The organism is Stutzerimonas nosocomialis (assembly GCF_005876855.1).
Lineage (GTDB): Bacteria > Pseudomonadota > Gammaproteobacteria > Pseudomonadales > Pseudomonadaceae > Stutzerimonas > Stutzerimonas nosocomialis.
The window spans coordinates 115344-170460 of sequence record NZ_QLAE01000004.1 but is presented as its reverse complement, the minus strand read 5'-3'; the positions used below and the strand labels follow the sequence as shown (position 1 = coordinate 170460).

Here is a 55117-nt window from a genome sequence, read left to right as displayed (position 1 = left end):
GAGGACATCCAGTACCGCGCCCGCCAGCTCACCGAGGACATCGCCGTCGCCCTGCAGGCCGGGCTGCTGCTCGAAGCCGGCAACGCCGCCGTCTCCGACGCCTTCATCGCCAGCCGCCTGGAGGGCCGCGGGCGGGTCCATGGGACGCTGCCACGTGGGTTGGATATCGACGCGCTGCTGGCTCGCAGCGCACCGCATCTGGTCTGAGGCGAAACTGGGGCGGGGCTGGCGGGCTACGTCTACGTCCCGGCAGCGACAGCTACGCGACCTGAATCGTCGATGCCCGGCGCCGGCCCGGCCAGGATGCTGGCGAGCAAGGTGCGGTCGATGTTGGCGCCGCTCTGGATGACGGCGATGCGTTCGTCGCGGTTGAGCTCGCGCTCCGTGATCGCGGCGGCCAGGGCCGCGGCGCCGGCGCCTTCGGCGAGGTTGTGGGTGTCTTCGTGGAGGATGCGGATGGCCTGGCGAATCTGTTCGTCATCCACCCGCAGGATGCGGGCCGCGCCGTTGCGGATGATCTCGAAGGCTTCCGCGGCGGGCATGCGGCAGGCCATGCCGTCGGCCAGGGTGTCGGCGCGTTCGGTGTGCAGGATACGGCCCTGTTCGAAACTCTGTGCGTAGGCGTCGGCGCCGCGGGCGACCACGCCGACGATTTCGGTATCCAGCCTCAGCAGGTCGCGGGTGTGGATCAATCCACAGATTCCCGAACCCAGGCCGATGGGCACATAGACGCGGCGCAGCGGTGGCGTCGCTTCGAACAGCTCCAGGGCGTAGGTCGCCACGCCGCGGACGAGGTCCGGGTGCAGCGAGGGCACGAAATGCCAGCCGTCACGTGCGGCCAGCTCGCCCGCGGCCAGGCGGGCTTCGTCGAAGTCCCGGCCGTGTTCGATGAGCTCGGCGCCGAAGGCGCGCATCGCCGCGTTCTTTTCCAGCGCATTGCCGTGGGGTACCAGGATGCGGATCGGCAGGCCGGCCAGGCGCGCCGCCATCGCCAGGCTCTGGCCGTGGTTGCCTCGGGTGGCGGTGATCAGCCCGCGCACTCCGGGCTCGCGACGCAGCAGTTCATGCACGTAGAGCACGCCGCCGCGCACCTTGAAAGCGCCTGCGGGCGTGTGGTTTTCATGCTTGACCCATAGCTCGCAGCCGAGGCGGCGCTGGAGCAGCGGCCAGGCGTATTGCGGGGTAGGTGGCACCTGCGGGCGGATTATCCGGACAGCGTCGCGCAAAGCGTCGAGATCGAACATGGCAGGTTCCTCGTCGGGTTTGACGACGATCCTAGGTGCGCGCATTGTGTGGGTAAATCCTTATATTGCATGGCAGGCAATGTGGCTCCCGCAACTCGACGACAATAACCAGCCCCGCTACCTGGCGCTGGCCGATGCGATTGCTCAGGCCATCGGCAGCGGCGTGCTCAAGCCCGGCGACCGGCTGCCGCCGCAGCGCCGACTGGCATGGGCGCTGGGCCTGAACCCGAGCACGGCGATGCTGGCCTACCGCGAAGCCGCGCGGCGGCATCTGGTGTCGGGCGAGGTGGGGCGCGGCACCTACGTCCTGGCTGGCAGCCGCGAGGCCAGTCTGTTTCTGCTCAGGCAACCCGAAGAAGACCCGGCGCGGCTGGACCTCTCCACCAACCTGCCGGTCATCGATCCGAACGATCACGACCTCGAGAACACCTTGGCCGGGCTCGCCGAGGCCGGTGACCTGCCGGCGCTGCAGACCTACCCGTCGGCCCGCGATCTGGATCGCGGGCGTCTGGCGATAGGCGACTGGTTGCAGCGGCGGCGGGGGATCGAGGTGCCGGCGGGCCAGATCCAGCTGTGTGCTGGTGCCCAGCAGGGCTTGTTCGCGACCTTGCTGGCGCTTTGCGAACCCGGCGAGCCGATCCTGGTCGAGGCGCTGACGTCCCCCGGCATCAAGGCGGCGGCCCGTCAGCTGCGGCTGCCCCTGCACCCGGTGCCGATGGATGGCGAAGGCATCCTGCCCGATGAGCTGGACCGCCTGGCCCGCGCGTCGCTGGCGCGGGTGGTACTGCTCACGCCCTGCCTGCAGAACCCAACCGGCGTAAGCATGGGGGCGCAGCGCCGGGCCGAGATCGCCGAAGTCGCGCGTCGTCGGGGGCTGTGGTTGATCGAGGATGACGTCTATGGCGCGCTGGACGATCGGCCGCCACTGGCGCAGGCGGTGCCCGAGCGCTGCGTGCTGGTCAGCAGTCTGTCGAAGACGGTGGCACCCGGTCTGCGTCTTGGCTTCATCGCCGGACCGGCCGAGTTGCTGGCGAGCATCGACCGCGAGGGGCAGGCGACCCACTGGGCGGTGGCCTCGCTCTCGCTGCGCATCGCCAGCCAATGGCTTGAAGAGGGCATAGCCCTGCGCCGCCTGGACTGGCAGCGTGAGCAGATGCGGCTGCGCTGGCGTCTGGCGTCCCGGTTGCTCGGCGAGCCGCCTGCCCATGCGAGGCCTGCGCCCCATCGCTGGCTGATCGCCAACGCGCAGGGGCCCAACCTCGCGGACATTTGTCGTGGAGCGGGGGTCGAGGTGGCACCGGCCGAGGTATTCGCGGTCGGTCACGGCGCGCCGAACGCGGTGCGCCTGAGTCTCACCGCGGCGGCCGGCTCGGCGCAGCTCAAGGCGGCGCTCGAGCGGATCGCCGCCCGACGGCGCTGAGCATTGCGGCGCTACCGTTGTCATCAGGGAGCAGGCAAGATGGTTGCAACTACCCAGAAGGAAAAAGCCCTATGAGTTCGCATGACGGCGAAGCTTTCGTTACTGCAAACAGCGCCGAAGAGGCCGTCGATCGTCTTGCCGAGCTGCACCTGCGGGCTACCACGGCGCTGAACCAGGCGCTCAAGCGCTACCTGAGCTCGCGTGTCGAGCCCGACGCCGGCGAGCGCGAGCTGTTTCGCTACCCGCAGCTGCGCCTGACCTATCGCTGCCATGGCGAGGTTCCGGCGACCACCCGCGCCTATGCCAAGGTGCAGGCCCCTGGGGTGTACTGCGTGACGGTCACCCAGCCGGCGGCCTTTCGTGGTTACCTGCTCGACCAGCTGCGCCCGCTGATGCACGACTTCACCGTGCAGGTGGAGGTGGGGCCGAGTCAGCAGAACATCCCGTACCCCTACGTGGTGGAGCAGGGCGACGAGCTGGCCGGTTCGGGCGTGACGGCCGCGGAGCTGGCTCGGGTCTTTCCCAGTACCGACCTGTCGGCCGCGACCGATGCGATTGCCGACGGCCTGTACGACTGGGAACTGGCCGACCCGCTGCCGCTGGCGCTGTTCGACGCCGCGCGGGTCGATTTCTCGCTGCGTCGCCTGGTGCATTACACCGGCAGCGACTGGCGCCACGTGCAGCCCTGGATTCTGCTGACCAACTACCATCGCTACGTCGACCAGTTCATCCAGCATGGCCTGCAGCAGCTGCGCGACGATCCGCGCTTCGTGCGTATGGTCCTGCCGGGCAACGTCAGCGTGGAGCGCGGTACCGACGCGGCCACGGCGCAGAGCATCGTCAATGGCGTGGTCTGGCACCGCTACCAGATGCCGGCCTATCACCTGATCGCCGACGATGGCCACGGCGTCACGCTGGTGAACATCGGCGTCGGCCCGTCCAACGCCAAGAACATCACCGACCACCTGGCGGTGCTGCGTCCGCACTGCTGGCTGATGATCGGCCACTGCGGCGGGCTGCGTCAGTCGCAGACCATCGGCGACTACGTGCTGGCCCACGCCTACATGCGCCGCGATGGCATCCTCGACCGGGTGTTGCCGCCGCACATTCCGTTGCCGGCGCTGGCCGAAGTGCAGCAGGCGCTGCAGGAGGCGGCGGCCCAGGTCACGGGAGAGAAAGGCGAGTCGCTCAAGCGCCGGCTGCGCACCGGCACCGTGCTGACCTACGACGATCGCAACTGGGAACTGCGCTGGGCGCAGGAGCGGCCGCTGATCAACCTGTCGCGGGCGGTGGCGGTGGACATGGAAAGCGGCACCATCGCCGCCCAGGGCTATCGCCTGCGGGTGCCCTACGGCACGTTGCTGTGCGTGTCGGACAAGCCGCTGCACAGCGAGATCAAGTTGCCGGGGTCGGCCAACGCCTTCTACGAACGTGCCGTCAGCCAGCACCTGAAGATCGGCATCACGGCGCTGGACCTGCTGCGCAACCAGCTCAACTCGCTGCACTCGCGCAAGCTGCGCAGCTTCGACGAGCCGCCGTTCCGTTAGGGCAGTTGCACGCTGCACGCTACAAGAGAGAAGCCCGAGCTCAGCTCGGGCTTCTTGTTTTTGCTTCTGCTTACGGCTTGCCGCTTGCTCTAAGCCGCCAACAACCAGGCCCCGGCAATGGCGGACGCGGCGCCTGCGATGCGCACCAGGGGGGCGGCGGCCTGCGGCAGGTTGCGGGCCACGGCATAGCCCAGGCCATGCAGGGCGGCGGTGGCGATCACGAAGCCGGCGGCGTAACCCCAGGGGCTCGACAGGTCAGGCAGTTCGAGGCCGTGGGCCACGCCATGGCTTAAGGCGAACAGGGCGGTCAGGCCGGCCGCGACGGCCAGCGGCGGGCGCACCGCCAGGGCCACCAGCAGCCCGAGCGCCAGCACGGAACCGGCGATGCCGGTTTCCATCAGCGGCATTTCGAATCCGGCAAAACCGAGCAGCCCGCCAGCCAGCATGGTGGCGACGAAGGTCAGCGGCAGTGCCCAGCGCGCCTTGCCGGTCTGCTGGGCGGCCCAGAGGCCGACGGCCACCATCGCCAGCAGGTGGTCGAGGCCGAAGACCGGGTGGGCGAGGCCGGACATCACGCCGGAGTGATCGTGGCCCGGGTGGGCGAAGGCCAGTGCCGGGCTGAGCAGCAGGGCAGCGGTGAGCAGCGGTTTGCGCAGGTTCATCTGTAACTCCTTGATATGGCGGATGTGGGCGGTCAGGCGGCGCTGAGCATTCCCTGTTTCTCGATGAAGGCGATGATCTCGTCCAGCCCCTGGCCGACCTTCTGGTTGCTGAACACGAACGGCTTGTCGCCGCGCATCTTGCGGGCGTCGCGATCCATGACTTCCAGCGAGGCGCCGACCATGGGCGCCAGATCGACCTTGTTGATCACCAGCAGGTCGGACTTGCAGATGCCGGGGCCGCCCTTGCGCGGCAGCTTGTCGCCGGCCGACACGTCGATCACGTAGATGGTCAGGTCCGAAAGCTCCGGGCTGAAGGTCGCCGAGAGGTTGTCGCCGCCGGATTCGACCAGGATCAGATCCAGGCCCGGGAAACGCCGGTTGAGCTGGTCGACCGCCTCGAGGTTGATCGAGGCGTCCTCGCGGATCGCGGTGTGCGGGCAGCCGCCGGTCTCCACGCCGATGATCCGCTCCGGCGCCAGGGCCTCGTTGCGCACCAGAAACTGGGCGTCTTCCTGGGTGTAGATGTCGTTGGTGACCACGGCGAGGTTGTAGCGCTCGCGCAGGGCCTGGCACAGCGCCAGGGTCAGGGCGGTCTTGCCGGAACCTACCGGGCCGCCGATGCCGACGCGCAAGGGTTGGCTGTTCATCTGCTGTTCACTCCCATCGTTCGATCCGTTGTGTGTGGCCGGCTATGAGCGAAACAGCCGACTGTACTGCTGTTCGTGCGCCATGCTGGTCAGCGCCAGGCCGAAGGGGGCGCTGCCCCAGTGTTCCGCCGGTTGGCGCTGCGCGGCGCGGTGTGCTTCGCCCAGGGTCGACAGCAGCTCGGAGGTCAGGCGCTGCGCCGCCTGCTGGCCCAGGGGCAGGGTCTTCATCAGTACCGCCAACTGGTTTTCCACCCAGCCCCAGAGCCAGGCGGCCAGGGCGTCCTGCGGGGCGATGTGCCAGGCGCGCGCGGCCAATGCCCAGCCCAGGGCCTGGCCGGGCTCGTCGAATCCTTCGTAGAACCGGCGGGCGGCGTCGTCGAGTTCCGGCAGGTCGCTGAGCAGCTGGCGCAGCGAGTAGCCCATCTGCCGGCTTTCCAGGCGCAGCTCGCGGGTCTCGCGGCTGGCCGTGTGCCGTTCGGCGAGTTCGGCGAGGCGTGGCCAGTCCTCATCGCGCGCGGCCTCGCAGTGGGCCAGCAGCAGCGGTGCCTCGAAGCGGCAGAGGTTGAGCAGCAACTGGTCCTCGATCCAGGCGCGGGCGCTGGCGGCATCCTTCACCAGGCCCAGTTCGACCGCCATCTCCAGGCCTTGCGAGTAGCTGTATCCGCCGATCGGCAGCTGCGGGCTGGCCAGGCGCAACAATTGCCACGGCATCGCCAGGGGCTGCGCGTGCGCGGGGGTTGCGGTCACTTGCGGACGCCGAACTGGTGCAGGCGCGGGGCGTAGCTGAATTCGGCGTCGCCGGCGTGGGAATGGTGGTGGCCGCCGCCGTAGGCGCCGTGTTCGGGCTGGAAGGGCGCTTCGATCGCTTCGACCCGGGCGCCGAGCTGCAGCAGCATGTCCTTGAGCACGTAGTCGTCGAGCAGGCGCAGCCAGCCGTCGCCGACCTGCAGCGCGACGTGGCGGTTGCCCAGGTGATAGGCGGCACGGGTGAGTTCGAACGCGCTGCTGCAGGTCACGTGCAGGAGATTTTCGGGTCGGGCGCGAACCCGGACGATACGGCCGTCCTCGGCACGCAGGCATTCGCCGTCGCGCAGCGGCGACTGGCCACGCTCGAGAAACAGACCGGTCTCCTCGCCCTCGGTGCTGACGCAATGCAGGCGGCTCTTGCTGCGCGCGTCGTAGGTCAGTTCGAGTTCGGCCTGCCACTCGGGCGCCGGCTCGGTGCGTTGGCGAATAACCAGCATGGTTCGGTTTCCGGAAAAAGCGGGATAGCCGAACCTAGAGCAAGGGGCTTGCCAAAGTTGCCCGCAAGCCCGGACACCGCGGCGGGCAGGCGGGGCGCTGCCTGATATTGGGGCTCGCCTGGCTCCGTTATGGTGCATGCCTTCAATTGGTGCACCAGCGCGGGGCGGCTGCTTTTTATTGGAGCGAACGCACCATGTACACGGCCGGAGTGCCGTAGCTGTCCAGATGATCGGCCTGGGCGTGATCGAGCGCGTCGTGCACGTCGTAACCCAGGCGCGACCAGAAGCGTTCGGAGTCCTGTACCGAAACCAGCGCCGAATAGCGCAGCCGCTGGGCCTGGCCCTGTTGCAGTGCATGGCTGGCCAGCGCCGGGCCGATACCGCGCCCGTTGGCGCGGCTGGCGACCGCCAGGTCGTGCAGGTACAGGCAGTCCGCTTCGGTGTGGGGCTGGAAGTGGCCGTCGAGCGGGGTGACCTTGCCCAGGCGTGACGGATAGGCGAACAGGTAGGCGCACACGCCGAGCGCATCTTCGGCGACCCAGGCGGTGCCGGGGCAGGCCGCCAGGCGGGCGCGGATCACCGCTTCGTCCTCGAGGATCACCTCGCTGTAGGATTGGGCCTGGATCGAGAGCACGGCCGGAATGTCGTCGGCGCGCATGGTTCTGAGGGAAAACATCGGTAACTCTGCAAGCGTAGCGGTGGGCAAGGGCCGCGGATCATACGCCAGGCGGAGCCGTTCGGCTCGCCCGGTTCGCCTGTTCCGACGAGGCGCGTGCCGACCACTATGGGCATCGAGGATGACCGGACGGTGAACGGCCGGCGGTTTCGCTACGCCGCAAATGCCTCCTCGAATCATGCGGCGCTTAGGCGCATAATGATTAGCCTGCTATTGATTTCCCCGGGTGCCCGCTCCTTGATCACGCGCAACCAGCCCCTGCTTGGCGTCCTGCTGATCCTCAGTGCCGGTTTTCTGCTGGCCGGCCACGACGGACTGTCCAAGCACCTGAGCAGCCTCTATCCGTTGTTCATGGTGATCTGGGCGCGCTACCTGTCGCAGAGCCTGTTGATGGTGGCGCTGTTCGCCCCGGGCATGGGGCGGTCGATCTACCGGACCCAGCGGCCGTTGCTGCAACTGCTACGGGGCCTGAGCCTGGTCGGGGTGAGCCTGCTGTTCATCGCCGGGCTGCACTACATTCCGTTGGGCGAGGCGACCGCCGTCATATTCGTGACGCCGGTTCTGGTTACGCTTGCCTCGGCGCTGCTGGGCGAGCGGATCAGCGCCGGCCAGTGGCTGGCGGTGAGCGTCGGCCTGGTCGGTGTGCTGATCATCGTGCGTCCCGGCGGCGCGCTGTTCAGCCCGGCCGCGCTGCTGCCACTGGCCGCTGCGCTATGCTTTACCGCTTACCAACTGATTACCCGGCGGCTGGCGGGAACCGATCACCCGGTGACGAGCAACTTCCTGACGAGCCTGGTCGGGGCGGTGCTGATGTCGGTACCGGTGGTCTGGCAATGGACCGTGCCGAGCCTGGTCGACGGGCTGCTGATGGCCGCGCTTGGCGCCATCGCGATGACGGCGCACCTGTTGCTGACCCACGCCTTTCGCTTCGCCAGTGCCGCGACCCTGGCGCCGTTCACCTACGGGCAGATCGTCTTCGCCGGGGTGGTGGGGCTCCTGGCGTTCGGCCATCGGCCCGATGCCGGTGCGCTGGTCGGTATGGCGGTGATCATCGCCAGCGGCTTGTGCATGGTTTGCGTGCAGCGACGACCGGTGTGATGCAGTGGCCGCAAGGATGTGTCCAGCGGCCGGCGAAAGGCCTCAAAGTTGCATCCACCGGGGCGATGCTCGAACCCGGGCCTGCGTGTTTTATTTTTTATTGGACTCACTATGCAAAGAACGTCACATCACACCCTGCGGGCCAATTTTCGCAAGTTGCTCGAATCCAACGCCTGCTACCACACCGCCTCGGTATTCGACCCGATGTCGGCACGCATCGCCGCCGACCTCGGTTTTGAAGTGGGCATCCTCGGCGGCTCCGTCGCCTCGCTGCAGGTACTCGCGGCGCCTGACTTCGCACTGATCACCCTGAGCGAGTTCGTCGAGCAGGCCGTGCGCATCGGCCGCGTCTCGCGCCTGCCAGTGATCGCCGACGCCGACCACGGCTATGGCAACGCACTGAACGTGATGCGTACCGTGGTCGAACTGGAGCGCGCCGGCATCGCCGCGCTGACCATCGAGGATACGCTGCTGCCGGCCAAGTTCGGCCACCGCTCCACCGACCTGATCGGCATGTTCGAGGCGGTGGGCAAGATCCGTGCGGCACTCGAGGCACGCATCGACCCGGCGATGAGCATCATCGCGCGGACCCATGCCGGCGTGATCGGCGTCGCCGAGGTGATCGCCCGCACCAAGGCGTACCAGGAGGCCGGCGCCGACGGCATCTGCCTGGTCGGCATCGAGGATTTCGACCACCTCGAACAGATCGCCGAGCACCTGAGCGTGCCGCTGATGCTGGTCACCTACGGCAACCCGCGGCTGCGCGACAACGCGCGCCTGGCGTCGCTGGGCGTGCGCATCGTGGTCAACGGTCATGCGGCCTACTTCGCGGCGATCAAGGCCACCTACGACTGCCTGCGCGAGCAGCGCCAGATCGTTGCCTCCGATCTCAGTGCCTCGGAGCTGTCGGTCAAGTACTCGACCGCCGAGGAGTACATGGTGTGGGCCGAGGAATACATGCAGGTCAAGGAATGACCCCGTCGCTGCGGCACGACGCATGACGGGTTTGAGCGCGCGGTGGTTGACCTACATGGTGGCCTTCGCCGCCTTTCTCGGGCCCTTCACCCAGACCGTCTACGCGCCGATCCTGCCCGAACTGGGCGAGGCGCTGGACACCACGCCGTTGCTGATCAACCTCAGCATCTCGATCTTCACCCTGACGCTGGCGTTCATGCAGATCGTCTACGGGCCGCTGGTCGATCGCGCCGGGCGCAAGCGCACCCTGCTGGCGGGGCTGGGGATCTACGTGGCGGCCTCGTTCGGCTGCTTCCTGGCCCAGAGCATCGAGACGCTGCTGGCATTCCGGGCGCTGCAGGCCGTGGGCATCGCGGCGAGCGCCGTGGTGGCGGTGACCGTGATCGGCGACCTCTTCGAGGGCGCGGCGCGGGGCCGGGCCATGGGCACCTTCCAGATGATGGTCGCGCTCGGCCCGGTGGCAGGGCCGGTGGCCGGGGGCTTCGTCGGCGAGCACCTGGATTTCCACTACGTCTTTCTGCTGCTGACCCTGGTCGGCTGCCTGGCGCTCACGGCCAACGCGTTGTGGCTGCGCGAGACGGCGCAGCCCGGGGCCCAGGCCAAGCCCTTCCACCCGCGCGTCTACCTGCAGGTGCTGGGCAATCGCCAGGGGCTGGCGGTCATGCTGCTGGGGTTCGTCCAGTATTACGCCTTCTACAACTACCTGGTGTTCATGCCGCGGGTGCTGGATGCCAGCTACGGGCTGAGTGCGAGCGAGAAGGGATTGGTGTTCCTGCCGCTCTCGGTGGCGGTCGTGGTGGGCAGCTTCGCCGGCGGGCGGTTGCTGGCGCACTGGGGATTGCGGCCGATGCTGGTCACCACCGCCGCCGTGAATGCCCTCAGCCTGCTGCTGTTCCTGGCCGTGGCGCAGGTGTCCCTGGCCGCGCTGGTGGTGGCGGTCACGGCGTTCGGGCTGTTCCTCGGTCTGTCGCTGCCGGTGCAGACCAGCCTGCTGATGGACCTGTACCACGACGACCGCGCAACGGCGGTGGGCAGCTACAACTTCTTCCGCTTCCTCGGCATGGCGACCGGGCCGGTGCTGGGGTCCTGGCTGTACCAGGACGGCAACCTGGGCCTGCTCTATGGCTTTGCCGCCACCGCCTTCGGGCTGGCCGTGCTGCACGCGGCCTGGCGTTTTCGCCAGTCTTCGCCGGCGTCCGGGTGAAGGTTCGGGCCGCCTCGGGCTGGCGCTAGAACAGCGCGCGTTCGGCCTTGAACTTGAAGAAGGCGTCGCACTGGCCGTTCTGCCCGGAGTAGGCGGCGCAGTCCGTCCCGCTCAGGTCCGATGCGGTGTAGGACAGGTTCAGGTTGATGCCCAGCCAGGGACGCGAGAGGTTCACCGACCAGTCGTTGAAGACCCGTACCCGCCCATTGCCGGGCACCCACACCGGGCTGTCCAGCTCGTAGTTGGAATACTTGACGCGCATGTTGACCCCCAGCGGGCTGACCGTGCCGAGGTCGACGAACAGGGTGCTGTCGGTGCGGCCGGGCGCGTTGCTCAACGCGGCGCCGACCCGGCTGCCGGCGAGGGTCAGGCCCGCATAGAGCTGGCTGCGGTCCGTGGCCGCCAGCTCCGGAAAGCTGTAGCGGATCATGCCGAGTTCGTAGCCGAGCCTTGCGGAGTCCGGATGCTGCTGGTAACCCAGGTAGGAGTTCAGCTGCAGCTGACTGCCATCGAACAGGCCGGCGCTGGGCGACCACTGGCCCACGTACCAGCCGCTGGAATGGGTCATGTCCATCCCGCCATGGAAGGCGCCCGCGGTGGTCGGCGTGACCAGGCCCTGGGCCATGCTGCGGGTCGGCGCGGTGCCGAGTTTGAGGTCGAAGGCGCCCAGTTCGCGTTCCATCACCTGGGCCTGGACGCTCCCTGCCGCCAGCAGGGAAAGTATCAGGATGATCCTGTCGTTCATCGGTCACTCCATGTGCGGCTGAGGAGCGTCCTCACGCCAAGCTCGTATTGCCTCGCTATCGGCAGATGGAAATGGGTGGTGCGTCACGCTCTGGCGGCGTATGGCTCGGCGGGTGGCGCCGAACGGCTTGGTCCTGACGGGGCGAGCCGTCTGGAGCGAGCGATTCGGAGGATAGTGGGTTTGGTTCCCCGCTTTTTGGCCGTTCGTCGAAACCTCGCCCGCGCTGCGGCGCGGCCCGCCGAACGGTCGTTCCAGGGCCGCTGCATGAACCGCGATGGGGCGTTGTGCAACGATCCGCTGCAAGGTGGTTCAAAACCGGTAAGGGCTGCCCGGCGCGGCCGAGCGATCAGTGGAGGTGAGCCATGGCTGGAGGATGGACGAGCGACGGCGCGGTCCAGGACCAGATCGACAGTACCGTCGAGGATGCGGTCCAGCGTGCCCGCAGTCGGCTGGGGCAGGGCGAGAGCCTGAAGCACTGCGAGGAATGCGGCGCAGCCATTCCCGAGGCGCGCCGGCAGGCGGTCAAGGGCGTCAGGCTATGCGTGCGTTGCCAGAGCGAGCAGGACAAGGAGCAGGCCAAGTACTCGGGCTACAACCGCCGCGGCAGCAAGGACAGCCAGCTGCGCTGAGGCGGATCAGGCCTCGGGCGCTTGGAGGGGCATGTCGAACGTGAACCTCGTGCCGTGCTCGGCGCTCGAACTGACCCGGAGTTCGGCCCCGTGCGAACGCGCGATCTCGCCAACGATGAACAGGCCCAAACCGAGCCCGCGCTTGGAGCCGTCGTCCGACGGGCGCCAATAGGGCTGGAACAACAGCGACAGTTTCTCCGGCGCGATCGGCTCGCCCTGGTTGGCCACGGTGATCACCAGCCGCTCTTCCTGTATCCCGACCTGCACCTCGATCGGCGTCTGCGCGTCGCCATGACTGGCGGCATTGGCGAGCAGGTTGGAGAGCAGCTGGGCGATTCGGTCCGGGTCGCAGCGCACGGCAACCGGTACCTGGATGTCGGTGGTGAACCGGCGATCGGCGTTGGCGTTCTGCACTTCGCTCACCACGTGAAGCAGCGTGTGGTCCAGATTGTCGGTCCAGGCGAGATTCAGCGGGATGCCGTTGCCCAGCCGGCCCCGGGCGAGGTCCAGCACATCATCGACCAGGCGCAGCGCTCGATGGCCCGACATCAGGATGTTCGAGGCGATGCCTTCCACGCGCGGCTCGGTCGCCCGGCGCAACAACAACTGGGCGCCGGCGGTGATGGAAAACAACGGATTGCGCAGGTCGTGGCCGAGCAGGGCGATGAACTGTTCGCGTACCTCGGCGGTTTCCCGCGCGTCCAGGAGTGCGGCCTCGGTGGCGACGAAACGCTCTTCGGCCTCCAGCTGGATCGCCAGCAGGCGGCAGAAGGATTCCATCATCGCGAGGATCCTGGGGTCGGACAGGTCCCTGGGTTCCGGGTCCAGCGCGCAGAGGGTGCCGAAGAAGCTGCCATCGGAACGAAACACCGGCGCCGAGATGTAGCTCTCGAAACCGTAGAGGCGCGGGGTGTGGTGATTGGCGTAGGTGCAGTCATCGCTGACCTTGCTGATCACGATGGGGCGGTGGGAGGCCTGGATTTCATGGCAGAGGGTGGTGGAGACCTCCAGCTCGCCACCGACGGCCAGCCCGAAGTTGATCTGGTCGAGCACGGCGCAGGCCGTCCAGCTGTCTTCGGTGACCCGGGCGACGGCGGCAAAGCGCAGGCCCGTGGTCTCGACGATCACCTGCAGGATGGAGGGTACGGCACTGATTCGGGCAACGGCGGCGAGGTCGCTGGCTTTGGTGCGCTTCATGCGATGACCACTCGCTGCTTCGAAGTGTGAACGGGTCGGCCAGCTTATCAGCCGCGACCGCCCTTACCAATCGCGGGCGCGGCGCGAGCCGGCCCGCGCCTGCCGGATCAGAACAGGAAGTAGCGCTGGGCCATGGGCAACACTTCGGCCGGTTCGCACCAGAGCAGTTGGCCGTCGGCCTTGACCTGATAGTTCTGCGGGTCCACGTCGATGGTCGGCGTGTAGTCGTTGTGGATCAGGTCCTTCTTCTGCACGGTGCGGCAACCCTTGACCACGCCGATCTTCTTCTTCAGCCCCAGCTGTTCCGGCACGCCGGCCTCGAATGCCGCCTGGCTGATGAAGGTGAAGCTCGAGGCGTGCAGGCTGCCGCCGTAGCTGCCGAACATCGGCCGGTAATGCACCGGCTGCGGTGTCGGGATCGAGGCGTTGGCGTCGCCCATGAGGCTGGCGGCGATCACTCCGCCCTTGAGGATCAGCGTCGGCTTGACGCCGAAGAACGCCGGGCGCCAGAGGATCAGGTCGGCCCACTTGCCGACTTCGATGGAGCCGACCTCGTGACTGATGCCGTGGGTGATCGCCGGGTTGATGGTGTACTTGGCGATGTAGCGCTTGACCCGGAAATTGTCGTTGCCCGGGCCGTCGCCGGGCAGGGCGCCGCGCTGGCGCTTCATCTTGTCGGCGGTCTGCCAGGTACGGGTGATCACCTCGCCGACGCGGCCCATGGCCTGGCTGTCGGAGCTGATCATCGAGAAGGCGCCCAGGTCGTGGAGGATGTCCTCGGCGGCGATGGTCTCGCGGCGGATGCGGCTTTCGGCGAAGGCCACGTCCTCGGCGATGCTCGGGTCCAGGTGGTGACAGACCATCAGCATGTCCAGGTGCTCGTCGATGGTGTTCCTGGTGAACGGCCGCGTCGGGTTGGTGGAGCTGGGCAGCACGTTGGAAAAGCCGCAGGCCTTGATGATGTCCGGCGCGTGGCCGCCGCCGGCGCCTTCGGTGTGGTAGGTGTGGATGGTGCGGCCCTTGAACGCGCCGAGGGTGGTCTCGACGAAACCCGATTCGTTGAGCGTGTCGGTGTGGATCGCGACCTGGATGTCGTACCGGTCGGCCACGTCCAGGCAGTTGTCGATCGCCGCCGGCGTCGTGCCCCAGTCCTCGTGAAGCTTCAGGCCGATGGCGCCGGCCCTGACCTGCTCGATCAGCGGTTCGGGCAGCGAGACGTTGCCCTTGCCGGTGAAGCCGATGTTCATCGGGAAGGCCTCGGCGGCCTTGAGCATCTGCGCCATGTGCCAGGGGCCTGGGGTCACGGTGGTGGCGTAGGTGCCGGTCGCAGGGCCCGTGCCGCCACCGATCATGGTGGTGGTGCCGCTCATGAGGGCTTCTTCGATCTGCTGCGGGCAGATGAAGTGGATATGCGAGTCGATGCCGCCGGCGGTGAGGATCATGCCTTCGCCTGCGATCACTTCGGTGGCGCCGCCGATGGCGATGGTCACGTCCGGCTGGATGTCCGGGTTGCCGGCCTTGCCGATGGCGGCGATGCGCCCGTCCTTGAGCCCCACGTCGGCCTTGACGATGCCCCAGTGGTCGATGATCAGCGCGTTGGTGATCACGGTGTCGACCACGTCGGCGGCGCACAGCTGGCTCTGGCCCATGCCGTCGCGGATCACCTTGCCGCCGCCGAACTTCACCTCGTCGCCGTAGGTGGTGAAGTCCTGCTCGACCTCGACCCAGAGTTCGGTGTCGGCCAGGCGTACCTTGTCGCCGACGGTGGGGCCGAACATGTCGGCGTAGGCTTGGCGGGAAATCTTCATGCGTTTCGTCTCGCGTAGGGTGGATGGCCGAAGCCATCCACCGGTCATGTTGTGTGGAAAAGCCTTCGGCGTTTTCCACCCTACGAATCAGGCCTGGGTCAGAGGTCGCCCATCACCCGGCCGGCGAAGCCAAACACCCGTCGGTTGCCCGCCAGCTCGACCAGCTCGACGTCGCGGCTCTGCCCCGGCTCGAATCGCACCGCGGTGCCGGCCGGGATGTTCAGTCGCATGCCGCGGCTCGCGGCGCGGTCGAAGGTCAGCGCGTCGTTGGTCTCGAAGAAGTGAAAGTGCGAGCCGACCTGGATCGGTCGATCGCCGCTGTTGGCCACGCTCAGCTGCAGCGTGCGGCGCCCGACGTTGAGTTCGATGTCGCCTTCCTTGATCTGGTATTCACCGGGAATCATGCGGGCCTCCTGAGGGTTTTGAAGTAGAGCGCGGTGGGGTGGTAGACCCCGTCGGGCCGCGCGGCGTAGTCGGGTATCTCGCCGGCACGCTGATAGCCCAGCGACTGATAGAGGGCTTCGGCCGGGCTGCCGGCTTCGGTGTCCAGGTACAGCAGGCCGAGCCGGCGCTGCCGCGCCTCGGTCTCAAGCGCTTCCATCAACCGGCGGGCGATGCCCTGGCGCCGGGCGCCCTGGAGCACCAGCAGTTTCTGCACTTCGGCGCGGTTCAGGCCGTTGCGCTTGGCGCAGGGCGCGAGTTGAACGCTGCCCAGTACGCGCTCGTCCTGCCGGGCGACCCACAGGCAGAGCGTGCCCAGCGCGAGCTGTGCGGCGACCGCGTCGAAGTAGGCGTCGGCCTCGGCGGCGCTCAGATCGGCCAGAAAGCCCACCGAGGCGCCGTGGGCGACGGCATCGGCCAGCAGGGCGACCAGGCCGGGTCGGTGGGCTTCGAACTGCCCGGCCTCCAACCTGGCGATGTCCAGCGCGCGGGCTTGGGGCATCACGGCTTCTCGAGCATCAGCTGCATGAAGGTGAGGTCCAGCCAGCGGCCGAACTTGCAGCCCACCTGGCGCATGTGCCCGGCGTGGACGAAGCCCAGCTGCTGGTGCATGTGCACCGAGGCGCGGTTCTCGCTCTCGATCGCACCGATCATCACGTGCTTGCCCAGCGTCCGGGCGCGGACGATCAGCTCGCTCATCAGGTTGCGGCCGACGCCGACGCCGCGCTGGCCCTGGCGGACGTAGACGGAGTGCTCGACGGTATGGCGGAAGCCGTCGTGCGGGCGCCAGGGGCCGAAGGTGGCGTAGCCGCAGACGTGGCCTTCCTCGCTGGCGGCCACCAGCAGCGGATAGCCCAGGGCGTGGCGCTCGGCCATCCAGGCACGGCGGTTTTCCAGGTCGACCGACTGGTCGTTCCAGATCGCCGTGCTGTTCTGCACGGCGTCGTTGTAGATTTCCAGGATGCCCGGGAGGTCGGCATCGGTGGCGTCGCGTATCTGCACGGCAAAGCCTCGTTCAGGTGGCTCGTGATTCAGGCGATGGGCTGGTGCACGGTGACCAGCTTGGTGCCATCGGGGAACGTCGCTTCGACCTGTATTTCGGGAATCATTTCCGGCACGCCTTCCATGACCTGCTCGCGGGTCAGCAGCGTGGTGCCGTAGTACATCAGGTCGGCCACGGTCTGGCCGTCGCGGGCGCCTTCGAGCAGGGCCGCGGAAATGTACGCCATCGCCTCGGGGTAGTTGAGCTTCAGGCCCCGGGCCAGGCGGCGTTCGGCGACCAGGCCGGCGGTGAAGATCAGCAATTTGTCTTTTTCGCGGGGTGACAGATCCATACGGACTCCAAAAACGTGGGTGGCAAGGTCGGACCCTGCCTCCGGAATGTGCTTCGCATCCTATCGGTGCAAGCGCCCTGCGGTCTCGCACCCGGGTTCATGTGCCTAGGTACTCCAGATTCGCGGCGGCAGCGCCTCGCGCCCCAGCAGTTCGGGGCGCAGCAGACGCCAGAGCGCGATCAGCCAGGCGCGCGCCTGCAGCGCTTCGCTGGCCAGGCAGCGCGCCACGATCAGACCGGGCAACTGGGTCAGGTCGCCGCGAAGCGATCCGCCGGCCTGCCGCTCCAGGTCGCGGCAGGCCTGCAGGCAGGTCGCGTCGAGTTCGCCGGTCGCCAGCAGCGTGGCGAAGACCGGTTGTCCCGCGAGCCCTATCGGCGAGTCGAGCAGGCGATCGCCGCCCTCGACGCGCTGGCGTTCGTGCCAGAGCAGCGCGCCATCGCGACGGATGTCGAGCCGGCTCTGGAAGTGGCCGCGATCGAAGCGCTCGCCGCTGGCGGGTCGGCCGAGCGCGACGATGTCCCAGTAGAACAGCCGGGCGTCGCCCTGCAGTTCGATGCGGGTGTCGAGTTCGGCCTGCGCGGCGCTGTAGACGATGCTTTCCTGGGGCAGCCATTCGAGCGTCGCGCCGGGTTCGACGCGCAGCTCGACCTGCTGGAAGGCCGGGCCGCTGGCGCGGTACCACTTGGCTGCGCCCGGGCTGGTCAGCTGCGCCCAGGCGCCGGCACCGACGGTGGCGCGGATATCCAGCCGGTCACCACCGGCGATGCCGCCCGGCGGGTGGACGATGATGTGCTGGCAGACCTGCGGGCCTTCGGCGTGCAGGTGCTTCTGCACCCGCAGCGGGCCGCGGTGGCGGCGCTGTACCGGCCGCGTGCCGTCGCCGAAACGCGCATAGGCCAGTTCCAGCTCGGCGTGCCAGCTGGGGGTGAAAAGGGCAGGGGCGATGGGAGCGTTCATGGATTCTTATCGTCGAGTCTGGCGGCGTTCACCCTACCTTGAGCGTCAGATGGCAACCAGCCCGCGAACGCCATCGGCCTCCATGGTCTCGCCGCGGCCGCGCTGGACGATCTCGCCACGGCTCATCACCAGGTACTGGTCGGCGAGCTCGGCGGCGAAGTCGTAGAACTGCTCGACCAGCAGGATCGCCATGTCGCCCTGGGCGGCGAGCTTCTTGATCACCACGCCGATTTCCTTGATCACCGACGGCTGGATGCCCTCGGTCGGCTCGTCGAGGATCAGCAGCCGGGGCCGGGTCGCCAGCGCGCGGCCGATCGCCAGTTGCTGTTGCTGGCCGCCGGACAGGTCGCCGCCGCGGCGGTGCTTCATCTGCTGCAGCACCGGGAAGAGTTCGTAGATGAAGCCCGGCACTTCCCGGGCCTCGCGTGCGCTGAAGCGGGACAGGCCCATCAGCAGGTTTTCCTCGACGGTCAGGCGGCCGAAGATCTCGCGGCCCTGCGGCACGTAGGCGATGCCGGCGTGGACGCGCTGGTGGGTCTTGTAGCCTGTGATGGCCTTGCCCTCCCAGTCGATCCGGCCTTCCTTCGACGGGATCAGCCCCATCAGGCACTTGAGCAGCGTGGTCTTGCCCACGCCGTTGCGGCCGAGCAGGCAGGTCACTTCGCCGACCCGGGCCTCGAACGACAGGCCGCGCAGGATGTGGCTGCCGCCGTAATACTGGTGCAGTTGTTGGACTTGCAGCATCGTGATGTCCTTCTTTCTCTGTACGCGTGGAAAAGGCATCGCCGTTTTCCACCCTACGTAGCGGGCTGTGCAGGGTGGATGGCCGCAGCCATCCACCCGCATGCGCCTTAGCGCCCCAGATAAACCTCGATCACCCGCTCGTCGGCCTGGACCTTGTCCAGCGAGCCCTCGGCCAGTACCTGGCCCTGGTGCAGCACGGTGACGTGGTCGGCGATGCTGCCGACGAAGCCCATGTCGTGCTCGACGACCATCAGCGAGTGCTTGCGTGCCAGTGACTTGAACAGCTCGGCGGTGAACTCGGTCTCCGCATCGGTCATGCCGGCCACGGGCTCGTCGAGCAGCAGCAACTGGGGCTCCTGCACCAGCAGCATGCCGATCTCGAGGAACTGCTTCTGCCCGTGGGACAGCAGCCCCGCCGGCCGCCGGCGCGAGTCGCCCAGGCGGATGGTGGCCAGGATCTCGTCGATGCGGTCGCGCTGCTCGCCGGAGAGTTTCGCCCTCAGGCTGGCCCAGACCGACTTGTCGGTGTTCTGCGCAAGCTCCAGGTTCTCGAACACCGACAGCGCCTCGAACACGGTCGGCTTCTGGAACTTGCGGCCAATGCCGGCCTGGGCGATCTGCACTTCGCTCATGCTGGTCAGGTCCAGGGTTTCGCCAAAGAAGGCGGTGCCGCTGTTGGGGCGCGTCTTGCCGGTGATGACGTCCATCAGGGTGGTCTTGCCGGCGCCGTTGGGGCCGATGATGCAGCGCAGTTCGCCGACGCCGATGTACAGCGTCAGGTCCGTCAGCGCCTTGAAGCCGTCGAAGCTGACGTTGATGTCTTCCAGGCTGAGGATGGTGCCGTGGCGCACGTCCAGGCCCTTGGCGGCCGCATGGCCCAGTCCGATGGCGTCGCGACCCTTGCCCTCGGGGCCGTCGAGCACCGGTTCGAGCATCAGTTCGGGGGTTGCCGAGGCTCTCATTGCTCACCTCTCTTGCGGATCAGGCCGATCACGCCGCGTGGCAGGTACAGGGTCACCAGGATGAACAGCGCACCCAGCGCGAACAGCCAGTACTCGGGGAAGGCCACGGTAAACCAGCTCTTCATGCCGTTGACCAGGCCGGCGCCCAGCAGCGGGCCGATCAGTGTGCCGCGACCGCCCAGGGCGACCCACACGGCCGCTTCGATCGACTGGGTCGGCGCCATTTCGCTGGGGTTGATGATCCCCACCTGCGGCACGTAGAGCGCACCGGCCAGGCCGCACAGCACCGCCGACAGCACCCAGATGAAGAGCTTGTAGCCGCGCGGGTCGTAGCCGCAGAACATCAACCGGTTCTCGGCGTCGCGCAGGGCGGTCAGCACGCGGCCGAACTTGCTCTGCGCCAGGCGCCAGCCGAGGAACAGGCTGCCGACCAGCAGGGCGACGGTGGCCAGGAACAGCACGGCGCGGGTGCCCGGCGCGGTCAACGAGAAGCCGAGGATCGAGCGGAAGTCGGTGAAGCCGTTGTTGCCGCCGAAGCCGGTCTCGTTGCGGAAGAACAGCAGCATGCCGGCAAAGGTCAGCGCCTGGGTCATGATCGAGAAATAGACGCCCTTGATCCGCGAGCGGAAGGCGAAGAAGCCGAACACCAGCGCCAGCAGCCCCGGCGCCAGCACCACCAGGCACATCGCCCAGAGGAAGCTCGAGGTGCCGTACCAGTACCAGGGCAGCTCGTTCCAGGCCAGGAAGCTCATGAACGCGGGCAGGCCGTCGCCGGCGGTCTGGCGCATCAGGTACATGCCCATGGCGTAGCCGCCCAGGGCGAAGAACAGGCCGTGGCCCAGCGACAGCAGGCCGGCGTAGCCCCACACCAGATCGAGTGCCAGGGCGACGATGCAGTAACAGAGGATCTTGCCGACCAGCGTCAGGGTGTAGGCCGAGACGTGCAGCGGGTGGTCGCCTGGCAACAGGTGCAGCAGCGGCATGGCGACGAGGACCGCGACGACCAGCCCGAGGGCCAGGGCGGTGAGTTTCGGGCCGGCTTTCTGCGCGGCCGTGAGGGTCAGGGGCTGGTTCATGCCAGGAACTCCTGCGGGAGCGAGGAGGAACGCCGGGTCCCTGCTCGCGAACGAAGGCCCGATAGCGGGGCGGTAAGGCGCGATGCGCGGACGGGTCCGCTCCCACGGGTACAGGTGCCGGTGGCTCGGCGGATGAGGGTGTTCAATCGATCACCCTCCCCTTGAGCGCGAACAGACCCTGCGGGCGCTTCTGAATGAACAGAATGATCAGCGCGAGGATGAGGATCTTGCCCAGCACCGCACCGATCTGCGGCTCGAGGATCTTGTTGGCGATGCCGAGGCCGAAGGCCGCGAGGATGCTCCCGGCGAGCTGGCCGACGCCGCCGAGCACCACCACCAGAAAGGAGTCGATGATGTAGCCCTGGCCGAGGTCGGGACCGACGTTGCCGATCTGCGACAGCGCCACGCCGCCGAGCCCGGCGATGCCGGAACCGAGGCCGAAGGCCATCATGTCGATGCGTCCGGTGGGCACGCCGCAGCAGGCCGCCATGTTGCGGTTCTGGGTCACCGCGCGCACGTTCAGGCCCAGGCGGGTCTTGTTCAGCAGCAGCCAGGTCAGCAGCACGACGAACAGCGCGAAGCCGATGATGACCATGCGGTTGTAGGGCAGTACCAGGTTGGGCAGCACCTGCAGGCCGCCGGAGAGCCAGCCGGGGTTGGCCACTTCGACGTTCTGCGCGCCGAAGGTCACGCGCACCAGCTGGATCAGGATCAGGCTGATGCCCCAGGTCGCCAGCAGGGTTTCCAGCGGGCGGCCGTAGAGGTGGCGGATCACCGTGCGCTCCAGCGCCATGCCGATCGCGGCGGTGACGAAGAAGGCCACCGGCAGCGCCGCCAGCGGATAGAGGGCGATCGCGCCGGGGGCGAACTTCTGGAACAGGATCTGCACCACGTAGGTGGAGTAGGCGCCCAGCATCAGCATCTCGCCGTGGGCCATGTTGATCACGCCGAGCAGGCCGAAGGTGATCGCCAGGCCCAGGGCGGCCAGCAGCAGGATCGATCCGAGCGACAGGCCGCTGAAGGCCTGCCCGAGCAACTCGCCGATCAGCAGCTTGCGCTTGACCTGCGCCAGGCTGGTCTCGGCGGCCTTGCGCACGGCTTCGTCGGTTTCGGCCCCGTCGGCCAGCAGGTTCTCCAGGCGCACCCGGGCCTGGGGCGCGCCGGTTTCGCCGAGCAGTCGCACCGCGGCGAGGCGCACGGCGGGGTCTTCGGCGGTCAGTTGCAGGTTGGCCAGCGCCAGGGCGAGGGCTTCCTGCACCGCATCGTCGTCTTCGGTGGCCAGGCGCTTTTCCAGCAGCGGGAGCTGCTCGGGGCTGGCGCTGCGTTGCAGGCGACGGGCCGCGGACAGGCGCTCGGTGGTGTCCTCGGAATAGAGCTGGTGGCTCGCCAGCGCCGTGTTGAGCAGGCCGCGCAGGCGGTTGTTCAGGCGCAGGGGCGCCGGCGTGCCGACGGGCTGGGCGTCGCCTTCCAGCGCGCGGTAGGCATCGCCCTCGCGGATGAAGGGGGTCTTGTTCTCGTCGATGACGACGCGGTTGGCCCGCAGCGCTTCGATCAACGGCAGGCGCTCGGGATCGGGCGCGCTCGACCAGGCCTGCAGGAGTCTGGCCTGCTTGGCGGGGTTGGCGGCGGCGTAATCGGCTGCGTCGCCAGCCTGCGCCGCCCATGGCAGGGCGAGCAGGAGCAGCAGCAATAATCGGTGCAGGGCAGTGTTCATCTGTGCATTCCCCATGGGACGCCGCGTGCTCTCTTGGCGGAGGTGGCGGCGGTGGGAGGGTGGATAGAGACGGCGTCGACTCCGCGTCCCGATCCACCCTACGAAAACCGAGTGATCGCAGGGTGGATGGCGCTTTCTCCATCCACCGCAACGACACAGCGGTTAGTTCGACTTCACCGCGTGGTCGGGCTTCTTGTCGTTGCCCGGGATGTAGGGGCTCCACGGCTGCGCGCGGATCGGGCTTTCGGTTTCCCAGACCACGGAGAACTGACCGTCTTCCTGGACTTCACCGATCATCACCGGCTTGTGCAGGTGGTGGTTTTTCTCGTCCATCTTCAGCGTGAAGCCGCTCGGGGCCGCGAATTCCTGGCCGGCCATCGCTTCGCGGACCTTGTCCACGTCGGTGGTGCCGGCCTTCTCGACGGCCTGCGCCCACATGTGGATGCCGACGTAGGTGGCTTCCATCGGGTCGTTGGTCACGGCGCGATCGGCGCCCGGCAGGCTCTTCGCCTTGGCGTAGGCCTTCCACTTGTTGACGAATTCGGTGTTGACCGGGTTCTGCACCGACTGGAAGTAGTTCCAGGCCGCCAGGTGACCGACCAGCGGCTTGGTGTCGATGCCGCGCAGTTCTTCCTCGCCCACCGAGAAGGCCACGACCGGCACGTCGGTCGCTTCCAGGCCCTGGTTGGCCAGTTCCTTGTAGAAGGGCACGTTGGAATCGCCGTTGATGGTGGAGACCACGGCGGTCTTGCCGCCGGCGGAGAACTTCTTGACGTTGGCGACGATGGTCTGGTAGTCGCTGTGGCCGAAGGGGGTGTAGACCTCTTCGATGTCCTTCTCGGCGACGCCCTTGCTGATCAGGAAGGCGCGCAGGATCTTGTTGGTGGTGCGTGGGTAGACGTAGTCGGTACCGAGCAGGAAGAAGCGCTCGGCGGAGCCGCCGTCCTCGCTCATCAGGTACTCGACGGCCGGAATCGCCTGCTGGTTCGGGGCGGCGCCGGTGTAGAAGACGTTCGGCGAGAGTTCTTCGCCTTCGTATTGCACGGGGTAGAACAGCAGGCCGTTGAGTTCTTCGTAGACCGGCAGGACCGACTTGCGCGACACGCTGGTCCAGCAGCCGAAGGTCACGGCGACCTTGTCCTGGGTCAGCAGCTGGCGACCGCGCTCGGCGAACAGCGGCCAGTTGGAGGCCGGATCGACGACGACCGGTTCGAGCTGCTTGCCGAGCACGCCGCCCTTGGCGTTGATCTCGTCGATGGTCATCAGCGCCATGTCCTTGAGGGACGTCTCGGAGATGGCCATGGTGCCGGACAGCGAATGCAGGATGCCGACCTTGATGGTTTCGGCCGCCTGCAGGCTAAAGGGGAACAGGCCGCTGAGCACCAGGGCGCTGGCGGCGAGAGTGGTCTTCAGAAAAGGACGGCGTTTCATTATGAGTAGCTCCTTGGCTGTCCGTGCGCAACTGTGGGTTGGGTCCATCGGGACAGAGGGAGCAATGGCAGCATCCGTGCCAATCCGCTTAACCTATTGATATTGAAGCTTTTTATCAGCTGTTCAGGTGCCGTCTCGCCAGGCTGGCGCTTCATGCTGGTGCGTTATGGGAATGATCGGGCGGCGCTTTGCTCGTATTGCACCATCGTGGTGCCCATCGTTCCGGAAGCGGCTTGGGAATCATCCGGCAGCGGCCGGCGCACTTGCCGGGGCACCGTGCCCCGCCTAGCATGGCCGGCGTTTCCAGCCGCCTGCGATCCTCTTTCCATGCCTCGTCCGCCACGCCCTGCATCGCGTCCCGTCGGCAAGCCCTCCAGGCCCGCTGCGCCCCGGCGTGTGGTCAAGGCGCCACCTGTCGAGCCGCGCCTGCTGCTCTTCAACAAGCCGTTCGATGTGCTGACGCAGTTCAGCGATGACCAGGGCCGCGCGACCCTGAAGGACTTCATCGACGTCCCGGCGATCTACCCGGCCGGGCGGCTGGACCGTGACAGCGAGGGCTTGCTGCTGCTGACCAACGATGGTCGCCTGCAGGCGCGCATCGCCGACCCCCGGCACAAGCTGCCCAAGACCTACTGGGTCCAGGTCGAGGGCGCGGCGAACGATGAACAGCTTCGGCAACTGCGCGAGGGCGTGCAGCTCAACGATGGCCCGACGCTGCCGGCCCAGGCGCGACGGCTTGAGGAGCCGGACCTATGGCCGCGCACCCCGCCGGTGCGCCATCGCAAGAGCGTTCCGACCAGCTGGCTCGAGCTGGTCATCCGGGAAGGGCGCAACCGCCAGGTGCGGCGCATGACCGCGGCGGTAGGGTTGCCGACCCTGCGGCTGGTCCGGGTGCGGATCGGGGACTGGACCCTGGAAGGGCTGGAGCCGGGGCAGTGGCGGGAGGTGTCGCCGCGCCTTGCCTGAGTTTCGTAGGGTGGATCACGCTTCACCGATCCACCAATTCGACGGGACGGTGGATGGAAAGAGCGCCATCCACCCTACGCAACTGGGTCTCGTGGGAGCGGTCGGGGACGCCCAGTCTTGACCGCGAAGGCCCCGGTGGATCGGGAGGGTAGTCCGGCCTGGACGAGGGTGGGGTGGTATCGAACGCATCGCGGTCAAGACCGCTCCCCCAGGGTGTGCCGTTGTGTCGCCGCGGCAGCTGGCGAGTCGGTCAGTGCGGGATGTCGCGTACGCTTTCCACGATGTAGCCGATGATGGGCTTGGCCAGGAAGGCGAACAGGCACAGGCCCAGGCCCAGGAACAGGATCGCGGTGCCCAGCCGGCCCGCCTTGGACTTCTTCGCCAGGTCCCAGATGATGAAGGCCATGAAGGCGACCAGGCCGCCGACCAGGACGATCATCATCCACTTCTCGAATACTTCCGGATCCATCGCTACTCCCGTCAAACAGTCGATATACAGCTAGGACAGCGGCCCGCGTCCCGGTACTTACCGGAGCCGACGGCCTGTCGCGAACGCGGCGCAGTATACGCCCGCTTCAGCTGCGCAGGTGCTCCAGCGGCAGCTCGGTGCTGGACACCACCTGGCGCAGCACGAAGCTCGAACGCACGCTGGAGACGCCCTCGATGCGGGTCAGGGTGCCCAGCAGGAACTGCTGGTAGTGCTCCATGTCCGGCACCACCACCTTGAGCTGATAGTCGGCATCCATCCCCGTCACCAGGCTGCACTCCAGCACTTCAGGGCATTTGTGGATGATTTCCTGGAAGTGCTCGAAGCGCTCCGGGGTGTGCCGGTCCATGCCGATCAGCACGTAGGCCGTCAGGCTCAGCCCGAGCTTCTTGCGGTCGAGCAGGGCCACCTGCCGGGCGATGTAGCCGTCGTCCTCGAGCTGCTTGACGCGCCGCGAGCAGGGCGAGGGCGACAGCCCGATGCGTTCGGCCAGCTCCTGGTTGGAGATGCGGGCATCGCGCTGCAGTTCGGCGAGGATGCGCAGGTCGTAGCGGTCCAGCTTGCTCATTTCTCATGCCTTTTGTCGGGTTATTGCGCTCGATGATGCTTGCCTTGTTTGTTATTGCGCAAGAGCCCCTCGATTGAGCAATCTTCGCAAACATCCTGCGCGCACCCGGCGTTAAGCTTTTTCCAACTTCAGCTTCCGGCAGAAGAGGGCGCTCCGAATCAGGCGCGCTACACCGTCGGGCCTATACGGCTCGCCGGCCCGGGGCAGGCACCGCTCACGAGGCGCTGCGACAGAAGGGGCCGCCACAAGCCGCCTACGCATTGCAGAAGGGAGACCCTGGGTCTCCCTTTTTCATTGCCCGCTCGGCGAGGGGCTGGCGCCAGGGTCGACGACTTCCTGCGGGTCGGCATGCACCAGGACTTCGGCGCTCGGGTACTGGTCGTGGATCGCCGCCTCGGCCTGGTCGCACAAGGCGTGGGCGCGCGTCAGCGTCAGGTCGCCCGGCAGCACCAGGTGCAGCTGGACGAACCAGCGGGTCCCCGAGATCCGGGTGCGCAGGTCGTGGCAGCCCAGCACGCCCGGCACCGCGGTGACCAGTTCGAGCATGTGCTCGGTGATCGGCGGAGGGAGTTCGGTATCCATCAGCACCGACCCGGCTTCGCGGACGATCTGGATGGCGCTCCAGAAGATGTACAGCGCAATGGCGATGCCGAACACCGCGTCGAGCCGCTCCCAGCCCAGGCCGGCGAGCACCAGCGCCAGCAGGATGCTGCTGTTGAGCAGAAGGTCGGAGCGGTAGTGCAGCGCGTCGGCGCGGATGGCGGTCGAGCCGGTCAGGCGAACCACGTGCCGCTGGTAGGCCAGCAGGGCGGCGGTCGCGGCCAGGGAGAGCAGCATCACCGCGATGCCGACGCCGGGCGCCGCGATCGGCTGCGGGTGCAGCAGCCGGTCCACGCCCTGTACCCCCACCAGAATGGCGCTGACCCCGATGAAGGCCGCCTGGCCGAGTCCGGCCAGCGCTTCGGCCTTGCCGTGGCCGTAACGGTGATCTTCGTCGGCCGGGCGCAGCGAGTAATGGACGGCGAGCAGATTGAGCATCGAGGCGGCGCCGTCCAGCAGGGAATCGGTCAGGCCCGCCAGCAGGCTCACCGAGCCACTCAGCCACCAGGCGACCGCCTTGCTGGCGGCCAGAAACAGCGCGGTGGCCAATGCGGCGTAGGTCGCCCGCCGCATCAGCCGCGCCAGGTTGGCGTCGACGCTCATCGAGGCTTGGCCCTGCGCCGCGGGGTCATGCGGCGGTGCGCAGCCCGTAGGCAGCCAGTTGCTCGACGCTGCCGTTCTGCTGCAGCAGACGTGGGTCGTCCAGCGGCAGGCTGCGGCCGATTTCGCTTTCGATGATGGCTTTCAGGCGTGCCGGGTCGACCTTGCCGTCGGCGCCGATCGCTTCCTGCAGTTTTTCCGGGGCCATCGAGTAGGTGTTGTCGGGCAGGTAGATCGCACCGGTGGCGAAGTCGATGCCGAAGGCGATCAGGCCGGGAATGACGTAGAACAGCAGGCCGACGGCGTTGAGCGCGGCGACCGCCGGGTCGATGCGGCCGTCGATTTGGCCACGGCGATCCGGGTAGAAGAGGGTGCCGCAGGCCGAAAGCTGGGTGAACAGGGACACGGCGACGACACCACCGATAACGCGGGTTGGGATACGCATGAAAACCTCCTGGAAAGCGCAACGGGACAAACCGGCGAATGGTACCTGCTTCAGACCGCAGTGGTAGCGCTGCTGTTCGCCACATGCGTATTGCCGCCCGCCACGGCTCTATAATCGTCGGCCGCAGAGGAGTCCCCATGACATCGCTACCCATCGACCAGGCGCTACCGGCCTTGCGTCAGGCCTTGCGCGAGCGCGACGAGGCTGTCCTCGAGGCCCCGCCCGGTGCCGGCAAGACCACCCGGGTGCCGCTGGCGCTGCTCGACGAACCCTGGCTGGCCGGCCGCTCGATCCTGATGTTGGAGCCGCGCCGCCTGGCCGCCCGCGCTGCCGCGGAGCGCCTGGCCAGCGAACTCGGGGAAAAGGTCGGGGAGCGGGTCGGCTACCGCATTCGCCTGGAAAGCCGGGTGGGGCCGAGCACCCGGATCGAGGTGGTCACCGAGGGCATCCTGGCGCGGCGCCTCCAGGATGACCCGGCCCTCGATGGCGTAGGGCTGGTGATCTTCGATGAATTCCACGTTTTGCTAAATGCGCAGGAAGTCGCATTGTCTTGTCAGAAAAGCCAGCCACGTCTCGCCTCAGGCTTTGGTAGCTGCCAGTAGGTGGAGTCGGGTAGGTGCTATTGCGCACTACTCAATCTCCTTGGCAGCAAAGCGCAATGCCGACCGCATCCACTCCGGCATCTTGCAGGCCCGGAGCTTCATCAGCTCTTCGCCGCTCAGCGCACTAACAATCTTGGAAACCACATTAGCGGACAGCCCTTCTTTCCCGATGTAGTAGAGAGCAGTAAGCGCCACACCTACCGTCGTGCCGGCGTGCTGCAAGCGGTCCTTGGATACGTGGCGGAGGCGAACCACCGCATTGCCAACCTTGATCTCGCGAGTAGATCCGCTGGTGTAAAAGGTCGGCAACACCTGCATCTGTGTGCTGAGGCCCAACCTCCGAACAGCCTCCGCGCCGTGTATCTGGATCGTCTCGCCGTTCGCCTTCGTGATGACCTCCACGACAGCCAGCGGACTCGGGCGCACCACCCTGCCGGTGTACTTGCTCATTTTGGGGCGCATGTAGACACCGCGAGCGACTCGCTCCAGCGTGCCTGATTGCACCAGCCTAGAAAGCGCTTTATTAATCGACGCACGGGAACCGACCTGCGCGAACACCGCGCCGGCAAATGGCCTCCCCTTTGGCATGTGCTTGACTCGATTTAAAATAGCTTGCGCGACGGACATATGAGCCCCAAAAAGTCAGAATCCACATATTTTCTGACGCCCACAAAAACTATAAGCCCTGCCAAAAACAGGACCTCCAGGCCAGCCACTGGGGACAGAGGGACAGCAAGATCAACACTCACTGTGCGGCCACGGAACCGGCCCCTCACACAGCCTCGCTGAGTAATCAGTCAGGTTCGACTAGAGCTCTCAACTCCTCACCAACCTTCTCCAGGAGCTGCTCAAAACTTTCAGGAGCTTCGGATCCAAGCAAGTAGGTCAGGGCCAAGAGGGTGACAGGGTGAGTGTCGAGCACCGTGCAGAGGCTATCGAGCTTTTCGAGAGTCGGGCTCGTTGCCCCGCGCTCCAGCATGCTGACGAAGGTACGACTGCTAACGAGCGAGAAATCTTCCTGTGCCAGCCCCCTACGCTGCCGCACGAGCCTCAACGCTTTCCCGAACGAATCCCGGACTTCCATTTTGCTGCTCCGCAAAATGGAACGATGAAGCGCGATTGAACAATATATGACTACAAAATATATTGTTCATCAATCAAGTACAATTATCATTAGGAGATTGGCGCGTGTTCAAAACCAGTCGGAATGCGGAACTGCTTCCTGGGCTCTCAACAGCGCCAGATGGCGTGCAGTTCTGGTCATATGTCGAGCTAGAGATGACCTGGCCCTGGTTCTACCTGCAGATCGTTGAGGACGATGGAAACGCGGCCTTTCGAAGCATGCTAATGGTTCCGTCGGTTCCATTGCTGGAACAGGTCATAGCTGCGCAGACCGAGCACGCCTGGCTGGAGCAGGCGTATCTTGTGAGTCCCGGGCATATGAACGAGGTGGGTCGCTGGTTGATGGAGCCGTTACTGGAGATCCTTTCAATTCGTGATGCACAAGGTAGCGAGCTTGGGCACCAGTACCGAGTGGAGGGAGATCGCACGTACTCAACCTCAGCGTGTCAGTCTCTCGGCAGTCGAATTAGTAAACACGTGATCTTCTCTGCTGCATTACATCTGCGAGGCTAACGCCCCACTTCCTACCCGTATCCATAGTCCCATCTGAACCGAGCTCAGTTGTCTTTCCAGAATTCGCTCCGCTGCACAAGGCCGAACTCATCGCCAGTCCTATCGGGATTCTCGTCGAACATGGTGTTGACCATACGCTCGCGGCGGAGACCACTCAGCGCTCGGAAAAAGCAGGCCTCACAGAGATGCACCTCATAACGCTCGCCATCATGCAAACACGATTTGCTGTTGGATGAGCATCACTTCGACGATGCCACCGATGACCGCGTCCGAGGAGAACTTTCAGAGCTCTTGCCCAACCAGGTCTACGAGGTAGAACGGCAACCTTTTTTGGGCCTGATGAGCGGATTGACCAACTACACCATGGCTGACGAGTTTCGCGTAAAGCAGGCGCTCGATATCGCTGTTGCGACCGGTGATTTGCTGGCGGTCGGTAAGGATGGCAAGACCAGGCGTCGCAAGGGCACTAGCATCAAATCCAGTGATATTCTGATAGCTCCCCCGCAGAGACCCATCTTCTTCGTGCCACAGCTGAAGAAATCCAGCTCGGAGAACTGAGGTTCGGCACCGCTCCTTGCTCGGTGGCTCGCCTTAACCGCATCGGTACCGGTAGCTTGGCCCATCGCGTGAAATGCCGAGCATTTCGCTCTAGGGGTCTGGCGCGTCGATCAAATAGCCCATCCCACGCGCGGTTTGTATGAGCTTAGGTTCGAACTCATCATCGATTTTTGCTCTCAGCCGTCGTACCGCCACCTCAATCACATTGGTATCGCTGTCGAAATTCATGTCCCATACTTGGGAGGCGATAAGGGACTTTGAGAGCACTTCCCCGCGACGCCGAAGTAATAGCTCAAGAAGTGCGAATTCCTTTGCAGTTAGGTCTATTCGTTTCCCCGATCGCGTAACTCGACGCCTGAGCAGATCGACCTCAAGGTCGAGGAGTTTGAGTATTGTTTGGTTGGGGACATTATTGCCGCGGCGAAGCAACGTACGGATCCTGGCTAGCAATTCGGAGAAGGCGAACGGCTTGATGAGATAATCATCAGCGCCCAACTCCAATCCCTTTACTCGATCCTGAACCCCGTCTCGGGCGGTGAGAAAGAGCACGGGAACCTCATTACCAGCAGCGCGGACTTTCTGTAAAACCTGCCACCCATCCAGGCCAGGCATCATCACGTCTAAGATGAGCAAGTCGTATGTGGTATGAAGCGCGTGCTGAGCAGCATCGGTCCCGTTTTCAACTCTATCGACTGTGAAGCCTGCCTCTGAAAGCCCCTGCTGTAGGTAGGTGCCTGTTTTCGGCTCGTCTTCAGCAACAAGAAGCTTCATGAAAGTATTCCCTCCGGCATTTGGAGCAGTGTGCCGATTGTCAGGGCGTGCAGCCAGTACCTTACAGAAACGTAATGCTCGCATCATCTGTCTGACAGCTTGTAGCGTTAACGTCTACATCAGCAGTTGCTCCCACACTCTGCTTTTTGGCCTTTTCCATGCTCCTTTGGCCTATCGGCGCCTAGATGGCGCCCTTTTTTTGCCCGCTGGAAACAAGACCTATTTGCCTGAACGAAAAGGCACCATGCACGCTACCTGCGCTTTCGCTTGGGCTCACTGCTTTTATGCATTACTGACGAAACCGTAATGTCTAAATCAGGCTTCTGACAGGAACGCTCGGTTAGCTTAGACACAGGACCAAGCCAAAGCCCCTATTTATGGAGCTGCGCTGGGTCTCCCATGTCTTCGAACGAGGTAACAAGTAATGAAATTCTTCAGATCCGTTTCTGTACTGCTCGCCATCGCAGCAAGCTCTTCCTATGCAATGGCAGAAGGTGGTGGTGATCGTACCTTTGCTCGTATGGAGCAGGCTCGCCAAATAGCGATCGCTAGTTATCAGGCTGACCAGAAGGACCAAGCCCAGGAGGTAGCCTCAAAAGCAACTTCAGCGAAGCACGCCCACGCTAATTGCTGAAGCGAAACCTTACGCAACTGTGACCATGCACCTTGAGTATCGTTGCAACCGGATCCTTGCACGGAAATCAAAAGCCATTGCGCAGCTTCCACCTGGAGATTGACATGCTCACAGGCGATTTTTTGGGCGATTTCTGAAGCGCTTTAAGCTTACAAAAATGTAATCCCGCGTCTTTCTTAGGCATGCCATATTTACGATTAAAGGCGAGTCGCTTGATAAGACAGACCGTGCGCGAGTTTCTAAGATCAATTAACGCTGGCAACACCAACCTTACGGCTGGTTTCGGCTTGGCTCCTTAGTTTGATTGGAACCTACACATGCAACGTAAAACCTCTAGGCGAACCTTTGTTAAAGGCTTGACTGCCGCAGGCATCCTTGGCGGTCTTGGCTTGTGGCGAGCTCCGGTCTGGGCAGTGACTAGCCCAGGCCAGCCCAGCGTACTAAGTGGCACGGAGTTCGATCTGCTGATTGGGGAGACGCCGGTCAATATCACCGGCGCGGCCCGGACAGCGATGACTATCAATGGGACCATCCCAGGGCCGCTTCTACGTTGGCGTGAAGGGGATACCGTCACGCTGCGAGTCAGAAATAAGTTGAGCGAAGATACATCGATTCACTGGCACGGCATGATCCTGCCGGCCAACATGGATGGCGTGCCTGGATTGAGCTTCCACGGCATCGCTCCCGATGGCATGTATGTCTACAAGTTTCAGGTTAAACAGAACGGTACCTATTGGTACCACAGTCATTCAGGCCTACAAGAGCAGCTTGGTGTCTATGGTCCCTTGGTCATCGATGCGAAGGATCCCGAACCGTTCAGCTATGACCGCGACTATGTGGTGATGTTGACTGATTGGTCCGATGAGGATCCCGCTCGAATCCTTTCTAAGCTCAAGAAGCAGTCCGATTATTACAACTTCCACAAGCGCACTGTCGGAGACTTCATTAACGATGTGAGCGAAGACGGCTGGGCCGCTACGATTGCGAATCGGAAAATGTGGGCTCAGATGAAAATGAGTCCCACCGACCTCGCCGACGTAAGCGGCTACACCTATACCTATCTAATGAACGGCCAAGCACCCGACGGGAACTGGACCGGCATCTTTAAGCCCGGCGAGAAGCTTCGTCTGCGGTTCATCAACGGCTCGGCCATGAGCTATTTCGATGTCCGCATTCCAGGGCTGAAGATGACTGTAGTCGCAGCCGATGGCCAATACGTCAACCCAGTTAGCGTCGACGAATTCCGCATTGCCGTGGCAGAAACCTACGATGTGATTGTCGAGCCTGCGACCGAGGAGGCTTACACGATCTTCGCCCAATCGATGGATCGCACAGGATACGCCCGTGGCACGCTAGCGGTTGCCGAAGGGCTGAGCGCTCCTGTTCCAGAAACCGATCCTCGACCACTAATCACCATGGACGACATGGGGATGGATCACGGCAGCATGGGCGGTATGGCGGGCATGGACCATGGCGGCGACATGGGCGCGATGGACCATAGCAACATGTCCGGCATGAACCACGGTGACATGCAAGGGATGGGCGACATGGGCGCAATGGCCGGCATGGATCACAGCAAAATGGGTGGGATGTCCGGGATGGACCACTCTGGAATGGCTGGGATGAGCGCAGGTATGCAATCGCACCCGCCCTCAGAGTCCAATAACCCACTGGTGGACATGCAGACCATGAGCCCAACTCATAGGCTGAACGATCCCGGTATTGGCTTACGAGACAACGGCCGCCGAGTCCTGACCTATAGCGACTTGAGAAGCACTTTCCCCGATCCGGACGGCCGTGAGCCCAGTCGGACGATCGAACTCCATCTCACCGGCCACATGGAGAAGTTCTCCTGGTCATTTGACGGTATAGAGTTCTCTGATTCGGAGCCCCTGCGGCTCAAATATGGCGAGCGGGTACGCATCACTTTGGTCAACGACACCATGATGACCCATCCGATTCATCTGCATGGTATGTGGAGCGATCTTGAAGATGAGAATGGAAAGTTCATGGTTCGCAAGCACACGATCGACATGCCTCCAGGTTCGAAGCGCAGCTACCGCGTGACAGCCGATGCGCTCGGGCGTTGGGCTTATCACTGTCACCTACTGCTTCACATGGAAATGGGCATGTTTCGTGAAGTCCGAGTGGACGAGTAAGAGGAACTTTATATGGGAAATTTTACGAAGCGTAAAACTCTTATCGGCAGCGCGTTAATGTTCAGTCTGCTGGGCGTAATGAATATGTCAGCTGCGTTTGCAGAGCAAAAGCATGATCAGCACAAGCAATCATCGGCTTCATCGCAGAATCCAGGCAACAAGCCGGCATCTCAGACACAAGGCACCTCTAACTCAAAAATGAACCACGACGACATGGATCATGGCTCGATGGACCATGGAGAAATGGAGCACGGCAAGATGGATCATGACCCCAAGGCCACTGATACTGAGGTGGATTCGCACCATGACCACTAGACCTTCTCGCTTTGCTCTGATTGCGCTCGGAGTTTCGTTGAGCGCAGCGGCTGGAGGGACAGCCAACGCTGCCGAGATGATGGATCATTCGATGCATCAAACCCCTCCTGCTGAGGCAGCTCAAGCCCCTGCATCTTCAGCGAAGCCCGCAGCTAAGAATCATGGCTCCGGTGGGCAAACGGACCATTCTGCGATGGGTCATGGTGCGATGGACCATAGCACGATGAACCATGGCCAAATGAAGCATGACGATACGCTCGAAATGCCCGGCATGGTTCATCCCTCGTTCATTCCAGTATTGACCGATGCGGATAGAGAAGCGGCTTTCCCTGGTCTTCAAGGTCATACAGTCCATGACAAGTATCTGGCCTGGTTCCTTCTGCTAGATCAACTTGAGTACCAGAACGCAAATGAAGGTAGCACCCTCAGTTGGGAAGCTACTGCCTGGGTTGGTGGCGATATCAATCGGTTCTGGTTTCGCTCGGAAGGTGAGCGAACGAATGGCGTTACTGAAGATGCGGAAATTCAGGCGCTCTACGGGCGTGCCATCAGCCCCTGGTGGGATGTGGTAGCAGGTGTTCGCCAGGACTTTAAGCCCGAGTCGCCGCAGACGTGGGCGGCTTTAGGCGTCCAGGGGATGGCTCTGTATAACTTTGAGGCGGAAGCCACCGCCTTCGTCGGTGAAGGTGGGCAGACAGCAGCACGTTTTGAAGGCGAGTACGACATTCTCCTCACTAACCGGCTGATCCTCCAACCGACTGCCGAGCTCAATTTCTATGGCAAGGACGATCCTGCGCGCGGAGTAGGCGCTGGTCTCGCAAACACAGAGGTGGGGCTCCGCCTCCGATACGAAATCGTTCGTGAGTTCGCACCGTACATCGGCGTCACGTGGAGCCGGGCATACGGTAATACCGCCGATATGGCGAGAGATGAAGGCGAAGACGTAGATGAGGCGCGGTTCGTTGCTGGCATCAGGCTTTGGTTTTAAGGACCCTAGATGAAAAGAATAATTATTAGCTTCGCTGCCTTCTGCGCACTAGGCCTGTTGGTGGTGGCCGGTGTTGTTTTCTCGGGACTAATAAACGTTGCCGCGGATGATCCTCATACGGGAGTCGTGCACGCATTCCTGGAAACTGCTCGCAATCGCTCGATTGAGGTTCGCTCCGAAGACATAGTCGTGCCATCTCTCGACGATGAAGACCAAATCCGCGCCGGGGCGGGGAACTACGACTCGATGTGTGTGGGTTGTCATTTGGCGCCAGGCATGGCTGAGACCGAGCTAAGCAATGGCCTTTATCCCGCTCCACCCAGCCTGGCTGAAGCGGGGCCATACGATGACCCAGCAAAAACATTTTGGGTCATCAAGCATGGCATTAAGGCCACTGGGATGCCCGCGTGGGGTAAAAGCATGGCTGACCCGTACATCTGGGGAATGGTGGCTTTTCTGCAGAAGCTTCCTGAGTTAGATGAAGGAGCGTATCGAGCACTCGTTGCGTCTAGCGGTGGTCACCAGCATGGTGGTGGGGAGACCCCAGCTGGGCATAGTGAGCAACACGGCGAGATGGCCTCGGGCGACCACCATCAGGGCGACAGTGGCGGCTCGGATCACCATGGCTCCAGCAGCACAGGTGGAGCATCCGGCCAATCAGGCTCCGGTCATCATGGTAATAACGAAAGCGATGACCATCATGCGTCCGAGGAGCCCCAGGCGGTTGAGCACAGCAATGGCAGTGACAGTGCCGATGCGGAAGGCAAATCCCCTTCAAAAAACCATGTGCACGCAGACGGGAAGCAACACGAGCACTAACATCCGGTATATGTGTGCCTATGCGGTTCTGATCGAGGCTCTAAGAAAGGCGGTTCAGCAAGCAGAGGATCGGCCCTAGGCCATCCTAGTCGACGCAACGGTACCGGAGGGCTTTGCAATTGCTTCCTTCCTAAAAGTTAGGCCGCAAGGCCAGTAACTTACCTAGTTAAGCGGCTTGCGCTCCGGCCGTTCCCCAACGAATGCTCCCAGTCGTGGCGACAGGGAGCTCCCTCATTTTCAACTCAATCATCTCGAACAGACTAGCGAAGCCGTACAGGCAATCTGACGGCCACATCGCCACCAACTGCGCCCGCAGATCCCCGGTGCGGTTGGACTTACCTTACAACATTGTAATGAGGTTTTTCGAAACGGGCTCGGTAGGAGCGTGTCGTAATTCAGTGTCTGCTAACAGGCTGATGAGCCATATCGGCCAGTAACCAAACGACGAAATACAACTATCGAACCCTGGAGAACGTAAATGACAAACTCAATGTTCGCATCCTGTATCCAAGCTTGTTCGAACTGTGCCCTAGTGTGCGAAATGTGCGCCTCTGCTTGCCTACGCGAGGATGATGTAAAAATGATGGCTCGCTGCATCGAGCTTGACCGCGACTGCGCGGACATTTGCAGGTTGGCTGCCACACTGATGAGCCGCGAAAGTGAATATGCTAAGAAGTTCTGCGCCCTTTGCGCCAAGATCTGCCGTGCATGCGGAGAGGAATGCGCGAAGCATGAAATGGATCATTGCCAAGAGTGTGCGAAGGCGTGCATGAACTGCGCTGAGGAATGTGAGCGTATGGCAGGATAACATCCGTAACTCACTGCTCTGGCACTACTAAATTGGGAGTGTCAGAGCCCCTCGAAGAATAAGAAAAGCCATGGTGCGCTTAATGTTCGCGCCTCCATGACATATCGAAAAAGTGCGTACGATACCCGCAACTGCCAAGAGCGAATCAATCCCTGTCCAGCAGCATTTCATTCCAAAGCGAAATACGATAGTTACGCGCTAGCAACTCTTACTTAGCCACCGATGATCGCCACCGTAACGGTCTATTCTCTTGCCACTGTCTCCCGATTGAGCGCTGAAAACTAATTGAGTGAATTAGCATGAAAGCTCCTGGCAAAAAGGCGGTCCAACAACAACCAAGCGGGCCATGCGACCTTATTTTGCTGGGAGAAAACGAAAATGGTTTTGCGAATATTCCCATCGCAGCGATTGGCTTTGCTGCTAGTACTGCTCGCCGTTCTGCAACTCAGTGGCTGCGCCGTTTCCCCGCGCCTGAAACCAAGCGACCAGCCAAGCGTTGCTCGCAAAACCTTTGTCATCACTGGTGCCTCCAGTGGCTTCGGCCGCGGCGTGGCGCTCAAGCTTGCCGCTCTGCAAGGCGACGTGGTGCTAGCGGCCCGCCGGACCGACGTGCTCGAAGAACTGGCCGCGCAGATACGCATGGCTGGAGGATCGGCACTGGTGGTGACCACCGACGTGAGCAACCCGAACGAGATGCAGGACTTGGCACGAGCCGCCATCGAGCGTTTCGGCAGGATCGACGTTTGGATTAACAACGCTGCGGTCGGAGCGCTGGGTCGTTTCGAGGACGTTCCCGTCGAGGACCATGCGCGGATCGTGGATGTCAATCTTAAGGGCATGATCTATGGCAGCCACGCAGCCATGCGCCAGTTCAGAGCTCAAGGCTTCGGCACGCTTGTCAACGTGGGCTCAGTCGAGAGCGAGATACCGCTGGCTTATCATGCCTCCTCCGCAGCGACCAAAGGTGGCGTCATAAATCTCGGCGCGGCAATCGCTGAGGAGATTCGCCTGAGCGGTAGCGAGACCATCAATGTCGCCACCGTCATGCCCTGGGCTGTGGACACACCGTTTCTGGGAATCAATTTGCCCTTTCTAGTTCATTGATCAGGGACTTCATTTCTGCGATTTCTCGGCGCTGAGCGTCGATGATTTCGTCAGCTAACTTGCGGACGCGAGGATCTGAAATCTGAGCTCGTTCACTTGTTAGGATTGCTATGGAATGGTGGGGGATCATGGCCTTCATGTAGTCCGTGTCGTCTACCGTCGCTTGCCCACGTACAAGCCATAGTGCAATGGTAAAAGCTACTGCACTTCCTGCCAATATCGCTAGGTTTACTGACTTACGCTTATACATGTTGAGCATGAATGCGAGCATGACTACTGCCATTACCGCGCCCATCACTAATGCCATCCAAGCGCGAGTCTCGCTCCAAAAAACATGCTCGAACGAGTAAGTATTTAAGTACATCACGCCATACATAATGATCGTAGACGTGGCTACCATCGCTGCAAAGCGCCAGTAAGACATTTGCATAGTTAGACCTCTTTAATGATTGCTGCTGGATCGGCGACTCAACGTGTTCGCGCAGCCCTGCTTAGAAGTGGCTTTCGAATGCTCTCCTAAAAACGGACAAGCCGAAGATGATGAGGTTTCGATTTTTTGAGAAGCTTACAAAAATGTAATCATCGACCGCTTTAAGACCGGCTTAAAGCGCTGCCAGCGCTGTACTACGCGTAATGTTCCCCTGAACTAATCAATCGCTAATAGCTTATAAGCAGACAATACCAACGTCGCGCTATGGACCACTGCGCGAAAGAGCGGGCCCACTAAGATGGCCTTCAAGCCTTGAGACCCGACTACTCGGCTTAGCAAGCCCAAAGAGTTATCGTGAGCAATAGAACACTCGGAGAGAACAATTCAGCACCCAGCATATGCCACGTTCTTGTCGAGTGTGACCGCAGGGTTAGTATTCGCACATTAGATGTGTGGCGGCTAAGACGGCTGGGTGTAGCTGGCTCCAAAACTGAGCGGCGAGGTTATTCTGTCCCAAGCCGCGCCTTTCGTGGCGCGCGGGACCTCACTCACTTTGAAACAACAGACCTTCGATTCGATCATGTTCTTCCGGTGTTGGCAGGGCAGATGAGTCAACATTGCCAATACTATTTGGCTGACCATTTTCTGGTGGGCCAACTTCAGGGTGGTAGGCGCCATCTGCGTCGAAAGCAACCCAGCCGTACAATTCTCGGATGACTTCGGAAGGATGGCCATCTTCCATTGCCACATACCAGTCCGCCAATCGGAAACGCTTACCGGCAAGCTTAGAAGTAGCCATTTCGGCTCGAACCAGCGCCAGATATAGCGGGTGCGGCAGTTCCTCTACGGCGCCGGTTTCGTCGAGCAAGAACATGAACGAGGCGTGCGACCGTTGCTCTGTAGAACCGGCTCGCTCCTCTTCCTCGCCTAAGGTAAAAACGGGAGCAAAACCGCCCCCCTCTGTTCTGAAGTTGGTCGTCTGGCCTTGGTAGACCCTGGCAGCGTTCCACTGCACCTCGCCAGCATAAGCGTAAGCGCGCAGATCAAACTTCATCGATCGTACCTGAGGGTCGGCGACGATTCTACGCTCGCCAGGAGCTACAAGGGACTGGGCCACGTAGTTTCCGCCAACGATTTCTTCCCAAACGCGCTTGGTGAGCTTGTCTCCTCGGTATGCACCGCGACTACCATACCCGCTGACAGGCTTGAAAAAGAGGCTACGGCGGTTTTGCCACAGGTGCTCTGCATTACCATGCCCGACAGGAACGGTAAGCGGGACGTATTGGGCCAATACGGTTCGGATTTGCTGATCAACGCCAATCTCTTCCAAAAAACGTGCGTTGGTTAGGTCAACCAACCTGCGTTTGTCGGCGTAAAGGGCATAGGCCTGAGGGTGTGGCGTTACCGTCACGACATCAGCCAAATAAGCGCTGCGCAGCGCGCTGCAATTGTCGCCTTCCAGATAGAAATCGGTGAGTCGGTTGTAGACGAGATCCACAGGCTTTCCGTCGACCAAGAGGGACTCGTTGTGAAAGGCCAGATCGGCTGGGTCTGCGATTAGGCAGTCGATTCCTGCTGACTCGAATAACCGCTGAAAAAGAAGGAACTCCGGATACAGGTATTGGGCTTGTGGGCTTTCATCCAAGATCACCACGCGCGTGAGCGGACGTGGCTCGCCGCTCGTAGACCATTCCTGGGCGAACATATCCAGAATCGAACGCTCGAAGCCGCCGGGTCCTTCCTGACCTGGCGAAAGCCCGACTACGCCGCTGCAACAACTACGCTGCGCGCGGGCGAGCAATACGTTTAGCATCGCTCCGCCCGCATTTGTGTTTATTTCGATGAGCCCAAGCTTGTCATCATCCAGATGGAAGTCGTAGCCAAAGAAGACGCCGCGCGCGCCCCGAGGATCGTGTCGGGCAATAGGAGGTGCAGAATCCAGAGCATGCTCACGCCAACCGGGCGAGCTCACGGTCTGCTCGATGGCCTGAATAACCTCATTAACCTGGCGCAGCCGCAAGGATGAAACAAAGACCGGTCGTGCTGCAAACACATGAGGGCAACGTGACTTCAATAGCTCCGACAGCTCTGAATTCCCAAGCTGTTCGGTCAATGAGTTTACGAGCGCAGCTTGATCTAGGCTTACGCAGAAGCACGCTTCGTTGAGCGCTGCGGCTGTCGTACCGCATTTTCTCGATGAGGACGCTTGCACGGGAACCTCCAGAACCAAACATACAGCTTCGAAAGTCTCGGCCTCTTTCGGTTCAGCCTGGCGTTTCTATGAGCGTAGGTCAGGGTCGTTGCTGGCACTCTGCCATTAACTAGACATAAGCTTTGGAAGCGTCATTGTGAAAGTCGTATGCCCCTCAGCTGATTCGCAAGCGATGCGCCCTTTGTGCGCTTCGACTATCGAACGAGTGATAGCCATGCCGAGGCCCGCATTCATGGTGGTTCCTTCGCGCCTTGCGGTGTCGACCCTATAGAATCGATCAAACACTCGGGCCTGAAGCTCGGCTGGAATCGTTGTGCCTCGGTTGGATATGGCTGTGCAAACCGAGCCACCGCTCTCGCTTATTTCAACGCTGATGGTGCTGCCTTCCTCTGCATATCGAACTGCGTTAGAGACTATGTTTGAGACGGCCCGTCTCAGCATCGATTTATCGCCATGTACCGATCCATCGCCTGAAAGCGCGATTTCTACCTTTTTGTCCTCGGCTGCAAGCTCGTAATATTCGATAACGCTCGCGGTAATCTCAGCCATGCTGGCATCTTCGGCATTGGGCGTAATCTTCCCGTTGTCCGCCTTGGCGAGGAATAGCATGTCATCGACCATCTTTGACATGCGCCTAAGTTCTTCGAGGGCGGAATACAAAATGTCTTTGTAGTCGGTATTCTCGCGGTCGCGCAAGAGCGCGACCTCCATTTGGGTAAGCATGCTGTTCAGCGGCGTTCTTAGCTCATGCGCGATATCCGCTGAGAAACCTGACAATCTGAGAAAAGAGTCGTCCAAGCGCGAAAGCATTTCGTTGAAGTTGTCTACGAGTTCATGCAGCTCGCCTGGCACCGACTCGGTTGGAATTCTGGTATCTAAGCAGTGGGCGGTTACTGTAGAAGAAGTCTTGGACAGTTCGTCTATTGGTTTTAAGCCTTTCCTGATCAGAACAACACCTAACGCGCCACTCAGAAGTGCACTAACGACAAGCGTATAAGCAAACCACTGCTGAATCATATCGAAGAAGTGGATTCGGTGCGTTACATCCAAAGCCAAATAGATAACAGTGTCCTGCCCTTCTACCCACCGATTTACTTTTCTGGTAATTCCGCTGTACTGGTGGCCACCGAAACTTACCGTCCAGCGTTCCTCTTGGATGTCTGTGACAAGAGGTAGCAAGCTCTCAGACAGATTGTGATGGGAGTAAACCGTCTTACCGTCTACTACAACCGCAGTCGCGAAGCCAAAGGAGTGCTCAATAACGGCATCGATCCTTGAAGCGGTCTCAGGCCCGAATGCTGAGCTGTTGAGTAGCGTACGCTCTACTGCAGCGGCCTTTTCATTAAGCACTTGTGCATCTTTGCGTTCGAAATGGAGCTGACAAAAATAATTAAAGCTGATTGCGGCCGCCAGCAGCACAACCGTAACCACGAGCATGAAAGCTATCGCCATTCTGCTCGTCAGTGACACTTTTCCCATCAGTACGGTCCTGGTTAGGCCATCAAGCACAAAAAAGCAGGTGGGGCACCCCCCACCTGCTTCGATCATTGTTACTCACACCCTCATATCCTATGCTGCGTCTGGATTTTCGCCATTTTGCGAGTGGTCGGCTTTGGCGGCCCCCATCATCTCACGACACTCTTTCATCATTCCACGCATGTCACCCATCATTTCCATATGCTTGTCGCCGCTCATCATGCCGGTTTCTGAATGGCTTTGGTCCGCTTTATCTGCCGCTGCGAAACTCAGTCCGCTCGCCAAGGTGATTGCGATTGCTGTAACGGTGATGGCCTTTCGCATGTTAAATCTCTAAGTTCAGTGGGTTATTCGCTTTTGCTTAACAAGGTGTTTTCGCCAACGTTGGGCTCCTTGGGCTTGTCGCACTTACCGCTAGACATATGCTTCATGCATACGACCATCATCAACAAGCAGGGCAAGAGAAAGAGCAGGCTTGGCAGCGTTGTTGCCAACGCCGCAGTGCTTTGGTTCAGTAGCATGTAGCCAACCACAGCTGCGGTTAACCCCGTTACGACCGGATTGCGCTGCAGTACGCTTTTAATCTTGGATATTATGCTGCTCATCTAACTATCCCTCGGATATTAAGCTTGGCAGATTAGCCATTGTTCACGCCAACTGGGGTGCTCAGGAACTCTACCGTATGGATCTTCCCGTCGGGGGTCTTGACCTTCATCTCATACGTCTGGACTTGGGCACTAGTTCTATAGTTTTGAATCATTCGAGTCGTGCCGGTCGCCCCTGCAGGTGCGATGCTCAGCACTTGACCCTCTTTGACAAGCTCCTTAAGGGTGGGCTTTGCTCCTGCCGAGTCATTTAAGCGATTCAGCGTACGTTCGCTTCCGCCTTCGGCCATTGCAAGCGAGGAAGCAACGGTCAGAATAAAAGGAACGATTACTTTGGTTATGCGGTTCATGGTTTGCACCTCTTGGTTAGTTGATGCCTGTAGATTAAAGGCTTGCTACTTACAAGAAGCTGTTGCCAAGGTTACAAAGCGGTAATCGCTTCATTCTCGTGTTGGTACGACCGCCGCGCCTGCGGCGGTCGCTTTCTGCTCTTTACTGCTTTTCGATGCGCGTAATGGTGGAATCCATACCTTTCGAGGAGAACTCGAATTCGACCTGGTCCCCTTCTTTCAGCGTTTGGAGCTGATCAGGCTTTGCTTTGAAGCCCATCGTCATCGACGGCCAGCCCAACGCTTCGACCGGGCCGTGGGCAATGGTGACGGTTCCGCTCTCGGTGTTTACTTTCTTGACCGTACCTGTGGCTGTAGCGGTCTGTCCCGCCGACTTCTGGTCCATTGGCATGTTCATGCCTTTGTGATCCATCGGCATGCCGTCCATTGGCTCCTTGTCGGCGGCATAGGCGACTGGCACCAGGAAGAGTGAGGCAAGGGTGATGTGCTTAATGTTCATGGATGTTCTCCAGTGGGGTTGGTTGCTTGCTGGGTGGTAACTCGCAATTGCCGGCGGCGCATCAGCAGGTAAGCTGCCGGCAGAACGAACAGGGAGAGCAAAGGGGCGGTGATCATCCCGCCCACCATGGGCGCGGCGATGCGGCTCATGATTTCGCTGCCGGTTCCGCTACCCCAGAGGATGGGCAGCAGACCGGCGATAATCACTGCTACGGTCATGGCCTTGGGGCGCACCCGCTGCACAGCGCCTTCGCGGATTGCGTCGAGCAGTACGCCTTCGCCATGGGCTCCAGCGTTAACCCGATCTGTCCATGCGTTCTTCAAATACAGCAGCATAATGACGCCGAACTCAGCAGAAACGCCTGCCAGTGCGATGAAACCGATTCCTGTCGCTACGGATAGGTTGTACCCGAGCAAATAGAGGAACCAGACGCCACCGGTTAGGGCGAATGGCAGCGTGGCCATGATCAGCAACGCCTCCCCAAAGCGCCCAAACGTGAGGTAGAGCAAGACAAAAATGATGAGCAAGGTAGCCGGCACGACGAGCTTCAGCTTCGCGTTAGCTCGCTCCATGAATTCGAATTGGCCGGAATAGCTGATGCTCATGCCGGATTCGAGCTGGACCCCTTTGCTGATCTTTTCCCTCAGATCGCCCACCACAGCCGCCATGTCGCGGCCACGAACATCGACGTAAACCCAGCCCGACAGCCTTGCGTTTTCGCTTTTAAGCATGGGCGGTCCGTCTGTCACCTGTACTTTGGCCACGGTCCCCAACGTGATCTGGCTGCCTTGCGGCGTGTAGATCGGTAGGTTGCGCAGATCGGATATCGAGTCGCGCCACTCGCGGCCATAGCGGAGGTTGATCGGATACCTGGCGAGCCCTTCCACGGTTTCACCAATGGTTTGACCACCGATGGCACCGGCCACGATCGATTGCACGTCCGCGATATTCAGGCCGTAGCGTGCGGCGGCGACACGATCGATATCCACATCGATATACCTGCCGCCGGTCAGTCTCTCAGCAAGTGCCGAACTGACCCCAGGCACCGTTTTGGCGATTTTTTCCACTGCCTGGGTGGCTTTGTCGATCTGTGCCAAGTCAGTGCCATACACTTTCACCCCGATCGGGCTCTTGATACCCGTCGCCAGCATATCGATACGGTTTCGAATCGGCGGGATCCACAGATTGGCTAATCCAGGTACCTGTACGGTGCGATCCAACTCCTCAACCAGCTTGTCAGGCGTCATCCCAGGGCGCCATTGATCCTTCGGCTTGAACTGAATGGTCGTCTCGAACATTTCCAGCGGGGCGGGATCTGTAGCGGTGTCGGCTCGACCAGCCTTACCGAACACGTGTGCAACTTCTGGAACCGTTTTTATGAGCCGGTCCGTCTGCTGCAGTAGCTCAGAAGCCTTCTGAGCGGAGAGGCCTGGAAGCGCAGTGGGCATATAAAGGAGGTCACCTTCATCCAGCGGGGGCAAGAACTCCCCACCAAGGCGAGAGGCCGGCCACAAGCCTGTCAGGAAGACCAGAACAGCCACCAGCAGAGTCATCTTGGGCCAGCGCAGTACCGCGTCCAGGGCCGGCTTGTAGATCCAGATGAGGCCACGGTTGAGTGGATTACGGTGTTCGTCAGGGATTTTGCCCCTGATCCAATACCCCATGAGCACCGGAACCAGCGTGACAGACAGGCCCGCGGCGGCTGCCATTGCATAGGTTTTGGTGAACGCCAGTGGACCGAACAGCCGGCCTTCCTGCGCCTCCAGGGTGAACACTGGTATGAACGACAGCGTGATGATCAGCAGGCTGAAGAACAGTGCCGGCCCCACTTCAACAGCCGCGTCAGTAATGACCTTCCAGTGCTCCTGGCCCTTCAAGGTGGAGTCAGGATGCCGCTTGTGCCAGGCCTCAATGTGCTTGTGGGCGTTTTCGATCATGACGATTGCTGCATCGACCATCGCTCCGATGGCGATCGCGATGCCACCCAACGACATGATGTTGGCGTTGATGCCTTGCCGCTGCATGATCACAAAAGCAATCAGGATGCCGATCGGCAACGACACGATGGCGACCAACGACGAGCGCAGATGCCACAGAAAAATCGCGCAAACCAACGCAACGACAATGAACTCCTCGATGAGCTTGTGCGTGAGGTTTTCAACGGCACTGTCGATCAGCTTGCTACGGTCGTACGTCGTGACGATTTCGACGCCTTGGGGCAGGCTCGCTTTCAGCTCATCCAGTTTGGTCTGAACGGCAGCGATGGTTTCCCGAGCGTTCTTGCCGCTCCGCAGGATCACCACGCCGCCGACTACCTCACCTTCACCGTCAAGCTCGCTGATGCCCCGGCGCATTTCCGGGCCGAGCTGGATATGCGCAACGTCCCCTAGCGTCACAGGCACGCCGCCGTCGAGACGCAAAGGAATGGCTCGAAAGTCTTTGAGTGTCTTGAGATACCCGGTCGCACGGACCATGAACTCGGTTTCTGCGAGTTCCAGAACACTCCCGCCGGTTTCACGGTTGGCTTCATCGATCGCCTTTGCAATCTGCTGCTGCGTCACGCCCCTGCTTGCCATGCGCACGGGATCCAGTACGACCTGATACTGCTTGACCATCCCGCCTATGGGCGCGACTTCCGCCACGTTGGGCAGTGTCTTGAGCTCATAGCGCAGGAACCAATCTTGCAAAGAGCGCAGCTGCGAGAGGTCATGTTTGCCCGTTCGGTCTACCAAAGCATATTGGTAGATCCAGCCGACACCTGTGGCGTCAGGGCCCAAAGCGGGTTTGGCGGCGGCGGGAAGCCGACTCTGCACCTGACTCAGGTACTCCAGCACCCGAGAACGGGCCCAATAGAGGTCGGTGCCGTCCTCAAACAGGACGTACACGTAGCTATCCCCGAAGAAGGAGTAGCCGCGGACCGTCTTTGCGCCGGGGACAGACAGCATGGTCGTCGTCAGTGGGTAGGTGACCTGATTCTCAACGATCCGGGGCGCCTGCCCGGGGTATGGCGTGCGGATGATGACCTGAACGTCGGAAAGGTCTGGCAATGCATCAACAGCGGTGTTTTTGACCGACCAGACACCCCAAGCCACCGCGAACACAGTAGCCAGCAGGATCAGAAAGCGGTTGGCCACTGACCAGCGAATTATGGCTGCGATCATCGCTGGCCCCCCAGCTTCTCGATGTGCTCAATGACCAGGCCCTCTTCGCTTTCACGCGCGCCGACACGGACGTGATCGCCGGTCTGCAACTTTGTTAGGAGCGATTGATCTGCAACCGGAAAGGACATTGTCATCCCAGGCATGTTCAGCGTCTTGAACGGCCCATGCGACAGGCCAACCATGCCATCTTCCAGGCTGACGATCGTACCTTCAGCCTCGTGCAGCGCAGGTTCTGTAGAAGTTGCAGGCTCCTCCAAACCCTGAGCGGTCAGCCCGCGTAGGCTCGCCTCTGAATCCAGGAGAAACTGACCGGACGCCACGACCTTCTGACCGGCTTCCAGCCCTTCAAGCACCTCTGTCTGGTCATCGAATTCCCGGCCTGTGCGAACCTCAATCGGGCGGTAACGGCCTTGATCCTCGGCCAGCATCACCAATGCGCGCCGACCGGTGCGAATGACCGCCTCGGACGGGATGACCAAGACATCTTCGACGTTGCGACTCAACGTCACCTCGGCCGTCATGCCGGGACGAAGCCGTTGTTGCGGATTAGGCAGTTCAACCCGGACGCGCACAGTACGGCTATCCAAGTTGGCTTGTGGTAGTACGGCCTGGATCGTCCCTTCCAGAACTTCACCTGCAAAGGCCGGGAGGCGCGCGTTGACCAGCTGCCCAGGCGCCACATTTGCAACCTGCGCCTCAGGCACCGCAACCTCTAACCATACCTTTTCCAGCCCATTAACACGTGCCAGAGACGCACCAGTGGATACGGTCATGCCCTCGCGAACGTCGAGGCTGTTCAGCACGCCGCCTATTGGACTCCTCACTGTCCAAACAGGGCGCGCTTTACCAGTTCGTTCTAGCTGCACTATGACTTCTGGCGGCATGCCAGCAAGGCGCAACCGCTGGCGAGCCGCTGCGAGCAGCTGGGGTTCGCCAATCCCTTTGAGCGCCAGGTACTCTTCCTGTGCGGCAACCCATTCGGGAACCAGCAGATCGGCTAACGGCGCGCCTTTTTCGATGACATCCTCCGGTGCTCGGTCGTAAACGCGCTCGACAAAGCCACCGGCACGCGCCTGCACAACCGCCACGTCTCGCTCGTCGAACATCAATGCGCCTGTCGCTTCGAGCGACTGGCTGATCGATTCACGCGTTACGGTTGCAAAGCGCACGCCGAGATTCTGCGTCACGCTCGGGTCGATACTGATCGATGCCCCGTCGCTTCCCTCATCTGCATAGCGTGGAATCAATTCCATATCCATGAATGGCGACTTGCCCGGCTTATCGAACTTTTGCTGGGGGACCATAGGGTCATACCAATAGAGCACTTCCTTGTCTTCTTCTGCAGGCGATTGTCCGAAGGCTGCGGTAGGCAGACCGATTAGCGCTGCAGCGCTAATCATCAGAGGCAGACTGAAGGCGAGTACCAGCCGCTTGTGTTGGAATGTCATGGTCGGGTATCTCCAAAGGCGAAATGCAGGCGGGCATTGCTCAACGATCGATCGCGGGCGACGTCAATACGCCGTAGCCGGGTCTCCACAAGCTGTCGTCGCGCTTCGATCACAGCGGTCAGCTCACCGCTTCCGGAGCGGTAATCGGCCATGGCAAGGCGGACCTTCTCTTCAGCGAGGGGTAGTAAGGTTTTGTCGAGGCGGATGAGTGCGCGGTCCAGACGCTGATACTCAGCGAGGTCAGTACTCAGCTCTTGGTTGTACAGGCGCAAGGTCGCTTGGCGCTGAGCCTCGATCTGGGCAAGGCGAGCTCGTTCGGCCGCGATCTTCGGATCCTGCCGAGAGCTGGTAAACAGCGGCAGGTCGAAGCTGACGCTGAGGTTCACCATGTCGCCGTACTCACGGCCACGTCGCAGGTAGTCGATCCCCCAACTCCAATCCGGTGTTTTCTCTGCGATGGCCTGGTGAACCTTTGCCTCCGCTTCACGAGTCATCGGGTCGAAGGCGAGTAACGCCGGGTGCCGGTTCAGGTTGTGCTGATAGTTATCAACGGCGGCAAGCCATTGCGGCCAGTCACCTGTAAGCGGCTGGCCTGCTAGCTCGCCTATCCAGCGCCGGAGGCCGGCCCGCGCAACAGCCTGGTTACGCAGCAGCTCATCCTCTTGTTCAGCCAGCAATGCTGCCTCTTGCCTCGGAAGTACGCTGTCTGCGGTTTGTCCGCTGCCGCCAGCAATGCGGGCCTGAACAGCCCGCGAAAGGAGCTGATTCTCGCTGTAAAGCTGCTTGAAAAGGCTTAGCTTCTGCTCGACCGCGAAGCTAGCGATCCATGCCTCGGCGGTTGCTTGGCGCACACCGAGACGTTCAACCGTTTGCTGGGCGTTTGCGAGCGCAACACTAGCCTGCGCGGCCTCGACACGAGCGCGCCTTTTCGCTCGGTTTGGCACATCTTGCATGACCCCAACCATTTGCATGGTCATGGCCTCTTGCTCCAACTGCCAGCGAGCGTCACCTTCGATGGGCACGCTTTGCAGTCCAAGCTTAAGTTTAGGGTCAGGAAGCTCGCCGGCAGGGATTGCAGCGCTGCGTGCGGCCACCAGGTTGGCGGCTTGCGCATGCAGCGAAGGCGCGTCTTGCTCGGCCACGCTCAGAGCTTGTTCTAAGGTCAAAGCGGACGCTAACCCTGGAAACGAGAGCGCGCCCATGATCAAGGCGGCCACGTACGGCGGCGCCCAATAAATACGGGGTTTCATTTGCGAAGGATTCCTGATCTTTCATGCGAGCCAAAGGCGCGCAGTAGCCGGCCCGAATGCTCACTCGGGCGGTTCCTATAATTTGATCGGAATTAGACGCGGGGTGGACGCCAGACGGCGTCTAAAAGGCTAGAGGGGATCAGGCCGTTATAGGGAGTGGTCACGGGTTTAGCAGCAGGCATCAGCTGGGCTTTTATTGAGACAAGCTGAAGGATACTTGCAGTTTTGCATTCTTGGCCCGTCTTGCAGACGGTCGCCGTTCCATGCTCATTCGCTTCACAGCACTCGTGTTCAGCACCGTCATCGGCGCCAACCATCGAAGCGTGGTCGGTCGTCATGGCGCCCACACCTTCCATATCGGACATCATGTGATGCCCGGACGATCCAACCGTCATGAGCATTTCCGCTATCCCATTGATCTGAAGCGCAAGCACTAGCAGCAGGATAAGGAAGGAGCGCATGTAGGACGTCATATTTCCAGCTTACGGGGCAATTCATGAGCAATCAATGAGGCAATCGGTCGCTTCGCAACCGAAGCCTAAGCCTAAGCCGACAGGCTTCAAACTACACGCGTTTGACGGAGCCGGAGTGCGTTGAACACAACCGATGCTGAGCTGAGGCTCATGGCCAGGGCAGCAATCATCGGAGACAGCAACAGTCCGAAGAACGGATAGAGCAGACCTGCGGCAATCGGGATGCTCAACCCGTTGTACATAAAGGCAAACAGAAGGTTCTGACGCATATTGCGAACCGTCGCCACCGAAAGCGTGCGCGCGCGCAGTATCCCCATCAGGTCACCTTTAACGAGCGTAACTTGGGCGCTGTTCATGGCGACGTCAGTGCCCGTGCCCATCGCTATGCCGACATCAGCCCTGGCGAGCGCCGGCGCATCATTTATTCCGTCGCCTGCCATGGCGACTACTTTACCTAGGGCTTGTAGCTTAACCACCAGCGCCTCCTTGTCCTGCGGCTTCACTTCGCCATGCACCTCATCGAGCGATAGCTCACGAGCCACCGCGCGGGCAGTGGTAAGCCCGTCGCCGGTGGCCATGATGACTTGCACGCCCTCCGCTTGGAGCCGCGCTACAGCTTCCTTGGAAGTCGGTTTGATTGGGTCCGATACGGCCAGCAAGCCGGCAAGTGCCCCATCAACAGCCAGGTACACAATGCTGGTACCGCTCTCGCGCATTTTTTCTGCCTGATATTTCAACGGCTCGACGCTCACACCCGCATCTTCCATAAGCGCGGTGTTGCCTAGCTGTAGCTGCTTGCCTTCCACCAGACCACGGACTCCGATCCCTGACCCTGACTCGAAGGTCTCTGGCTTCGCCAGCTGGAGACCTTCGCTTCTGGCATGGTCTACGATCGCGTGGGCTAGGGGATGCTCACTACCTTGATCCAAGCTGGCAGACAAACGGATGACTTCCTGCGAGTCAAACGGCGTGACGCCTATGGCCCGATCGAAGACAGGTCGGCCCTCGGTCAAGGTTCCTGTTTTATCGACAATCAGCGTGTCTACCTTACGGACATTTTCGATGGCGCCTGCGTCTCTGAAAAGCACTCCACTTCCAGCCGCTTTGCCTGTGGCAACCATGATCGACATAGGCGTTGCCAGGCCAAGTGCGCAAGGGCAAGCAATGATCAAAACCGCAACTGCATTGATCAGGCCGAATACCCAGCCCTGGTCAGGCCCGAACAGGCCCCATGCAAAGAATGTCAGCAAGGCGATACCGATGACCGTCAGCACGAAATAACCTGCAACCGTGTCTGCCATTCGCTGCATGGGTGCTTTGGAGCGTTGTGCATTCGCAACCATCTGGACGATTTGTGAAAGCATAGTCCCGGAGCCAACCCTGGTGGCTCGCATGACAAGCGAGCCGCTCGTGTTCATCGTCGCGCCGATAAGCGAATCGCCTGTCCGCTTCGTCACCGGAACCGGCTCGCCCGTTAGCATGGATTCATCGACGGCGCTCTCGCCCTCCAATACCTCTCCATCAACGGGTACCTTTTCACCAGGACGAACGCGCAGATGGTCGCCCTCATGAACATGTGTGAGCGGGATGTCCTCCTCTGAACCATCTTTGGCGATACGGCGAGCGGTTTTAGGTGATAAGCCAAGCAGGGACTTAATTGCCGAGGACGTCTGCGAGCGGGCCTTCAATTCCAGCAACTGGCCCAGCAGAGTCAATGAAATGATCACCGCGGCGGCTTCGTAATAAACGCCTATCCGGCCGCCTACTGTGAATGACTCTGGAAACATGCTCGGTAAGAGGGTTGCTACGACGCTGTAAATATAGGCAGCCCCCGTGCCAAGCCCGATCAAGGTCCACATGTTTGGGCTGCGATGTTTGACCGAGGCGAGACCGCGCGCGAAAAATGGCCAGCCTGCCCACAAGACAACCGGGGTCGTGAGGGCCAGTTCAACCCAGTTCTGGCTAGCCCCGTGAAACAGCGGTATCGCATGTCCCGCCATTGCCAACAGGGTTACTGCTACGGTCAGGGGCAGAGACCACCAGAATCGCTTCGAGAAGTCCTTGAGTTCGGGATTCTCCTCCTCGTCGAGTTCAGGGATCAGAGGTTCCAATGACATCCCACAGATAGGGCAATCACCTGGACCCATTTGGCGGATCTCAGGGTGCATCGGGCAGGTGTACTCTGTCGTTGCATCACCGGCGGGTGGTTTCTGTGCGGGTGGGGTAGATGCCCGAGAGGAGGTTCCATGAGCCTGCGGTGCAGCGAGATATCGAGCAGGGTCGGAACGAAACTTGGTCTGGCAACCCTGGCTGCAGAAGCGGTAAGTGCTTCCCTGATAATGCTCTTGATGCTCGCTATCCTCTTCCACCTTCATCCCGCAGACGGGGTCTGTGAGTGCTGCAGTACCTTTCGTTTGGTCGGGCTGGTGATGGCACTGCTGAGAGGACATACGGGGCACCTTATGGATTGGTTAGCGACGAACTTGGCCTATTGCAGGGACATTTGCGGTTTTTCAATGCTTGCAGCGTCTGACAGCCAATATATGCAAAGCGTCCTGACCAAAGGCTGAAGTAACCATTACATTTCTGTCAGGTTCTCTGGTATGTCAGGTCGTATGTATGTTGAAGCGAGCTGCTGGAAAAGTAGCTCGCGCAGATACCGCCTGCTGGCCTAGCCTATGCCTCCATTGTTCGATGCTCGGCCGCTTCATTTTGATGAATACCGAACCGTGCAAAAGCCTAAGCGCAGGTACTCTGCTTTTGAATACGCCTTTGGCAGAGTGGGATACGCCGTACGCTCTAATGAAGCCATAGGAACTCCTTTTCTGAGGAGTCAGAAAAGATAGTCCACGATCAGAGGCTGTGCGGTCGATTTGGTAAATTCTCTTGGCATCAACACGTTACGTGCGAAGTGAGTGAATTTTACTTATATCTCGGCATGACCCCTTACTCGGATCGCCCAGATATCTCTCAGTCGGAGCGGGATTTTCTGCCCGACCAATTTCCCTTTGTTCCAGGGCTGACGGCTCCAGGTAGCGATGATGTTCATGGCAAGTCCTCCACGTGTGGGAGGACAAGGATGGCTAGCCAGAGCAATGGTCGCTAACCGGCCAGAAGCTGACGTTCAAATTCGTCTAATAATTGCGTGTCAGTCATTACCGCCGGGCTGCGCCGGCAGATGGTTTGCGTGGCTAGGTGTTGTCAGGTAGGTTCGATCGAATCAGTGGGTCGAATAACAAGGGCAGCTATGGACTTCGCTAAGGCTTACAAGCAGTGCAGAAAATCGATGGCGCTGGGGCGAGGAATAAAAGCAGTAGAAGCTTGCTTACATCGAGGGAAGCATGAGTTTGATAGTTTGCAGGAAGCGAAGCTGAGCTGTTTTCGGGATATTCGCGGATATAAAATTGTTTCATCTGGTGAGTGTGCATTTTTTCCAAGAGATCTTTCGGAAATCAAAGTGGGCTCTGGGCTAGCTTGGTACAGAGATACGTTTGCGACTACTGAGATAGTACTCCCCCCATATCATAGCTTTGGATTTCTATCTGAATACGGCGGAAAAATCTCGAAAAGCAACAGTGAAGAGGAAAGGTACGCTCACGCGAATAATATGCTGTTGGAAATGTACACGCCCCCACGAATGGCCGACCTGATTTGTGGGGCATGGTCTCAGCGCATCACTTTTGCTCAGTATCAAGAACAGCTGATTGAGGCTGTAAAGGCATACTGTCTGGGTCTGTACGGCGTGGCAATTGTTGGAATTCTGCCTTGCATAGAAGGGTTCCTAAGAGAGCTTGGAAAGCACGTCTCTCTTCCAGTTAAGGATGCCGTGAATATAGAGACGCTTCTAAAGGTTTTTCATCGAATAAAGCAAGGTGAGTTGAAACGACTGGTCGCAGGTTATGATTGGTATCCAGACAAGGAATTAACGATAAACTATTTAAGTCGATATCATGAGCGAGTGCAGATGCTGGAGAGCATGGAAATGTACTTCCGTGGGTGTTTTTACGGTCATACAGAGTCGTTACCATCGCACTTTGTTTTAAATCGGCATGGGATTGCGCATGGATTCTTTAAAGGCTACGCAACACCGAGTAATTTCTTGCGGCTTTTTAATTTAATTAGCTTATTGTCGTTTGCAGCCATTCTTGTCGAAGGGCGCGGTAGCATGTTACAGCCGGGAGTTACCACTGATTCCGAAGCATTGGCATTGAATTTTACTAAATGCCTATTATCCCGACGATACGTTCAGCCGAATGCTCAATCGATTCTTCCATCCCCTATTATTTTGGGCTAGCCCTATACTCCACGGCACGCCCGCCGGCCGCGCATCGGGCAAGGATTCGGCCGGGCAAGGTGGTATTCAGATTTGCAGTCAGGTAGCGTCGCGCTCTTCCAAGGGAGGGGCGAGCGATGTGGACAAAGCATTACCGAGTGATGCGATCTGAGTTGGCCAAGTGCGAAAAAGCCAGGTCCGAACTGGAGAAGATGCACCCGCCCCACACCGTCCAACCGGAACAGGATGGACAGCTTCAGGACTATATTCAGAAGTCGGACAGTCTGTACGAATGGCGGCTGCTGATCTTGACCGAGTACTGGATGATAGAGGCAGACCGCCTCGGTGTCCCACTGCCTGATCGCGATGACAGGACTTTCTGGGGGCGAGTCGAATTTGATAGCGACCCGCGGGAGCCCAGGTATCTCACAGATGCTGGCATTCGCATTGTCAGGGCAGACATCCGCGAGGAGCGTAGGCAGCGCCGCGAGCCGGTAACCTTCTGGAGTAGCATCATGATTGGGGTAGTCGGCGCCCTGACCGGCCTAGCATCTGTCATACCGAACTGGTGGGCAGACTAGGGCGGCTATTGGCCGGTTAGCGACGGCCTGGCTTCGACCGTCGCTATGCATGGTCAAACCTCGGTCTGTTCCGCCATCTCTAGGGCATCATCGACCTCAATCCCCAGATATCGAACGGTGCTCTCCAGCTTCGTATGGCCGAGCAACAGTTGAACTGCCCGCAGGTTCTTCGTCCTGCGATAGATCAGCGATGCCTTCGTACGTCTTATTGTGTGAATGCCATACAGGGCTGGATCAGGGCCAATGGCTTTCACCCAACCTTTGACGATACGAGCGTATTGACGAGTGGATAGATGGTCTGAGATATGCAGCCGGCTCGGAAAAAGGCAATCCTCGCTGCGGGGCTGGGCATGATGTATGGCGATGTGCCGTTCCCTAAGATCAAATGGATTTTCCAGAATCTCAACAAAGCCGAGGTCCTGCTGACCTTCAATGTCGATTTTTTGGTTACGTATCTAGCCGACCGCCAAGCGAACCGGAAAGCCATTGCAAATATCGGCTTGGATCAGCATGTGCCATGGGACATGCTTAAACAGCTGAAGGCG

56 protein-coding genes and 4 pseudogenes (2 of these 60 only partly in view) are annotated in these 55117 nt (G+C 61.4%); 20 read left to right on the top strand and 40 right to left on the bottom strand.

Annotation, left to right across the window (positions count from 1 at the left end; genetic code table 11):
- Positions 1-207, top strand: partial view of an acyl-CoA dehydrogenase family protein gene (locus tag DN824_RS03940; protein ID WP_138407033.1) — the final stretch only. Its footprint begins 1443 nt before the window's first position; 207 of the gene's 1650 nt are visible here — the last part of the coding sequence; its start codon lies beyond the left edge, outside the window; its stop codon occupies positions 205-207.
- Between the two features lie 32 nt (positions 208-239).
- Here the strand turns inward: DN824_RS03940 and DN824_RS03935 are convergent, their stop codons facing one another.
- Positions 240-1244: a threonine dehydratase gene (locus tag DN824_RS03935; protein ID WP_138407032.1), complete on the bottom strand. Its 1005-nt coding sequence runs from the start codon at positions 1242-1244 to the stop codon at positions 240-242.
- A 79-nt stretch (positions 1245-1323) separates the two neighbouring features.
- Here DN824_RS03935 and DN824_RS03930 point away from each other — a divergent pair, with 79 nt between their 5' ends.
- Both DN824_RS03930 and amn read left to right on the top strand, forming a co-directional pair.
- Positions 1324-2664 carry an aminotransferase-like domain-containing protein gene (locus DN824_RS03930; protein ID WP_138407031.1) on the top strand — a complete coding sequence of 447 codons (1341 nt, stop codon included), beginning with the start codon at positions 1324-1326 and terminating at the stop codon, positions 2662-2664.
- A 71-nt stretch (positions 2665-2735) separates the two neighbouring features.
- Positions 2736-4211: an AMP nucleosidase gene (gene amn / locus DN824_RS03925; RefSeq protein WP_138407030.1), complete on the top strand. Its 1476-nt coding sequence runs from the start codon at positions 2736-2738 to the stop codon at positions 4209-4211.
- 89 nt (positions 4212-4300) lie between these two features.
- Here amn and DN824_RS03920 read toward each other — a convergent pair whose 3' ends face one another.
- The 5 genes from DN824_RS03920 to DN824_RS03900 all read right to left on the bottom strand — a co-directional run bounded on the left by DN824_RS03920 (position 4301) and on the right by DN824_RS03900 (position 7422).
- Positions 4301-4873 carry a HupE/UreJ family protein gene (locus tag DN824_RS03920; RefSeq protein ID WP_138407029.1) on the bottom strand — a complete coding sequence of 191 codons (573 nt, stop codon included), beginning with the start codon at positions 4871-4873 and terminating at the stop codon, positions 4301-4303.
- A gap of 32 nt (positions 4874-4905) precedes the next feature.
- A complete protein-coding gene (gene ureG, locus DN824_RS03915) occupies positions 4906-5520 on the bottom strand; it encodes an urease accessory protein UreG (RefSeq protein WP_138407028.1) in 615 nt (204 codons plus the stop codon).
- Positions 5521-5562: 42 nt separating this feature from the next.
- Positions 5563-6231, bottom strand: a complete 669-nt coding sequence (locus DN824_RS03910) for an urease accessory protein UreF (RefSeq protein ID WP_414718338.1) — start codon at positions 6229-6231, stop codon at positions 5563-5565.
- Between the two features lie 32 nt (positions 6232-6263).
- Positions 6264-6764 carry an urease accessory protein UreE gene (gene ureE, locus DN824_RS03905; protein WP_138407027.1) on the bottom strand — a complete coding sequence of 167 codons (501 nt, stop codon included), beginning with the start codon at positions 6762-6764 and terminating at the stop codon, positions 6264-6266.
- A gap of 175 nt (positions 6765-6939) precedes the next feature.
- Complete coding sequence (locus tag DN824_RS03900; RefSeq protein WP_138407068.1) at positions 6940-7422, bottom strand: GNAT family N-acetyltransferase; 483 nt, start codon at positions 7420-7422, stop codon at positions 6940-6942.
- A gap of 216 nt (positions 7423-7638) precedes the next feature.
- On the opposite strand from DN824_RS03900, the gene DN824_RS03895 reads away from it, so the two are divergent.
- The 3 genes from DN824_RS03895 to DN824_RS03885 all read left to right on the top strand — a co-directional run bounded on the left by DN824_RS03895 (position 7639) and on the right by DN824_RS03885 (position 10717).
- Complete coding sequence (locus DN824_RS03895; RefSeq protein WP_138407026.1) at positions 7639-8538, top strand: DMT family transporter; 900 nt, start codon at positions 7639-7641, stop codon at positions 8536-8538.
- 111 nt (positions 8539-8649) lie between these two features.
- On the top strand, positions 8650-9513 hold the full coding sequence (locus DN824_RS03890) for an isocitrate lyase/PEP mutase family protein (RefSeq protein WP_138407025.1): 864 nt from the start codon (positions 8650-8652) through the stop codon (positions 9511-9513).
- A 31-nt stretch (positions 9514-9544) separates the two neighbouring features.
- Positions 9545-10717 (top strand): MFS transporter, encoded by a 1173-nt coding sequence (locus DN824_RS03885; protein ID WP_138407067.1) that lies wholly within the window; start codon positions 9545-9547, stop codon positions 10715-10717.
- 25 nt (positions 10718-10742) lie between these two features.
- On the opposite strand, the gene DN824_RS03880 is transcribed toward DN824_RS03885, so the two are convergent.
- Complete coding sequence (locus tag DN824_RS03880; protein ID WP_138407024.1) at positions 10743-11462, bottom strand: TorF family putative porin; 720 nt, start codon at positions 11460-11462, stop codon at positions 10743-10745.
- A gap of 362 nt (positions 11463-11824) precedes the next feature.
- Between DN824_RS03880 and DN824_RS03875 the strand changes: the two genes are divergently transcribed.
- Complete coding sequence (locus DN824_RS03875) at positions 11825-12091, top strand: DksA/TraR family C4-type zinc finger protein (protein WP_138407023.1); 267 nt, start codon at positions 11825-11827, stop codon at positions 12089-12091.
- A 6-nt stretch (positions 12092-12097) separates the two neighbouring features.
- Here DN824_RS03875 and DN824_RS03870 read toward each other — a convergent pair whose 3' ends face one another.
- The 12 genes from DN824_RS03870 to urtA all read right to left on the bottom strand — a co-directional run bounded on the left by DN824_RS03870 (position 12098) and on the right by urtA (position 23755).
- Positions 12098-13288 (bottom strand): GAF domain-containing sensor histidine kinase, encoded by a 1191-nt coding sequence (locus DN824_RS03870; RefSeq protein ID WP_138407022.1) that lies wholly within the window; start codon positions 13286-13288, stop codon positions 12098-12100.
- Positions 13289-13395: 107 nt separating this feature from the next.
- Positions 13396-15096 (bottom strand): urease subunit alpha, encoded by a 1701-nt coding sequence (gene ureC / locus DN824_RS03865; RefSeq protein ID WP_138407021.1) that lies wholly within the window; start codon positions 15094-15096, stop codon positions 13396-13398.
- A 98-nt stretch (positions 15097-15194) separates the two neighbouring features.
- Positions 15195-15500, bottom strand: a complete 306-nt coding sequence (locus DN824_RS03860; RefSeq protein WP_138407020.1) for an urease subunit beta — start codon at positions 15498-15500, stop codon at positions 15195-15197.
- Positions 15497-16039, bottom strand: coding sequence for a GNAT family N-acetyltransferase (locus DN824_RS03855; RefSeq protein WP_138407019.1), 543 nt, complete (start codon positions 16037-16039; stop codon positions 15497-15499). The genes DN824_RS03860 and DN824_RS03855 overlap by 4 nt, the downstream gene beginning before the upstream one ends.
- Positions 16039-16539: a GNAT family N-acetyltransferase gene (locus tag DN824_RS03850; protein WP_138407018.1), complete on the bottom strand. Its 501-nt coding sequence runs from the start codon at positions 16537-16539 to the stop codon at positions 16039-16041. Before DN824_RS03850 ends, DN824_RS03855 begins: the two co-directional genes overlap by 1 nt.
- 29 nt (positions 16540-16568) lie before the next feature.
- Positions 16569-16871: an urease subunit gamma gene (locus tag DN824_RS03845; RefSeq protein ID WP_138407017.1), complete on the bottom strand. Its 303-nt coding sequence runs from the start codon at positions 16869-16871 to the stop codon at positions 16569-16571.
- A 105-nt stretch (positions 16872-16976) separates the two neighbouring features.
- Positions 16977-17828, bottom strand: coding sequence for an urease accessory protein UreD (locus DN824_RS03840; protein WP_138407016.1), 852 nt, complete (start codon positions 17826-17828; stop codon positions 16977-16979).
- A gap of 45 nt (positions 17829-17873) precedes the next feature.
- On the bottom strand, positions 17874-18572 hold the full coding sequence (urtE, locus tag DN824_RS03835) for an urea ABC transporter ATP-binding subunit UrtE (protein ID WP_138407015.1): 699 nt from the start codon (positions 18570-18572) through the stop codon (positions 17874-17876).
- A 107-nt stretch (positions 18573-18679) separates the two neighbouring features.
- Positions 18680-19534 (bottom strand): urea ABC transporter ATP-binding protein UrtD, encoded by an 855-nt coding sequence (gene urtD / locus DN824_RS03830; RefSeq protein ID WP_138407014.1) that lies wholly within the window; start codon positions 19532-19534, stop codon positions 18680-18682.
- Entirely contained in the window at positions 19531-20610 is a 1080-nt protein-coding gene (gene urtC / locus DN824_RS03825) for an urea ABC transporter permease subunit UrtC (protein WP_138407013.1), read from the bottom strand. The genes urtD and urtC overlap by 4 nt, the downstream gene beginning before the upstream one ends.
- A 142-nt stretch (positions 20611-20752) precedes the next feature.
- Positions 20753-22324: an urea ABC transporter permease subunit UrtB gene (gene urtB / locus DN824_RS03820; protein WP_138407012.1), complete on the bottom strand. Its 1572-nt coding sequence runs from the start codon at positions 22322-22324 to the stop codon at positions 20753-20755.
- A 162-nt stretch (positions 22325-22486) separates the two neighbouring features.
- Positions 22487-23755 (bottom strand): urea ABC transporter substrate-binding protein, encoded by a 1269-nt coding sequence (urtA, locus tag DN824_RS03815; protein WP_138407011.1) that lies wholly within the window; start codon positions 23753-23755, stop codon positions 22487-22489.
- Between the two features lie 327 nt (positions 23756-24082).
- Between urtA and DN824_RS03810 the strand changes: the two genes are divergently transcribed.
- Positions 24083-24721: a pseudouridine synthase gene (locus DN824_RS03810; RefSeq protein ID WP_138407010.1), complete on the top strand. Its 639-nt coding sequence runs from the start codon at positions 24083-24085 to the stop codon at positions 24719-24721.
- A 250-nt stretch (positions 24722-24971) separates the two neighbouring features.
- On the opposite strand, the gene DN824_RS03805 is transcribed toward DN824_RS03810, so the two are convergent.
- From DN824_RS03805 to DN824_RS03790, 4 genes are all read right to left on the bottom strand, one after another.
- Entirely contained in the window at positions 24972-25190 is a 219-nt protein-coding gene (locus tag DN824_RS03805; RefSeq protein WP_138407009.1) for a DUF2788 domain-containing protein, read from the bottom strand.
- Positions 25191-25296: 106 nt separating this feature from the next.
- On the bottom strand, positions 25297-25776 hold the full coding sequence (locus DN824_RS03800; protein WP_138407008.1) for an Lrp/AsnC family transcriptional regulator: 480 nt from the start codon (positions 25774-25776) through the stop codon (positions 25297-25299).
- Between the two features lie 291 nt (positions 25777-26067).
- Positions 26068-26979 (bottom strand): cation diffusion facilitator family transporter, encoded by a 912-nt coding sequence (locus tag DN824_RS03795; RefSeq protein ID WP_138407007.1) that lies wholly within the window; start codon positions 26977-26979, stop codon positions 26068-26070.
- A gap of 25 nt (positions 26980-27004) precedes the next feature.
- Positions 27005-27421 carry a polyribonucleotide nucleotidyltransferase gene (locus tag DN824_RS03790; RefSeq protein ID WP_138407006.1) on the bottom strand — a complete coding sequence of 139 codons (417 nt, stop codon included), beginning with the start codon at positions 27419-27421 and terminating at the stop codon, positions 27005-27007.
- A 137-nt stretch (positions 27422-27558) separates the two neighbouring features.
- Between DN824_RS03790 and DN824_RS03785 the strand changes: the two genes are divergently transcribed.
- Entirely contained in the window at positions 27559-28023 is a 465-nt protein-coding gene (locus DN824_RS03785) for a DEAD/DEAH box helicase (RefSeq protein ID WP_138407005.1), read from the top strand.
- A gap of 27 nt (positions 28024-28050) precedes the next feature.
- Here the strand turns inward: DN824_RS03785 and DN824_RS03780 are convergent, their stop codons facing one another.
- Positions 28051-28650, bottom strand: coding sequence for a DUF6088 family protein (locus tag DN824_RS03780; protein WP_015275564.1), 600 nt, complete (start codon positions 28648-28650; stop codon positions 28051-28053).
- A 166-nt stretch (positions 28651-28816) separates the two neighbouring features.
- Positions 28817-29107 carry a helix-turn-helix domain-containing protein gene (locus DN824_RS03775; protein ID WP_003292631.1) on the bottom strand — a complete coding sequence of 97 codons (291 nt, stop codon included), beginning with the start codon at positions 29105-29107 and terminating at the stop codon, positions 28817-28819.
- 104 nt (positions 29108-29211) lie between these two features.
- Here DN824_RS03775 and DN824_RS03770 point away from each other — a divergent pair, with 104 nt between their 5' ends.
- Both DN824_RS03770 and DN824_RS03765 read left to right on the top strand, forming a co-directional pair.
- Complete coding sequence (locus DN824_RS03770; protein ID WP_003292632.1) at positions 29212-29658, top strand: hypothetical protein; 447 nt, start codon at positions 29212-29214, stop codon at positions 29656-29658.
- Between the two features lie 219 nt (positions 29659-29877).
- A pseudogene (locus DN824_RS03765) lies at positions 29878-30216 on the top strand (three-Cys-motif partner protein TcmP); the annotation flags it as partial.
- Positions 30217-30306: 90 nt separating this feature from the next.
- Here the strand turns inward: DN824_RS03765 and DN824_RS03760 are convergent.
- Entirely contained in the window at positions 30307-30987 is a 681-nt protein-coding gene (locus DN824_RS03760; RefSeq protein WP_003292635.1) for a heavy metal response regulator transcription factor, read from the bottom strand.
- 424 nt (positions 30988-31411) lie between these two features.
- On the opposite strand from DN824_RS03760, the gene DN824_RS03755 reads away from it, so the two are divergent.
- The 7 genes from DN824_RS03755 to DN824_RS03725 all read left to right on the top strand — a co-directional run bounded on the left by DN824_RS03755 (position 31412) and on the right by DN824_RS03725 (position 37814).
- The gene (locus DN824_RS03755) at positions 31412-31621 is read left to right on the top strand and encodes a co-regulatory protein PtrA N-terminal domain-containing protein (protein WP_015275566.1); all 210 of its coding nucleotides are present in this window, start codon (positions 31412-31414) and stop codon (positions 31619-31621) included.
- A 317-nt stretch (positions 31622-31938) separates the two neighbouring features.
- Positions 31939-33780, top strand: a complete 1842-nt coding sequence (locus DN824_RS03750; protein ID WP_003292636.1) for a copper resistance system multicopper oxidase — start codon at positions 31939-31941, stop codon at positions 33778-33780.
- 12 nt (positions 33781-33792) lie between these two features.
- Entirely contained in the window at positions 33793-34095 is a 303-nt protein-coding gene (locus tag DN824_RS03745; RefSeq protein WP_003292637.1) for a hypothetical protein, read from the top strand.
- Positions 34085-35083, top strand: a complete 999-nt coding sequence (locus DN824_RS03740; protein ID WP_015275567.1) for a copper resistance protein B — start codon at positions 34085-34087, stop codon at positions 35081-35083. Before DN824_RS03745 ends, DN824_RS03740 begins: the two co-directional genes overlap by 11 nt.
- Before the next feature lie 9 nt (positions 35084-35092).
- Positions 35093-35902: a c-type cytochrome gene (locus tag DN824_RS03735; protein ID WP_003292639.1), complete on the top strand. Its 810-nt coding sequence runs from the start codon at positions 35093-35095 to the stop codon at positions 35900-35902.
- Positions 35903-36380: 478 nt separating this feature from the next.
- Entirely contained in the window at positions 36381-36710 is a 330-nt protein-coding gene (locus tag DN824_RS03730) for a four-helix bundle copper-binding protein (RefSeq protein ID WP_015275568.1), read from the top strand.
- 414 nt (positions 36711-37124) lie between these two features.
- Positions 37125-37814 (top strand): SDR family NAD(P)-dependent oxidoreductase, encoded by a 690-nt coding sequence (locus tag DN824_RS03725; RefSeq protein WP_231600321.1) that lies wholly within the window; start codon positions 37125-37127, stop codon positions 37812-37814.
- Here the strand turns inward: DN824_RS03725 and DN824_RS03720 are convergent.
- The 13 genes and pseudogenes from DN824_RS03720 to DN824_RS03660 all read right to left on the bottom strand — a co-directional run.
- The gene (locus DN824_RS03720) at positions 37789-38244 is read right to left on the bottom strand and encodes a DUF305 domain-containing protein (RefSeq protein WP_003292642.1); all 456 of its coding nucleotides are present in this window, start codon (positions 38242-38244) and stop codon (positions 37789-37791) included. The genes DN824_RS03725 and DN824_RS03720 overlap by 26 nt on opposite strands.
- A 544-nt stretch (positions 38245-38788) precedes the next feature.
- Entirely contained in the window at positions 38789-40357 is a 1569-nt protein-coding gene (locus DN824_RS03715) for a hypothetical protein (protein ID WP_226924959.1), read from the bottom strand.
- A 204-nt stretch (positions 40358-40561) separates the two neighbouring features.
- Positions 40562-41935: a heavy metal sensor histidine kinase gene (locus DN824_RS03710; RefSeq protein WP_003292645.1), complete on the bottom strand. Its 1374-nt coding sequence runs from the start codon at positions 41933-41935 to the stop codon at positions 40562-40564.
- Positions 41936-42025: 90 nt separating this feature from the next.
- Complete coding sequence (locus tag DN824_RS03705) at positions 42026-42256, bottom strand: hypothetical protein (RefSeq protein ID WP_003292646.1); 231 nt, start codon at positions 42254-42256, stop codon at positions 42026-42028.
- Positions 42257-42279: 23 nt separating this feature from the next.
- Entirely contained in the window at positions 42280-42537 is a 258-nt protein-coding gene (locus DN824_RS03700; RefSeq protein ID WP_003292647.1) for a DUF2933 domain-containing protein, read from the bottom strand.
- Between the two features lie 32 nt (positions 42538-42569).
- Positions 42570-42887: a co-regulatory protein PtrA N-terminal domain-containing protein gene (locus DN824_RS03695; RefSeq protein ID WP_003292648.1), complete on the bottom strand. Its 318-nt coding sequence runs from the start codon at positions 42885-42887 to the stop codon at positions 42570-42572.
- 142 nt (positions 42888-43029) lie between these two features.
- Positions 43030-43386, bottom strand: a complete 357-nt coding sequence (locus DN824_RS03690) for a copper-binding protein (RefSeq protein WP_003298789.1) — start codon at positions 43384-43386, stop codon at positions 43030-43032.
- Positions 43383-46547: an efflux RND transporter permease subunit gene (locus DN824_RS03685; RefSeq protein ID WP_003292650.1), complete on the bottom strand. Its 3165-nt coding sequence runs from the start codon at positions 46545-46547 to the stop codon at positions 43383-43385. The genes DN824_RS03690 and DN824_RS03685 overlap by 4 nt, the downstream gene beginning before the upstream one ends.
- Positions 46544-47995 (bottom strand): efflux RND transporter periplasmic adaptor subunit, encoded by a 1452-nt coding sequence (locus tag DN824_RS03680; RefSeq protein ID WP_015275570.1) that lies wholly within the window; start codon positions 47993-47995, stop codon positions 46544-46546. Before DN824_RS03680 ends, DN824_RS03685 begins: the two co-directional genes overlap by 4 nt.
- Positions 47992-49245, bottom strand: coding sequence for a TolC family protein (locus DN824_RS03675; RefSeq protein ID WP_003292652.1), 1254 nt, complete (start codon positions 49243-49245; stop codon positions 47992-47994). The genes DN824_RS03680 and DN824_RS03675 overlap by 4 nt, the downstream gene beginning before the upstream one ends.
- A gap of 92 nt (positions 49246-49337) precedes the next feature.
- The gene (locus DN824_RS03670; protein ID WP_003292653.1) at positions 49338-49718 is read right to left on the bottom strand and encodes a hypothetical protein; all 381 of its coding nucleotides are present in this window, start codon (positions 49716-49718) and stop codon (positions 49338-49340) included.
- 86 nt (positions 49719-49804) lie between these two features.
- A complete protein-coding gene (locus DN824_RS03665) occupies positions 49805-52168 on the bottom strand; it encodes a heavy metal translocating P-type ATPase (RefSeq protein ID WP_015275571.1) in 2364 nt (787 codons plus the stop codon).
- 494 nt (positions 52169-52662) lie between these two features.
- Positions 52663-52767, bottom strand: a pseudogene (locus tag DN824_RS03660) (integrase); the annotation flags it as partial.
- A gap of 198 nt (positions 52768-52965) precedes the next feature.
- Between DN824_RS03660 and DN824_RS03655 the strand changes: the two are divergent.
- Entirely contained in the window at positions 52966-54012 is a 1047-nt protein-coding gene (locus tag DN824_RS03655; RefSeq protein WP_015275572.1) for a hypothetical protein, read from the top strand.
- 613 nt (positions 54013-54625) lie between these two features.
- Here the strand turns inward: DN824_RS03655 and DN824_RS03645 are convergent.
- Positions 54626-54931: pseudogene (locus tag DN824_RS03645) on the bottom strand (tyrosine-type recombinase/integrase); the annotation flags it as partial.
- On the opposite strand from DN824_RS03645, the pseudogene tcmP reads away from it, so the two are divergent.
- Positions 54929-55117, top strand: a pseudogene (gene tcmP / locus DN824_RS03640) (three-Cys-motif partner protein TcmP); its annotated part runs 615 nt beyond the window's last position; the annotation flags it as partial. The pseudogenes DN824_RS03645 and tcmP overlap by 3 nt on opposite strands.

What these genes read in the sequence shown, in the direction of transcription:
- DN824_RS03935 (WP_138407032.1), bottom strand. Translation starts at nt 1,244, where the DNA reads ATGTTCGATCTCGACGCTTTGCGCGACGCTGTCCGGATAATCCGCCCG.
- DN824_RS03930 (WP_138407031.1), top strand. Translation starts at nt 1,324, where the DNA reads ATGTGGCTCCCGCAACTCGACGACAATAACCAGCCCCGCTACCTGGCG.
- amn (WP_138407030.1), top strand. Translation starts at nt 2,736, where the DNA reads ATGAGTTCGCATGACGGCGAAGCTTTCGTTACTGCAAACAGCGCCGAA.
- DN824_RS03920 (WP_138407029.1), bottom strand. Translation starts at nt 4,873, where the DNA reads ATGAACCTGCGCAAACCGCTGCTCACCGCTGCCCTGCTGCTCAGCCCG.
- ureG (WP_138407028.1), bottom strand. Translation starts at nt 5,520, where the DNA reads ATGAACAGCCAACCCTTGCGCGTCGGCATCGGCGGCCCGGTAGGTTCC.
- DN824_RS03910 (WP_414718338.1), bottom strand. Translation starts at nt 6,231, where the DNA reads ATGCCGTGGCAATTGTTGCGCCTGGCCAGCCCGCAGCTGCCGATCGGC.
- ureE (WP_138407027.1), bottom strand. Translation starts at nt 6,764, where the DNA reads ATGCTGGTTATTCGCCAACGCACCGAGCCGGCGCCCGAGTGGCAGGCC.
- DN824_RS03900 (WP_138407068.1), bottom strand. Translation starts at nt 7,422, where the DNA reads ATGCGCGCCGACGACATTCCGGCCGTGCTCTCGATCCAGGCCCAATCC.
- DN824_RS03895 (WP_138407026.1), top strand. Translation starts at nt 7,639, where the DNA reads ATGATTAGCCTGCTATTGATTTCCCCGGGTGCCCGCTCCTTGATCACG.
- DN824_RS03890 (WP_138407025.1), top strand. Translation starts at nt 8,650, where the DNA reads ATGCAAAGAACGTCACATCACACCCTGCGGGCCAATTTTCGCAAGTTG.
- DN824_RS03880 (WP_138407024.1), bottom strand. Translation starts at nt 11,462, where the DNA reads ATGAACGACAGGATCATCCTGATACTTTCCCTGCTGGCGGCAGGGAGC.
- DN824_RS03875 (WP_138407023.1), top strand. Translation starts at nt 11,825, where the DNA reads ATGGCTGGAGGATGGACGAGCGACGGCGCGGTCCAGGACCAGATCGAC.
- DN824_RS03870 (WP_138407022.1), bottom strand. Translation starts at nt 13,288, where the DNA reads ATGAAGCGCACCAAAGCCAGCGACCTCGCCGCCGTTGCCCGAATCAGT.
- ureC (WP_138407021.1), bottom strand. Translation starts at nt 15,096, where the DNA reads ATGAAGATTTCCCGCCAAGCCTACGCCGACATGTTCGGCCCCACCGTC.
- DN824_RS03860 (WP_138407020.1), bottom strand. Translation starts at nt 15,500, where the DNA reads ATGATTCCCGGTGAATACCAGATCAAGGAAGGCGACATCGAACTCAAC.
- DN824_RS03855 (WP_138407019.1), bottom strand. Translation starts at nt 16,039, where the DNA reads ATGCCCCAAGCCCGCGCGCTGGACATCGCCAGGTTGGAGGCCGGGCAG.
- DN824_RS03845 (WP_138407017.1), bottom strand. Translation starts at nt 16,871, where the DNA reads ATGGATCTGTCACCCCGCGAAAAAGACAAATTGCTGATCTTCACCGCC.
- DN824_RS03840 (WP_138407016.1), bottom strand. Translation starts at nt 17,828, where the DNA reads ATGAACGCTCCCATCGCCCCTGCCCTTTTCACCCCCAGCTGGCACGCC.
- urtE (WP_138407015.1), bottom strand. Translation starts at nt 18,572, where the DNA reads ATGCTGCAAGTCCAACAACTGCACCAGTATTACGGCGGCAGCCACATC.
- urtD (WP_138407014.1), bottom strand. Translation starts at nt 19,534, where the DNA reads ATGAGAGCCTCGGCAACCCCCGAACTGATGCTCGAACCGGTGCTCGAC.
- urtC (WP_138407013.1), bottom strand. Translation starts at nt 20,610, where the DNA reads ATGAACCAGCCCCTGACCCTCACGGCCGCGCAGAAAGCCGGCCCGAAA.
- urtB (WP_138407012.1), bottom strand. Translation starts at nt 22,324, where the DNA reads ATGAACACTGCCCTGCACCGATTATTGCTGCTGCTCCTGCTCGCCCTG.
- urtA (WP_138407011.1), bottom strand. Translation starts at nt 23,755, where the DNA reads ATGAAACGCCGTCCTTTTCTGAAGACCACTCTCGCCGCCAGCGCCCTG.
- DN824_RS03810 (WP_138407010.1), top strand. Translation starts at nt 24,083, where the DNA reads ATGCCTCGTCCGCCACGCCCTGCATCGCGTCCCGTCGGCAAGCCCTCC.
- DN824_RS03805 (WP_138407009.1), bottom strand. Translation starts at nt 25,190, where the DNA reads ATGGATCCGGAAGTATTCGAGAAGTGGATGATGATCGTCCTGGTCGGC.
- DN824_RS03800 (WP_138407008.1), bottom strand. Translation starts at nt 25,776, where the DNA reads ATGAGCAAGCTGGACCGCTACGACCTGCGCATCCTCGCCGAACTGCAG.
- DN824_RS03795 (WP_138407007.1), bottom strand. Translation starts at nt 26,979, where the DNA reads ATGAGCGTCGACGCCAACCTGGCGCGGCTGATGCGGCGGGCGACCTAC.
- DN824_RS03790 (WP_138407006.1), bottom strand. Translation starts at nt 27,421, where the DNA reads ATGCGTATCCCAACCCGCGTTATCGGTGGTGTCGTCGCCGTGTCCCTG.
- DN824_RS03785 (WP_138407005.1), top strand. Translation starts at nt 27,559, where the DNA reads ATGACATCGCTACCCATCGACCAGGCGCTACCGGCCTTGCGTCAGGCC.
- DN824_RS03780 (WP_015275564.1), bottom strand. Translation starts at nt 28,650, where the DNA reads ATGTCCGTCGCGCAAGCTATTTTAAATCGAGTCAAGCACATGCCAAAG.
- DN824_RS03775 (WP_003292631.1), bottom strand. Translation starts at nt 29,107, where the DNA reads ATGGAAGTCCGGGATTCGTTCGGGAAAGCGTTGAGGCTCGTGCGGCAG.
- DN824_RS03760 (WP_003292635.1), bottom strand. Translation starts at nt 30,987, where the DNA reads ATGAAGCTTCTTGTTGCTGAAGACGAGCCGAAAACAGGCACCTACCTA.
- DN824_RS03755 (WP_015275566.1), top strand. Translation starts at nt 31,412, where the DNA reads ATGAAATTCTTCAGATCCGTTTCTGTACTGCTCGCCATCGCAGCAAGC.
- DN824_RS03750 (WP_003292636.1), top strand. Translation starts at nt 31,939, where the DNA reads ATGCAACGTAAAACCTCTAGGCGAACCTTTGTTAAAGGCTTGACTGCC.
- DN824_RS03745 (WP_003292637.1), top strand. Translation starts at nt 33,793, where the DNA reads ATGGGAAATTTTACGAAGCGTAAAACTCTTATCGGCAGCGCGTTAATG.
- DN824_RS03740 (WP_015275567.1), top strand. Translation starts at nt 34,085, where the DNA reads ATGACCACTAGACCTTCTCGCTTTGCTCTGATTGCGCTCGGAGTTTCG.
- DN824_RS03735 (WP_003292639.1), top strand. Translation starts at nt 35,093, where the DNA reads ATGAAAAGAATAATTATTAGCTTCGCTGCCTTCTGCGCACTAGGCCTG.
- DN824_RS03730 (WP_015275568.1), top strand. Translation starts at nt 36,381, where the DNA reads ATGACAAACTCAATGTTCGCATCCTGTATCCAAGCTTGTTCGAACTGT.
- DN824_RS03720 (WP_003292642.1), bottom strand. Translation starts at nt 38,244, where the DNA reads ATGCAAATGTCTTACTGGCGCTTTGCAGCGATGGTAGCCACGTCTACG.
- DN824_RS03710 (WP_003292645.1), bottom strand. Translation starts at nt 41,935, where the DNA reads ATGGGAAAAGTGTCACTGACGAGCAGAATGGCGATAGCTTTCATGCTC.
- DN824_RS03705 (WP_003292646.1), bottom strand. Translation starts at nt 42,256, where the DNA reads ATGCGAAAGGCCATCACCGTTACAGCAATCGCAATCACCTTGGCGAGC.
- DN824_RS03700 (WP_003292647.1), bottom strand. Translation starts at nt 42,537, where the DNA reads ATGAGCAGCATAATATCCAAGATTAAAAGCGTACTGCAGCGCAATCCG.
- DN824_RS03695 (WP_003292648.1), bottom strand. Translation starts at nt 42,887, where the DNA reads ATGAACCGCATAACCAAAGTAATCGTTCCTTTTATTCTGACCGTTGCT.
- DN824_RS03690 (WP_003298789.1), bottom strand. Translation starts at nt 43,386, where the DNA reads ATGAACATTAAGCACATCACCCTTGCCTCACTCTTCCTGGTGCCAGTC.
- DN824_RS03685 (WP_003292650.1), bottom strand. Translation starts at nt 46,547, where the DNA reads ATGATCGCAGCCATAATTCGCTGGTCAGTGGCCAACCGCTTTCTGATC.
- DN824_RS03680 (WP_015275570.1), bottom strand. Translation starts at nt 47,995, where the DNA reads ATGACATTCCAACACAAGCGGCTGGTACTCGCCTTCAGTCTGCCTCTG.
- DN824_RS03675 (WP_003292652.1), bottom strand. Translation starts at nt 49,245, where the DNA reads ATGAAACCCCGTATTTATTGGGCGCCGCCGTACGTGGCCGCCTTGATC.
- DN824_RS03670 (WP_003292653.1), bottom strand. Translation starts at nt 49,718, where the DNA reads ATGACGTCCTACATGCGCTCCTTCCTTATCCTGCTGCTAGTGCTTGCG.
- DN824_RS03665 (WP_015275571.1), bottom strand. Translation starts at nt 52,168, where the DNA reads ATGTCCTCTCAGCAGTGCCATCACCAGCCCGACCAAACGAAAGGTACT.
- DN824_RS03655 (WP_015275572.1), top strand. Translation starts at nt 52,966, where the DNA reads ATGGACTTCGCTAAGGCTTACAAGCAGTGCAGAAAATCGATGGCGCTG.